Annotated in this window: 58 protein-coding genes, 1 tRNA gene, 1 pseudogene and 1 riboswitch (2 of these 61 cut by a window edge); of the genes and pseudogenes, 40 read left to right on the top strand and 20 right to left on the bottom strand. The window is 57.9% G+C overall.

The window, feature by feature from the left end; all coding sequences use genetic code 11:
• From SCD_RS13895 to argH, 7 genes are all read right to left on the bottom strand, one after another.
• Positions 1-426, bottom strand: partial view of a GspE/PulE family protein gene (locus SCD_RS13895; RefSeq protein WP_009207431.1) — the beginning only. 1,272 nt of this gene lie to the left of the window's left edge; only the first 426 of its 1,698 coding nucleotides appear in the window; its start codon is at positions 424-426; its stop codon lies off the left edge, out of view.
• Positions 423-1,613, bottom strand: coding sequence for a type II secretion system F family protein (locus SCD_RS13890; protein ID WP_009207432.1), 1,191 nt, complete (start codon positions 1,611-1,613; stop codon positions 423-425). Before SCD_RS13890 ends, SCD_RS13895 begins: the two co-directional genes overlap by 4 nt.
• 5 nt (positions 1,614-1,618) lie before the next feature.
• Positions 1,619-2,056 (bottom strand): type II secretion system major pseudopilin GspG, encoded by a 438-nt coding sequence (gene gspG, locus SCD_RS13885; protein ID WP_232504464.1) that lies wholly within the window; start codon positions 2,054-2,056, stop codon positions 1,619-1,621.
• 365 nt (positions 2,057-2,421) lie between these two features.
• Positions 2,422-3,147 (bottom strand): hypothetical protein, encoded by a 726-nt coding sequence (locus tag SCD_RS13880; protein WP_009207434.1) that lies wholly within the window; start codon positions 3,145-3,147, stop codon positions 2,422-2,424.
• A gap of 84 nt (positions 3,148-3,231) precedes the next feature.
• Positions 3,232-4,803 (bottom strand): alkaline phosphatase, encoded by a 1,572-nt coding sequence (locus tag SCD_RS13875; RefSeq protein WP_009207435.1) that lies wholly within the window; start codon positions 4,801-4,803, stop codon positions 3,232-3,234.
• A gap of 533 nt (positions 4,804-5,336) precedes the next feature.
• Positions 5,337-5,708 (bottom strand): LexA family protein, encoded by a 372-nt coding sequence (locus SCD_RS13870; protein WP_009207437.1) that lies wholly within the window; start codon positions 5,706-5,708, stop codon positions 5,337-5,339.
• Positions 5,709-5,722: 14 nt separating this feature from the next.
• Positions 5,723-7,123 carry an argininosuccinate lyase gene (gene argH, locus SCD_RS13865; RefSeq protein WP_009207438.1) on the bottom strand — a complete coding sequence of 467 codons (1,401 nt, stop codon included), beginning with the start codon at positions 7,121-7,123 and terminating at the stop codon, positions 5,723-5,725.
• Between the two features lie 89 nt (positions 7,124-7,212).
• Here argH and SCD_RS13860 point away from each other — a divergent pair, with 89 nt between their 5' ends.
• Positions 7,213-8,208 carry a sensor histidine kinase gene (locus tag SCD_RS13860; RefSeq protein ID WP_009207439.1) on the top strand — a complete coding sequence of 332 codons (996 nt, stop codon included), beginning with the start codon at positions 7,213-7,215 and terminating at the stop codon, positions 8,206-8,208.
• A complete protein-coding gene (locus SCD_RS13855) occupies positions 8,201-8,968 on the top strand; it encodes a LytR/AlgR family response regulator transcription factor (RefSeq protein ID WP_009207440.1) in 768 nt (255 codons plus the stop codon). The genes SCD_RS13860 and SCD_RS13855 overlap by 8 nt, the downstream gene beginning before the upstream one ends.
• Here SCD_RS13855 and SCD_RS13850 read toward each other — a convergent pair whose 3' ends face one another.
• The gene (locus tag SCD_RS13850; RefSeq protein ID WP_009207441.1) at positions 8,969-9,460 is read right to left on the bottom strand and encodes a thioredoxin family protein; all 492 of its coding nucleotides are present in this window, start codon (positions 9,458-9,460) and stop codon (positions 8,969-8,971) included.
• A 102-nt stretch (positions 9,461-9,562) separates the two neighbouring features.
• Between SCD_RS13850 and hemC the strand changes: the two genes are divergently transcribed.
• The 4 genes from hemC to SCD_RS13830 are packed head-to-tail and all read left to right on the top strand — an operon-like array spanning position 9,563 to position 13,473.
• Positions 9,563-10,441, top strand: coding sequence for a hydroxymethylbilane synthase (hemC, locus tag SCD_RS13845; protein ID WP_148290790.1), 879 nt, complete (start codon positions 9,563-9,565; stop codon positions 10,439-10,441).
• Between the two features lie 13 nt (positions 10,442-10,454).
• Positions 10,455-11,237, top strand: a complete 783-nt coding sequence (locus tag SCD_RS13840) for a uroporphyrinogen-III synthase (RefSeq protein WP_009207443.1) — start codon at positions 10,455-10,457, stop codon at positions 11,235-11,237.
• Positions 11,234-12,295: a uroporphyrinogen-III C-methyltransferase gene (locus SCD_RS13835; RefSeq protein WP_009207444.1), complete on the top strand. Its 1,062-nt coding sequence runs from the start codon at positions 11,234-11,236 to the stop codon at positions 12,293-12,295. The genes SCD_RS13840 and SCD_RS13835 overlap by 4 nt, the downstream gene beginning before the upstream one ends.
• Positions 12,292-13,473 (top strand): heme biosynthesis protein HemY, encoded by a 1,182-nt coding sequence (locus SCD_RS13830; RefSeq protein ID WP_009207445.1) that lies wholly within the window; start codon positions 12,292-12,294, stop codon positions 13,471-13,473. Before SCD_RS13835 ends, SCD_RS13830 begins: the two co-directional genes overlap by 4 nt.
• 78 nt (positions 13,474-13,551) lie before the next feature.
• On the opposite strand, the gene SCD_RS13825 is transcribed toward SCD_RS13830, so the two are convergent.
• The 4 genes from SCD_RS13825 to SCD_RS13810 all read right to left on the bottom strand — a co-directional run bounded on the left by SCD_RS13825 (position 13,552) and on the right by SCD_RS13810 (position 17,471).
• Positions 13,552-14,604, bottom strand: coding sequence for a M29 family metallopeptidase (locus tag SCD_RS13825; RefSeq protein ID WP_009207446.1), 1,053 nt, complete (start codon positions 14,602-14,604; stop codon positions 13,552-13,554).
• 213 nt (positions 14,605-14,817) lie between these two features.
• Positions 14,818-15,846, bottom strand: a complete 1,029-nt coding sequence (locus SCD_RS13820; RefSeq protein ID WP_009207447.1) for a CDP-6-deoxy-delta-3,4-glucoseen reductase — start codon at positions 15,844-15,846, stop codon at positions 14,818-14,820.
• Positions 15,847-16,288: 442 nt separating this feature from the next.
• Positions 16,289-16,912, bottom strand: a complete 624-nt coding sequence (locus SCD_RS15915; RefSeq protein ID WP_009207448.1) for a YybH family protein — start codon at positions 16,910-16,912, stop codon at positions 16,289-16,291.
• A gap of 160 nt (positions 16,913-17,072) precedes the next feature.
• Positions 17,073-17,471 (bottom strand): FxsA family protein, encoded by a 399-nt coding sequence (locus SCD_RS13810; RefSeq protein ID WP_009207449.1) that lies wholly within the window; start codon positions 17,469-17,471, stop codon positions 17,073-17,075.
• Positions 17,472-17,485: 14 nt separating this feature from the next.
• Between SCD_RS13810 and cutA the strand changes: the two genes are divergently transcribed.
• The 18 genes from cutA (at position 17,486) to SCD_RS13720 (ending at position 34,244) form a co-directional block, all read left to right on the top strand.
• Complete coding sequence (gene cutA, locus SCD_RS13805; RefSeq protein ID WP_009207450.1) at positions 17,486-17,812, top strand: divalent-cation tolerance protein CutA; 327 nt, start codon at positions 17,486-17,488, stop codon at positions 17,810-17,812.
• An 8-nt stretch (positions 17,813-17,820) separates the two neighbouring features.
• Positions 17,821-20,043, top strand: a complete 2,223-nt coding sequence (gene dsbD, locus SCD_RS13800) for a protein-disulfide reductase DsbD (RefSeq protein ID WP_009207451.1) — start codon at positions 17,821-17,823, stop codon at positions 20,041-20,043.
• Positions 20,044-20,065: 22 nt separating this feature from the next.
• Positions 20,066-20,608: a TlpA family protein disulfide reductase gene (locus SCD_RS13795; protein WP_009207452.1), complete on the top strand. Its 543-nt coding sequence runs from the start codon at positions 20,066-20,068 to the stop codon at positions 20,606-20,608.
• A 228-nt stretch (positions 20,609-20,836) separates the two neighbouring features.
• Entirely contained in the window at positions 20,837-21,226 is a 390-nt protein-coding gene (gene aroQ / locus SCD_RS13790; protein ID WP_051338861.1) for a type II 3-dehydroquinate dehydratase, read from the top strand.
• Between the two features lie 9 nt (positions 21,227-21,235).
• Complete coding sequence (accB, locus tag SCD_RS13785) at positions 21,236-21,688, top strand: acetyl-CoA carboxylase biotin carboxyl carrier protein (RefSeq protein ID WP_009207454.1); 453 nt, start codon at positions 21,236-21,238, stop codon at positions 21,686-21,688.
• 97 nt (positions 21,689-21,785) lie between these two features.
• Positions 21,786-23,144, top strand: coding sequence for an acetyl-CoA carboxylase biotin carboxylase subunit (accC, locus tag SCD_RS13780; protein ID WP_009207455.1), 1,359 nt, complete (start codon positions 21,786-21,788; stop codon positions 23,142-23,144).
• Between the two features lie 57 nt (positions 23,145-23,201).
• Entirely contained in the window at positions 23,202-24,092 is an 891-nt protein-coding gene (gene prmA, locus SCD_RS13775) for a 50S ribosomal protein L11 methyltransferase (RefSeq protein ID WP_009207456.1), read from the top strand.
• 4 nt (positions 24,093-24,096) lie between these two features.
• Positions 24,097-25,230 carry a DUF3426 domain-containing protein gene (locus SCD_RS13770; RefSeq protein WP_009207457.1) on the top strand — a complete coding sequence of 378 codons (1,134 nt, stop codon included), beginning with the start codon at positions 24,097-24,099 and terminating at the stop codon, positions 25,228-25,230.
• Positions 25,231-25,305: 75 nt separating this feature from the next.
• A riboswitch (glycine riboswitch) is annotated at positions 25,306-25,397 on the top strand.
• Between the two features lie 154 nt (positions 25,398-25,551).
• Positions 25,552-26,637: a glycine cleavage system aminomethyltransferase GcvT gene (gcvT, locus tag SCD_RS13765; RefSeq protein WP_009207459.1), complete on the top strand. Its 1,086-nt coding sequence runs from the start codon at positions 25,552-25,554 to the stop codon at positions 26,635-26,637.
• A gap of 10 nt (positions 26,638-26,647) precedes the next feature.
• A complete protein-coding gene (gene gcvH, locus SCD_RS13760) occupies positions 26,648-27,037 on the top strand; it encodes a glycine cleavage system protein GcvH (protein ID WP_009207460.1) in 390 nt (129 codons plus the stop codon).
• A gap of 136 nt (positions 27,038-27,173) precedes the next feature.
• Complete coding sequence (gene gcvPA, locus SCD_RS13755) at positions 27,174-28,601, top strand: aminomethyl-transferring glycine dehydrogenase subunit GcvPA (protein ID WP_009207461.1); 1,428 nt, start codon at positions 27,174-27,176, stop codon at positions 28,599-28,601.
• Positions 28,602-28,653: 52 nt separating this feature from the next.
• Positions 28,654-29,157 carry a thiol peroxidase gene (tpx, locus tag SCD_RS13750; RefSeq protein ID WP_009207462.1) on the top strand — a complete coding sequence of 168 codons (504 nt, stop codon included), beginning with the start codon at positions 28,654-28,656 and terminating at the stop codon, positions 29,155-29,157.
• A gap of 8 nt (positions 29,158-29,165) precedes the next feature.
• Positions 29,166-30,611 (top strand): aminomethyl-transferring glycine dehydrogenase subunit GcvPB, encoded by a 1,446-nt coding sequence (gene gcvPB / locus SCD_RS13745; protein ID WP_009207463.1) that lies wholly within the window; start codon positions 29,166-29,168, stop codon positions 30,609-30,611.
• A gap of 43 nt (positions 30,612-30,654) precedes the next feature.
• Entirely contained in the window at positions 30,655-31,023 is a 369-nt protein-coding gene (locus SCD_RS13740; protein WP_009207464.1) for a diacylglycerol kinase, read from the top strand.
• Positions 31,024-31,104: 81 nt separating this feature from the next.
• Positions 31,105-32,043: a carbohydrate kinase family protein gene (locus SCD_RS13735; protein ID WP_009207465.1), complete on the top strand. Its 939-nt coding sequence runs from the start codon at positions 31,105-31,107 to the stop codon at positions 32,041-32,043.
• 3 nt (positions 32,044-32,046) lie between these two features.
• A complete protein-coding gene (locus SCD_RS13730) occupies positions 32,047-32,508 on the top strand; it encodes an outer membrane lipoprotein (protein ID WP_009207466.1) in 462 nt (153 codons plus the stop codon).
• A 166-nt stretch (positions 32,509-32,674) separates the two neighbouring features.
• Positions 32,675-33,442 carry a GNAT family N-acetyltransferase gene (locus tag SCD_RS13725; RefSeq protein WP_009207467.1) on the top strand — a complete coding sequence of 256 codons (768 nt, stop codon included), beginning with the start codon at positions 32,675-32,677 and terminating at the stop codon, positions 33,440-33,442.
• On the top strand, positions 33,411-34,244 hold the full coding sequence (locus SCD_RS13720; protein WP_009207468.1) for a lysophospholipid acyltransferase family protein: 834 nt from the start codon (positions 33,411-33,413) through the stop codon (positions 34,242-34,244). The genes SCD_RS13725 and SCD_RS13720 overlap by 32 nt, the downstream gene beginning before the upstream one ends.
• Here the strand turns inward: SCD_RS13720 and SCD_RS15980 are convergent.
• Positions 34,165-34,991: pseudogene (locus SCD_RS15980) on the bottom strand (symmetrical bis(5'-nucleosyl)-tetraphosphatase). The gene SCD_RS13720 and the pseudogene SCD_RS15980 sit on opposite strands and share 80 nt — an antisense overlap.
• 128 nt (positions 34,992-35,119) lie before the next feature.
• On the opposite strand from SCD_RS15980, the gene SCD_RS13710 reads away from it, so the two are divergent.
• The gene (locus SCD_RS13710) at positions 35,120-37,105 is read left to right on the top strand and encodes a UvrD-helicase domain-containing protein (protein ID WP_009207470.1); all 1,986 of its coding nucleotides are present in this window, start codon (positions 35,120-35,122) and stop codon (positions 37,103-37,105) included.
• A 94-nt stretch (positions 37,106-37,199) separates the two neighbouring features.
• Here SCD_RS13710 and SCD_RS13705 read toward each other — a convergent pair whose 3' ends face one another.
• Positions 37,200-37,685: a c-type cytochrome gene (locus tag SCD_RS13705; RefSeq protein ID WP_009207471.1), complete on the bottom strand. Its 486-nt coding sequence runs from the start codon at positions 37,683-37,685 to the stop codon at positions 37,200-37,202.
• Between the two features lie 125 nt (positions 37,686-37,810).
• Here SCD_RS13705 and SCD_RS13700 point away from each other — a divergent pair.
• The 15 genes from SCD_RS13700 to SCD_RS13630 all read left to right on the top strand — a co-directional run bounded on the left by SCD_RS13700 (position 37,811) and on the right by SCD_RS13630 (position 50,519).
• Positions 37,811-37,887, top strand: a tRNA-Arg gene (locus SCD_RS13700).
• A gap of 83 nt (positions 37,888-37,970) precedes the next feature.
• Positions 37,971-38,261: a phosphopantetheine-binding protein gene (locus tag SCD_RS13695; RefSeq protein ID WP_009207472.1), complete on the top strand. Its 291-nt coding sequence runs from the start codon at positions 37,971-37,973 to the stop codon at positions 38,259-38,261.
• Complete coding sequence (locus SCD_RS13690; RefSeq protein WP_009207473.1) at positions 38,262-38,900, top strand: COG4648 family protein; 639 nt, start codon at positions 38,262-38,264, stop codon at positions 38,898-38,900.
• A complete protein-coding gene (locus tag SCD_RS13685; protein ID WP_232504409.1) occupies positions 38,819-40,261 on the top strand; it encodes an AMP-binding protein in 1,443 nt (480 codons plus the stop codon). Before SCD_RS13690 ends, SCD_RS13685 begins: the two co-directional genes overlap by 82 nt.
• Positions 40,258-40,563, top strand: coding sequence for a hypothetical protein (locus tag SCD_RS13680; protein ID WP_009207475.1), 306 nt, complete (start codon positions 40,258-40,260; stop codon positions 40,561-40,563). The genes SCD_RS13685 and SCD_RS13680 overlap by 4 nt, the downstream gene beginning before the upstream one ends.
• Entirely contained in the window at positions 40,560-41,498 is a 939-nt protein-coding gene (locus tag SCD_RS13675) for an LpxL/LpxP family acyltransferase (RefSeq protein ID WP_009207476.1), read from the top strand. Before SCD_RS13680 ends, SCD_RS13675 begins: the two co-directional genes overlap by 4 nt.
• Complete coding sequence (locus tag SCD_RS13670) at positions 41,495-42,088, top strand: LolA-related protein (RefSeq protein WP_009207477.1); 594 nt, start codon at positions 41,495-41,497, stop codon at positions 42,086-42,088. The genes SCD_RS13675 and SCD_RS13670 overlap by 4 nt, the downstream gene beginning before the upstream one ends.
• A complete protein-coding gene (locus tag SCD_RS13665) occupies positions 42,085-44,466 on the top strand; it encodes an MMPL family transporter (RefSeq protein WP_041673516.1) in 2,382 nt (793 codons plus the stop codon). Before SCD_RS13670 ends, SCD_RS13665 begins: the two co-directional genes overlap by 4 nt.
• Positions 44,459-45,262: a polysaccharide deacetylase family protein gene (locus tag SCD_RS13660; protein ID WP_009207479.1), complete on the top strand. Its 804-nt coding sequence runs from the start codon at positions 44,459-44,461 to the stop codon at positions 45,260-45,262. Before SCD_RS13665 ends, SCD_RS13660 begins: the two co-directional genes overlap by 8 nt.
• The gene (locus tag SCD_RS13655; RefSeq protein ID WP_009207480.1) at positions 45,259-45,945 is read left to right on the top strand and encodes a phosphatase PAP2 family protein; all 687 of its coding nucleotides are present in this window, start codon (positions 45,259-45,261) and stop codon (positions 45,943-45,945) included. Before SCD_RS13660 ends, SCD_RS13655 begins: the two co-directional genes overlap by 4 nt.
• A gap of 61 nt (positions 45,946-46,006) precedes the next feature.
• Entirely contained in the window at positions 46,007-47,203 is a 1,197-nt protein-coding gene (locus tag SCD_RS13650) for a beta-ketoacyl-[acyl-carrier-protein] synthase family protein (RefSeq protein WP_009207481.1), read from the top strand.
• Positions 47,200-48,006: a beta-ketoacyl synthase chain length factor gene (locus SCD_RS13645; protein ID WP_009207482.1), complete on the top strand. Its 807-nt coding sequence runs from the start codon at positions 47,200-47,202 to the stop codon at positions 48,004-48,006. Before SCD_RS13650 ends, SCD_RS13645 begins: the two co-directional genes overlap by 4 nt.
• Entirely contained in the window at positions 48,000-48,476 is a 477-nt protein-coding gene (locus SCD_RS13640) for a hotdog family protein (protein ID WP_009207483.1), read from the top strand. The genes SCD_RS13645 and SCD_RS13640 overlap by 7 nt, the downstream gene beginning before the upstream one ends.
• Positions 48,473-49,192 (top strand): 3-oxoacyl-ACP reductase FabG, encoded by a 720-nt coding sequence (gene fabG / locus SCD_RS13635; protein ID WP_009207484.1) that lies wholly within the window; start codon positions 48,473-48,475, stop codon positions 49,190-49,192. Before SCD_RS13640 ends, fabG begins: the two co-directional genes overlap by 4 nt.
• 4 nt (positions 49,193-49,196) lie before the next feature.
• On the top strand, positions 49,197-50,519 hold the full coding sequence (locus SCD_RS13630) for a cation:proton antiporter (RefSeq protein ID WP_009207485.1): 1,323 nt from the start codon (positions 49,197-49,199) through the stop codon (positions 50,517-50,519).
• On the opposite strand, the gene SCD_RS13625 is transcribed toward SCD_RS13630, so the two are convergent.
• The 6 genes from SCD_RS13625 to SCD_RS15900 form a co-directional block, all read right to left on the bottom strand.
• Positions 50,478-51,242: a glycosyltransferase family 2 protein gene (locus tag SCD_RS13625; protein ID WP_009207486.1), complete on the bottom strand. Its 765-nt coding sequence runs from the start codon at positions 51,240-51,242 to the stop codon at positions 50,478-50,480. The two genes, SCD_RS13630 and SCD_RS13625, sit on opposite strands and share 42 nt — an antisense overlap.
• On the bottom strand, positions 51,239-52,039 hold the full coding sequence (locus SCD_RS13620; protein WP_009207487.1) for a lysophospholipid acyltransferase family protein: 801 nt from the start codon (positions 52,037-52,039) through the stop codon (positions 51,239-51,241). The genes SCD_RS13625 and SCD_RS13620 overlap by 4 nt, the downstream gene beginning before the upstream one ends.
• Before the next feature lie 2 nt (positions 52,040-52,041).
• Positions 52,042-53,058: a chorismate transformation enzyme, FkbO/Hyg5 family gene (locus SCD_RS13615; RefSeq protein WP_041673514.1), complete on the bottom strand. Its 1,017-nt coding sequence runs from the start codon at positions 53,056-53,058 to the stop codon at positions 52,042-52,044.
• Between the two features lie 35 nt (positions 53,059-53,093).
• On the bottom strand, positions 53,094-54,437 hold the full coding sequence (locus SCD_RS13610) for an NAD(P)/FAD-dependent oxidoreductase (protein WP_009207489.1): 1,344 nt from the start codon (positions 54,435-54,437) through the stop codon (positions 53,094-53,096).
• Between the two features lie 107 nt (positions 54,438-54,544).
• Positions 54,545-54,805, bottom strand: coding sequence for a hypothetical protein (locus SCD_RS13605; protein ID WP_009207490.1), 261 nt, complete (start codon positions 54,803-54,805; stop codon positions 54,545-54,547).
• 98 nt (positions 54,806-54,903) lie between these two features.
• A protein-coding gene (locus tag SCD_RS15900) for a hypothetical protein (RefSeq protein ID WP_009207491.1) crosses the window boundary here: on the bottom strand, positions 54,904-55,888 show its end. Its footprint extends 2,024 nt past the window's final position; 985 of the gene's 3,009 nt are visible here — the last part of the coding sequence; the start codon falls outside the window, past its right edge — the gene reads right to left on this strand; the stop codon is at positions 54,904-54,906.

Genomic DNA, 55,888 nt, shown 5'->3' with positions numbered 1-55,888 from the left:
CCGCAGCGATTCTTCCTGCTGGGTCAGACATGCGGCAAGATCGGCATAGTGGGCAAGGTATCCAGCAAAAGGCACGCGGATTGTTTCTTCAACCCAGTCCTGTACGGTCTGGTTGTAAGGGTCGCCGATTGCGAGCAACAATTTTCCTTCATGGTCGCGAAAGGCGATGCAATCTTTTTGCTGCGCCAGCGTGAAGGGCAAGATGTCAAACGCCGGGGTCAGGCGGTTCAGGTCTTCCATGGACAGCACGGGATAGTTCAGCGTATGGGCCAGCGCCATAACGAACTCCGGCGGTGCCAACCCGGTTTTTTCTTCCAGGATCTCCACCATGCGCAGGTTTGTCCGGGCGGCATCGATCCTCGCTTCCCGCAATAGCGAAGGGGTGATTTTCAGGGCAGATTCGTTCGCCACTGTAGTTTCGCTCACTGGATGTTCCCTGCAAGTTCAAAAATCGGCATATAAAGGAGGATCACGATCAGGCCTATGATCAGGCCGATGACGATCATCAACAGCGGCTCGAACAGGCGCGTGAACCATTCCACAAAACGCGCCATCTCGTTGTCGTAGAAGGCGGCGATGTTGTCCATCATTTCGCCCATCTTGCCGGTGCGTTCGCCGACCAGAAGCATTCTTTGGGCTACCGGCGTCGTCAGTTGGTTGGCCTCCATAGCGTGGGAAACCGGACGGCCCTCGCTGATGTTTAGCGCCGCGCCTGCAAGCGGAGCCTGCAGGACTGGCGGTAGCAGGCCGGCGGCCATTTCCATGGCGGTCACGATAGGGAGGCCGGCGCGCAAGAGCATTCCTAGCGTCCGGTAAAAGCGTGCGAGCTGATAAATTTTCATGCGTTCTCCCAGTTGCGGAATCAGCCACAACATCGAGACGATCCATTTTCGTGTTGCAGGCCGGCGCAGCCAGTAAATGCCCGCGCCGATGATGCTGGCGGTGGCGATGGCGAGAAGCAGGCCGTTCTTTTCTAGCAATGATCCCCATTGAATCAGCAGCTTCGACAGGAAAGGCAGGTCTGTTCCCACGCTCTGGTAAATCTTGCTGAATTTGGGCACCACGTAGATCAACAGGAACAGCGTGACCAGCAGTCCCACCGAGATCAGCAGGACCGGATAAATCGAAGCGCTGATGAGTTTCTTGCGTACCAGGTCGAGCTGGGATTGGTACTCGACGTAGCGCGACAAGGCTTCCGGTAAACCGCTCGAACGTTCGCTGGCCCTGACCGTGGCCACATAGAGCGCTGGAAAAGCGGTCGGAAAGCGTTCCAGTGCTGCGGACAGATTGCGGCCCTCATAGAGCCCGGCAATAACCTGGTCGAGAACTTTGCGGGCATCTGGACGGGTTTCCTTGACTGCCAGTGTTTGTATCGCCTCCATGAGGCTGAGGCCCGCATTGAGCAGGGCCAGGAGTTCCTGGCTGAAGAGCAGCAGCGGGAATTTTTCTTGCCGGCTTTCGAGCGAGAGATGCAAGCCTCCGAGCGATCGGACGGAGAGTACCTCGTAGCCCTGCTCACGGGCCTGGGTGCGTGCATCCTGTGCATTCGTCGCATCCAGAGCGAGTTTGGCGACGATATCTCCATCCCTTAAGGCCTTAACTTCGTAGCGCATGTCAGCTACCAGTTGGTGATGTCTGCTGCTTCTCCCGTCCCTCCGGGCTGTCCATCATGGCCGTACGACAGTAGGTCATAGTCGCCATGCTCTCCAGGTTGCTTGTAAATGTAAGGCTTGCTCCAGGGGTCTGGAGGCACGGTGTTTTTTTGCAGGTAGGGGCCATCCCATTTTGTTTCACCGGAGGGTTGGGCTGTGAGTGCGGACAGCCCTTGCGAAGTGGATGGATAGTGGCCGGTGTCGAGCCGGTACTGGTCCAGGGCTTTGCCGAGCGCATTGATCTGCGCCTTGGCAGTTTTTATCTCTGATTTGCCGATTTGGGCGAAGTATTTCGGCCCCACGTAACCGGCGAGCAATCCGATAATAACCATGACCACGAGGAGCTCCAGCAAGGTAAATCCACCGCTGCGGATGCATCGTGTGGGAGATTCTTTTCTAATAATCAATTTATTTTTCAAAATATTAAGGTGAATTCGGAGCTTGTCTGCTGGGTGCAGGAATGGTGACAATATAGCCGTGCCATGTGACAGTTTTATTACATTTAGGATTCGATTTGGAAGTGCGCCACTGTTCTCGGTGGCGCTGAGCGACAATTGTGTTGCTGGCAGCGCTAGGTTTAGCTGTGGAGGAAGACAGTCACAGCCCCACCCATCAATTTTTATTCGTAATGGGGACGCAGGTGAGATCCACGGCATGACAGTGGGCTTATCCAATTGAACTCTAAAACGGCAGTGAACCGTTTTAGAGAAGCGCTGATTTAATGACAAATAAATCAGCCTTCCTTAAGGTTGTTAATGGGATTCGAACACTAGCTATCATGCCCGTGATGATGGCCATCCTGCCGCATTACTTTCTGGACGAAGGGGTCGTACTCCATGTCGCCCAGGTCGGTTGCATCCAGCTTGTCATAGGCGCCGAGTACCGATTCTTCGGCCCAGTTCCAAGCCGCCGGAGGGGTCTTGTAGAGCTCACGCAACACCAGCTGGGTGGCTGTTTTGCCACGACCCCGTTCGAGGCGGGCGGGAAGCTGAAGCGCCGGCAGCCACCACAGGCGGGTACGAACGCCATCGACATTGCCTTCCAGGATCAGGGCGCGCTGTCCCATTACTTTGCGTTCGCCGGTTTTGTGCAGTTTGGCGATGGATTCCGGGCTGAGGATGGAGGCTAGCTGCGCCCAGTTCGGCGTCATGTGGAGCGTCTTCAACTGACCGTCGGTGTAATCAAGGATTTTCCGGTCTTCCGCAAACACTCGGGTGTATTCGATCCGGCCTTGCTCGTCGCGGGCCCATACCTCGCCCTGGCGGCTGCCGGTATTGAAGGTGACGATGCGTTGCGGTTCACGGATCATGAACCAGTCGGCGCCGCGGCCAACCGTGTGCAGTTCGAAACGCGCCGCCAGGGATGGCATCGATACCTTTTCGGCCACACTGGAAACGGGTTTCTGCGGCTCATTGTCAGGATGGTTGTGGTCTGCGGCGACAGCCGCAATGGAAAGGGTGCTCAACAGGAACAGGGAGACAAATTGGGTTTTCATGGCGCTCTCTAAAAATGAAAAAAACCGGGGCGTACGAGCCCCGGTTACTACATGGGAAAACGAGTTTCCATCAAGAAGTGGGAATTAATCCTTCTTGTCATGTAACTGAAAAGCTTCCTTCATCACGTGGTAGATCCAGTTCTGCTCCATGGAACCATGTACCAGATAAGCATCAGGTCCGCTGGCATAGACGGGCACGTCTTCACCCGCATGAGTCTCGGAACCGAGGGGTACGGCAGATTCCTGCAAGAAGCCCAGTGCGTTGGTGTCCTCAGCGCTCAGGTCAGGACGCTTCTGGCCGGTGGCGACGGCATCACGCCAGCCAGGGCCGTTGGCATAGCCCAGAGTGGTGTAGGGCAAACCCAGTTTGTCCACGGAATTCACCGGCGCATTGCCATCCACAGAAGGAACTTCCTTCACCAGACCGAGGATATTGTTGCCGCGGTGCGGGTATCCGGCAATGGTGAAGGTGTGACTATGGTCAGCCGTCACGATGATCAGCGTCTCTTCCGGATCGGTCATGTCGTAGGCCATCTTCACGGCCTTGGCGAACTCGATGGTATCCAGCATGGCGCGCTTGGCGTTGCCGGCATGGTGAGCATGGTCGATACGGCCACCTTCAACATGCAGGAAGAAACCCCGTTTGCTCTTTTTCAACATCTCGATGGACTTAGCGGTCATCTCGGTCAAAGAAGGTTCGCCAGCCGTATCCGTAGCCCGATCTGCCTCGTACTGGGCGTGTGAACGCTCGAACAGACCCAGCAGGAAGGGGGTGGAGGCCGGGTTGGCAGCTTCAAACCCAGCTTTGTCCCAGACATACTGAGCGCCAGAGGCAATAACATTACGGGTGCTGACCCATTCGGCGGTCAGGTCGCGGCCATCCTTACGCAAACCCTTCTTGGTGGTGTACTCGGGGTCGAGCTGGGTGTTCATGCGGAAGTAATCGCGGCCACCGCCCAGCACGACTTTCAGGCTGCTTTTCACGGCGGGGGAGGCTTCGATCAACTGGCGGGCGATATCTTTCACGCCACAACCTGCGGGCAGGTTGGCATCGGATTCCCAGTCGCGCACCGGGGTATGGGCGTAGGTTGCAGCCGGGGTGGCATGAGTGATACGGGCGGTAGAGACGATACCCGTGGCCTTGCCGGCTGCAGCGGCTTGCTCGAGAATGGTGGGCAGGGATTTTGCCGCAACCACGGCGGCATCACATTCGCCGCGAGCAGTAGTGTGGTCAACCGACAGCATGCCTTCACGCGTCTTGTAGCCGGTGACCATGGCGGTCATGGTGGGTGCGGAGTCGGAAGTCTGCTGATCCCAGGAATAGGTCTTGGACAGGGCGACATAAGGAAGCGTTTCGAAGAACAGGCGGTTTTCCTCGCCCGTGGCGCCCTTCATCTGGCCTTCCAGGATGCGTGAGGCGGTAACGGTGGAAATTCCCATGCCGTCGCCAACGAAGAGGATTACGTTCTTGGCGTGGTGCCTGTTGGCGTGGAGCTTCTTGCTATCGGCAACAAAAGCCTGACCGGCATTCCACCAGTCGGATACCGACTCCGGACCCTGTACCACCGGTTCAGCGGCAAAGGCCGGAGCTACGCCAGATAGGGTGAAGGTCGTGGCCACGGCGGCGGCGACCAGTTTACGAACAGAGTGATGCATTTTCATTTCCTTCAAGTATTGAGACGTTAGGATGGAACGCAGATTTCTGTGCAGCGTCACGTACTCTAAGGAAAGTTTGTTACAGAAATTCGAGTCAGGAAAAGTTTTGCATAGGCAGAATGGACTATTCGTCAATCCGCCAGATCAATGACAGATGCAGCGACCCGAGGGGTCTGCGACGCCACCTTAACCGAGGAATGTGGCAGCAAGATTGCAGATAATTGAGTATTTCGGCCCATGAGGGCCATTTTTTAAACGAATGTAATTGAAGGGGAGCTAAAACACGGTAGGGAAATTAGAGTGTATTACGCTCAACGCTAGATTCGCCGGCCATGGCAAAGCTCAGCCACAAGGCATTCGAATCGGTTTTTCCAGCCTTTAAACGTTGACGCATTTAGTTTGAATCTTGTGGCTTGTGCTTGCGTTGGGGTGGCTTCGCGATTGAGGGCAATGCCCACAAAGCACAGGATGGTCTGACTGGCGTAGATGGCGTCATCAATGTCGTTATCAGGCAGCCAAACCCCGAACACTAACTAGTAAGACTTCATCGAACTCCGCTTGCCCGGTTTCTTTTTCTGCGTGATTACCCCCTTCACTACTTCCAGCCCTGGCACTTCATCAGTGGGGTACAGGTCGTTGAGGGGTTTCAGGTACCAGCGGTCACTGTGTTGCACCAGCTGGCGGAAGATGTATTCATCCTTGTGCCAGGCAACAACGTAGGAGCCGTTGTGCGCCAGACCTTCCGGTTCGATGATGATGATTTCGCCTTCTTCGAATTCGGGCAACATGCTGTCGCCCAGCACCATCAGCGCGTAGGGTTCGGCGCTGGAGCAGGCAGTGGTTTCATCGGCTATTTCTGGCCCTTCGTTATGGGGGATGATGGGGATAATTTTTTTCTGTGGCATGGGTATTTGCATTTTCAGAGGGTCTCGATAAATTTTCGGCCACGCTGGATGGCGGACCTGACTTGCTGTGGCGCGGTGCCGCCGATGTGGTTGCGGCTGTTCAGCGAGCCTTCCAGGGTGAGCACGGCGAATACGTCGTCGGTGATCAAAGGTGAGAATTCGAGCAGTTTATCCAGGGAAAGTTCACTCAGGTCGCAACGCTTGCCTTCCGCGTGGCGCACGGCGAGGGCGACGACTTCGTGGGCATCGCGGAAAGGCAGGCCTTTTTTCACCAGGTAGTCGGCCAGGTCGGTGGCGGTGGCATAGCCCTGGAATGCGGCCTGGCGCATGGCTTCCTTGTTTACCGTGATGCCGCCCATCATGTCGGCGTAGATGCGCAGCGTGGCGGTGAGCGTATCCACGGTGTCGAACAGCGGTTCCTTGTCTTCCTGGTTGTCCTTGTTGTAGGCCAGGGGCTGGGATTTCATCAGGGTCAGCAGCGCCATCAAATGGCCGGTGACGCGGGCGGTTTTGCCGCGCACCAGTTCGGGCACGTCCGGATTTTTTTTCTGCGGCATGATCGAGGAGCCGGTGCAGAAGCGGTCGGCGATGTCGATGAAGCCGACACGCGGGCTCATCCACAGAATCAACTCTTCCGACAGGCGCGACAGATGGGTCATGATCAGCGCAGCGGCAGCCGTGAATTCGATGGCGAAGTCGCGATCGGAAACAGCGTCGAGCGAGTTTTCGCAGACCCCGTCGAAGCCCAGCTCCCGCGCCACCATTTCCCGGTCGATCGGGAAGCTGGTGCCAGCCAGCGCAGCTGCGCCGAGCGGCAGACGGTTGACGCGCGTGCGACAGTCGCGCATTCTCTCGGCATCGCGCTTGAGCATTTCGAAGTAGGCCATGAGATGATGGCCGAAAGTAACCGGCTGGGCGACCTGCAAATGCGTAAAGCCGGGCATGACAGTATCGACGTGCTGTTCCGCCAGATCGAGCAGGGCTAGTTGCAGGCCCTTGATCAAGGCCAGCAGTTCATCGATGGAGGCGCGCAGCCACAGGCGTACGTCGGTGGCGACCTGGTCGTTGCGCGAGCGGGCGGTGTGCAGTCGCTTGCCGGCTTCGCCTATCAGGGCGGTGAGGCGCTTTTCGATATTCAGGTGGACGTCTTCCAGGTCGAGCAGCCATTCGAACTGGCCGGCACGGATTTCATCCAGGATCTGGGCGAGGCCCTTGCGGATAGACGCAAGGTCATCCGCGGCGATGATGCCGCAGGATTCGAGCATGGAAGCGTGGGCGAGCGAGCCCTGAATGTCGAATTCTGCCAGACGCTGGTCGAATTCAACCGAAGCGGTATAACGCTTGACCAGTTCCGCGACCGGTTCGCTGAATCTGCCCGACCAGACTTTACCCGTCGCCGAGGATTTTTGTTGCATATCGTTGCCGCCTTGACCAAAATTCGAAAATGACAAGTATAAAGCAAAATCCGCCTGCTCCCACAGGGGCTGCGATACCGCCCTCCGGCATGGCCGGGGTGGCGCTGCCAAACTTCTGCAATCTCGGCATCATGCTGCGCATCCTGTTTGTCGTCGACGGAATGAGCGTGGTCGCGGCGATGCTGAAAGCGCCCAGCTACGACGGAATGTGGCGGGAGCTGATGGATCTCTCCGTACTGGTGCAACCGGTACTGCTGCTGTCCCTGCTTTGCCTTTGCCTTGGCCGTGGCGTTCTGTCACGCCTGCCTTATCGTGTTGGCGTGGCCGCAGTGCTGCTGCTGGAGGTGGCGCTGAGCACGCTGGTGCATCTCTTCAGCCAGCGTTTGTTCGATGCTGATCTCGGTGCGCTCGAACGCCACTGGCTGTTTGCCATTCTGGTCAGCGGCGTGCTGCTGGGCTACTTTCACTTGCGCAGCCGGGCCTTCTCGCCGGCGATCAGCGAAGCCCGGTTGCAGGCGTTGCAGGCGCGTATCCGCCCGCATTTCCTGTTCAACAGTATCAATGCGGTACTCAGTCTGATTCGTTCTGACCCGAAACAGGCCGAGCGGGCGCTGGAGGATATGGCTGACCTGTTTCGAGTGCTGATGGCCGACAATCGGCAGTTGGCGCCGTTGGAAAAAGAAGTAGCGCTGTGCCGCCAGTATCTGGAACTGGAGCATCTGCGCCTGGGGGAGCGGCTGAAAGTGGTCTGGCACGTGGAAAAAATGCCGGGTGATGCATTGATTCCGCCGCTTTTACTTCAGCCCTTGCTGGAGAATGCGGTTTATCACGGGATCGAGCCCTGCACCGAGCCGGGTGAAATCGTGATCAACATTTACCGCGCCCGTGACCAGGTGCATCTGGTGCTGGTCAATCCCTATCAGAGAGATGGAGGCCACCATTCCGGCAATAAGATGGCACTCGCGAACATCCGCGAGCGCCTGGAGCTGCATTTCGACGCGGAAGCCACGCTGATGACGAAAGTGAACGACAGCAGCTACCAGGTCCACATCGTCGTGCCCTATGTGAGCGAAAAAAATGTCTGAAGCCCTGCGCGTGCTGATTGTGGATGACGAAGCGCCAGCCCGTAGCCGGCTCAAGGAGCTGTTGCAGGATTGCGCCGCCAGCCAGTCGCTGGAACTGGTGGGGGAGGCGGCGAACGGGAATGAGGCGCTGGAGTTCCTGGCGCAAAGTCCGGCGGACGTGGTGCTGCTCGATATCCGCATGCCAGGCATGGATGGCATCGAGGCGGCGCAGCACATGCAGTGCCTGCCCCAACCCCCCGCCGTCATTTTCGTCACTGCTTACGATCATTACGCCGTCCAGGCTTTCGAGGTAAACGCGATCGATTACCTGCTCAAGCCGGTGCGGGCCGAACGCCTGCTTGCCGCGCTGTTCAAGGCGAAGGCGCTGGTGGCCGGTAGCGTGGAGGCATTGCGCGGCTTGGCGCCGCAGGGCAGGACGAATTTGAGTGTGTACGAAAGAAACCGGATTGTTCTGGTCCCGGTGGAAGAGATTGTCTACCTGCGTGCCGAACTCAAATACGTCACGGTCAGAACAGCCGAGCGCGAGTATCTGGTGGAGGAATCCTTAAGCCACCTGGAGCAGGAGTTCGATCGGCGCTTTGTGCGCATCCACCGCAACTGTCTGGTGGCGAAGGCTTATGTCGAGGGCTTCGAGCGTCAGGCGCAGGATGATTCCGGCGAAGCCCAATCCGGCTGGGTGGTGGTGCTGAACGGGATTGCCGAAAGGTTGCCGATCAGCCGGCGGCAGCAGCACATCGTCAAGGAATTCGGACGCAGCTGACTAACTTTTGCCGCGTACTTTGGCGAGGGCTGCATCGATGCGCTGGTCGAGAAAGCCGCCGTAGTAATCTGGCGTGGTAAGGCCGATCAGCGGTTCAGTCAGTTCGTGGCCTTCCGAGTCAAACCACTTGATGGTAGGAGTTAGTTTGATACCATTTTCTTTGCCGAAGCCCGCTTGGGTGGTGGTCTTGCCGGAAAAGCCACGAAGTGCCAAGTTGGACGTAATGTCGATACGCCGCATCATGACTTTGGCTTCGTATTCCGGATTGCGCCGCATCGGCTGCAGGAAATCCCGGTTGAGTATCAGGCAAAAGGTGCAGTTGCGGCTGCCGAAGACCAGCATGATCGGCACACCCCTGGTTTTAGCTTCCTGGGCATCGGCGGCAAGGTTGTGGGCAATCGGCACCTCGGCGCTATCCTCGGCGTGCACGCCGGCGGCGGTGAACCATGCTAAAATAATCACCAATAGGCCGTTGGCCAGCTTAATGTTCATTATGTAATCTTTGCCTTGGGAAATTCGTTGAAAACTCACTCGGACAATACAGACGCCAGTATTACGCAGATTACCATTGCGACGCGAGAAAGCGCGCTGGCGATGTGGCAAGCTCACCATATCAGACAGCAACTGCAAGCATTATATCCACAAATCGAGATAATAATCCTCGGCATGACCACGACCGGTGACCAGATTCTGGATAAGACCTTGTCGAAGATCGGCGGCAAGGGATTGTTCGTCAAGGAACTGGAGCAGGCGATGCAGGAAGGACGTGCTGATATCGCGGTGCACTCGTTGAAGGACGTGCCGATGGTGATGCCGGAGGGATTTGTTCTCGCTGCCATCGGCGAACGCGAGGATCCGCGCGATGCTTTCGTGTCCAACCAGTTCAAAAATCTGGAAGAATTGCCGCCGGGCAGCGTGGTCGGTACTTCCAGTTTGCGTCGCCAGTGCCAGATACAGGCGCGTTTTCCGGCACTGAAAATCGAGTCGTTGCGCGGCAACGTGCAAACCCGTTTGCGCAAGCTGGATGAAGGTCAGTACGCTGCGATTATTCTCGCTGCGGCGGGGCTGAAGCGCCTTGGCCTGGGCGATCGCATTACTTCGCTGCTGCCCCCCGAACAGAGTCTGCCGGCGGTGGGGCAAGGCGCGATTGGCATCGAGTGCCGAGCCGGGGACGACGATCTGATTGCCTTGCTGGCGTCGCTCAATCATACCGATACCGCCGCCTGCGTCACGGCGGAGCGCGCGATGAGCCGCGCCTTGGCGGGAAGTTGCCAGGTGCCACTGGGCGGCTTTGCCGAAATAGCCGATGGCGTGCTCCGCTTGCGCGGCTTCGTGTCCAGTGTCGATGGCGTGCGTGTGGTGCGTTCGGAAGTGTCAGGCAAACCTGATGAGGCGGAACAGATTGGCAAGGAACTGGCGCAGCGCTTGATCGGTATGGGTGCGGACAAGATACTGGCGGAACTCGAACACTAGGAGCCTGCCGGGGATGAAACCGCTGGAAAATGTCGGTGTGGTGGTGACCCGACCGGCGCATCAGGCGGGAAACCTGGCTGAGCTGATCGAGCGCGCCGGCGGCAGGGCGATCCTGTTCCCCACACTGGAAATTTTCGATGCGCAGGATATGGGACCCTTGTCTAAGGTGATCGACCGGCTGGAACAGTTCGACCTGGCGATTTTCATCAGCCCCAATGCGGTTAACAAGGCGATGAACCAGATTCGGGCAAAGCGAAGCTGGCCACAAAGCTTGCGCTCTGCGGCGGTGGGTAAGGGCAGCGGGAAAGAGCTGCAGCGTTTTGGTTGCGAAGGCGTACTCGTGCCTAAAGGCCGTTTCGATAGTGAAGCGTTGCTGGCATTGCCAGAATTACAGGATATGGCAGGTAAGCGGGTGGTGATTTTTCGCGGTGAAGGTGGACGCGAACTGTTGGGCGACGAGTTGGTCCGGCGTGGCGCCGAACTCACCATGGTTGAGTGTTACCGGCGCGGAAAGCCCGTTAGCGGGGATGTCGGCCTGCTGCTTAAGCAGTGGGTGCGCGGTGAAATAGACGCAATAATTGCGACTAGCGGCGAGAGTATGCGCAATCTGTTTGATCTGGTGGGCAAACTTGGGCAACAATGGCTGAAAAAGACGCCGCTGTTTGTGTTCCATGAAAATATTGCCGAGGTGGCGCGCGAGTTGGGGGCCGAGCAGGTTCATGTTACCCCTGCGGGTGATGAAGGCTTGCTGAGGGGTTTGATCGAGTGGCGGGAAAAAACTAGAGAGCGGGCATGAGCGAGAATACACAGGACAGGCAAGAGGAAATGCCGGTGCCGGCACAGACAAGGCCGGCTCCGGCGAGGGTATCCCGTTTCAATCTCGGGTTGGCGGTGGGGGTCGTGGCGCTAGTTCTGATCGGCTGGCAATGGCTGGACAGTCGGCAGCACGGTAATGTTCTCGAGCAGAATCTGGGCCGTCGCCTGGCCGAATCCGACAGCCGCAACAAGGAAAGCCAGATCGTTGCGGCGCGGGCGCAGGAGGAATCCCGCCAGGCGATGGTCAAGCTCGGCATGCTGGAGCAGAAGCTGGCCGAATCACAGAACCAGCAGGTGGCGCTGGAATCTCTTTACCAGGAGCTGTCGCGTAACCGCGACGAATGGGTGCTGGCCGAGATCGAGCAGATTCTACTGATTGCCAGCCAGCAACTGCAGCTTGCCGGCAATCCCAAGGCCGCATTGATCGCGCTACAAACCGCCGATAGCCGTTTGCAGCGGCTCGACAAGCCGCAGTTCATCGGCCTGCGCAAGGCGATCGTTGCGGATATTGAACGCCTTCAGGCATTGCCGGCGATTGATGTGGTCGGACACAGTCTGCGCCTCGACAGTCTAGCCAACATGGTGGACGATTTGCCGTTGGTGATCGGCAGCGAACTGCCGGCTGACAAGGTGGCGACGAAAGCGGGCGGTGATGAGGCGCCTTTGGCCAAGTTGGGACGAGAAATCTGGCTGGACATGAAACAACTGGTTCGTATCCAGAATATGGAAAACCCTGATGCGCCACTGCTTTCTCCGCCGCAGGCCTATTTCCTGCGGGAAAATCTGCGGTTACGTTTTTTGTCGGCGCGCATCGCCTTGTTGCGGCACGATGAAGTTACCTACAAAGCTGACCTGAAAGCAGCTGAAGCCTGGCTGCGCCGTTATTTCGACGTCAAGGCAAAGCCGACCCAGACCGCGCTTGGCATTCTCAAGCAGCTTGCCACTGGCCCGCTGAGTATCGAGATGCCGGATATTTCCACCAGCCTGAATGCGGTGCGTAACAATAAACTGGTGCGCGAAAGGTCGGGAATCAAGTGAAGACGCTGTTCTGGATTCTGGCTATCCTGGCCGCGGCGGTGGCGCTGATGCTGGCCGCCAAACACAATGCCGGTTACGTGCTGCTGGTTTATTCCCCGTATCGGATCGAGCTGTCTCTCAACCTTTTTGTGACGCTGTTGCTGGCATTTTTTGCTGCAGGCTATGTGGCGGTGCGTCTGGCGGTGCATACCTTGAACCTGCCCGCCTATGTGCGTGCCTTCCGCCAAGAGCGGAGGCGCGACAAGGCGCGCGAGGCGATGGATGACGCGCTATTGTTCTTTTACGAAGGGCGCTATGCCAAGGCCGAAAAGTTTGCCAACATTGCGCTGGATTCGCATGAAGCACCTCTGGCCAACGCCTTGCTGGCAGCACATGCAGCCCATGAACTGAAGGCTTACGATCGCCGCGACAGCTATCTGGTGCAAGCTGAGGAAGTAGGATCGGATCGGCCGGAGCCACGCCTGATGACTCGGGCTGAATTATTGCTCGATCAACGCAATTTCCAGCAGGCGCTGCAGTCCCTGAAGGAATTGCAGACCACGTCACGAAAAAATCTTGCGGCATTGCGGCTGGAATTGAAGGCGCAGTTGCAGGCCAAAAATTGGGATCAAGTACTGCTGCTGATCGCCCAGTTGGAGAAACGTGAAGCAATAGACCCGATCCAGGCCGCGCAGCAAAAAATTGGTGCGCACCAGGAAAATCTGAAACGGAAGCAGCAGGATTTGGCCGGCCTGCGCGATTACTGGCAGAAGATTCCCAGTGCTGACAAGACCAACAGCAAGATCGCGCTGGCCGCGGCGCAAAGTTTTATGGTCTTCCGCGAGTGCCAGATCGCGCTGACCATCCTGACCGATAGCCTGGAAACTCAGTGGGACAGCGATTTGGTCAGATTGTATGGCGAATGTCTGGGCAAGGACACGCTGAAGCAGATCGAACGCGCCGAGAACTGGCTCAAGCGGCATCCTCAGGATGCTGCGTTGCTGCAAACACTGGGCCGGCTATGCGCAAAGCAGGAATTGTGGGGCAAGGCGCAGAGCTATCTGGACGCCAGCCTGAGCATCGAAGCCAACGCCGGGACGCACCTGGAACTGGCGCACTTGCTGGAGAAAATCGGCCGCGCCGAAGAAGCCGGCAAGCATTACCGCGAGAGCATGGTGCTGCTGCAACAGCGGAGCTGATTGATGGTCGCTTTCAGGGTCAATCCTCCTTCTGACGTTGATGGCATATATGCTCCAACTTAATCTGACACCGCACAGCTAGATGGTATGGAGAGGCAGCCAGGCGCCGTCTTGATAAATCACCTCGTTATCCAGGATGACTTTTTTTGTCACGGCAAACACATCCACATGATGTCTTGCCGCAGCCCTTCTGATGTTGGGCTTGTTGTAGATGCCATGTTTGGCGCCTAGCGACAGGTGGATGCCACACATGCGTTCATAGGTGCCGATATCGCTGACGACTCTGTCTTGTGTGAAAGTGCGGTTCATGCCCAAACCCAGTTCGCGCACCCAGATTTCGCCTTCGTCGGCGCGAATGTTGGCGAGAACCTGATCGAATTCGGGCGTAGAGTCGATGGCTTCGATTACTCGACCTTTGCTGATAACCAAAGTGATCGGCTGAGCGGGCTTGTTGACCGTGAATGATGTATCCCCAAAAATAGCAATGCGCACACGGCCATTCGCCGCTTCCAGATCATTGGATTCGGTGAAAACTTCGCCGATGGGGAATTGCCCCCCGACATTCAGCATGGTGCGGTAGTCGCCAACGTTGAGTTTGGCCGACTCAAATCCTGCTGCAAATACCAGTTGCTCGCCATCGCTATCGATGACGCCTACTTGCGCCCTGTCCAAACGTGCTTTCAAGGCGTTGCCCACACCACGGAAATAAGCGGGATCGTAAGCCAGCGACTCGATATAAAGCACAGATTCCGCGCCTGGCATGCGTGATAAATGCGGGTGCTCGATAACTTTGAGCGATTTCTTGAAAAGCTCAACTCGTATGCGATACGCATTCAACCGAAAGCTGGTGGACTGGATCAGCACCACCAGATCGCTGGACACGAGTCGATCAAATGCCGCACACACAGCTTCGGGTGCGGTACTGTTGAAGTCGATGAAGATGGCGTCGGGGAGGTTGCGTCGGTAGGCCTCGGTGAGCGCAATCGCAAGATCGCATTGCCCATCCCAGACGACTATTGCGGATTGCATGGGCTGGTATTCGATCGCAAGCGTCAGAATATCGCGGATATTGATCTCGGCGGTATCAATGGCTGCATCGGGAATGGTGGCGCAAATGGCGTGCTGGGTCATGGCGATTGAATCTTAAAAAAGCAGTTAGCCACAGAGAACACGGAGTTCACAGAGAAAAGCCAATGTGCTGTTGTAAATATTGGCTTCACTCGTCCGGTGATCTTGGGAAATAAGCATAACCCGCATTATCTCTGTGGCTTGCATCTGAATTTTTTGGATTGAAACATTATGGCGAATTTCAGGCTCAACAATCCCGCAAGCTATTCCGTCGAATCACGCCTTGGCTTTGGGTTTGCTGAAAGTAAATGCGTCGGAATAAAACTCTTCGTTCGGCAGTTTGCGCTGCGTGGTCAAGGCCTGGTGTGCCGCTTCCACCATCACGGGCGCACCGCAGGCGTAGACCTGGTAGTTTTCCAGATCGGCGTAATCTTCCAGCACTGTCTCGTGCAGGAAACCGGTTCTGCCTTTCCAGTGGTCTTCCGGTGAGGGTTCGGACAGCACCGGCACAAACTTGAAATTGGCGTGTTCCTGTTCCCATTTTTTTGGCAGATCCAGCATATACAGGTGGCTCAAGTTGTGGGCGCCCCAGTAGAAGGTGATCGGACGCTTGATGCCGTGGTGGAAGGCATGCTCGAGTATGGCCTTGACCGGGGCGAAGCCGGTGCCGCTGGCAAGCAGGAGAATCGGCTTGTCGCTGTCTTCGCGCAAAAAGAAGGTGCCCAATGGGCCTTCAAAGCGCAGGAGGGCTTTCTCATGCATTTGCGTGAACACCAGATCGCTGAAACTGCCTCCCGGGACGCGGCGGATATGCAACTGCAAAAAACTGTCGTCATGGGGTGCGTTGGCGAGGGAGTAGGCGCGGCGTGCACCGTCCTTGAGCAGGATGTCGATATATTGGCCGGCCAGGAACTGCAGGCGTTCATTGGCCGGCAGCTTGAGGTAGAGCACTGCGACATCTTCCGCCGGCGTCTCGATTTTTTCCACTTTGCACGGCATGATTTTGACCGGAATATCCTGTGTATCGGTGACTTCATGCACTTCTATTACTACGTCAGTTTTGGGTTCAGCGCAGCAGAACAGCGCCATTCCCGCGAGCTTTTCAGGTTCATTCAATGCATGGTCCTGATAGTCGCCATAATCGACTGTACCTTCCAGAATCTTACCTTTGCATGCGCCGCATGCGCCGTTGCGGCAGCCGTAAGGTAGCGTGTGACCCTCTCGTAGTGCTGCTTCCAGGATGGTCTCGCCTTCCATGACCGTCACCGAGTGATTGCTCGGCATGATCGTCAATTTGTGTGACATGCGTACTTCCTCTAGATTAAAGTGGCTTTTTTAGCCGACTCGGTAAACCTGTGCCATGCGGCAACGATTGTTGATGGTGGACTGCGACGATATCGCGCTGCCGGATTCGTTCCTTATGAGGCGATATGAATGACGCGGCAAGATTCAGCCAAATGCCGGTCGCCTGCTCACTCAATCGTGAATTTTCAACACCTCTGAAGGAGGTCGCGTTAACTAGCGCAGCCGTAACCTTCTGGTGCCGCTGAGCAAATCGGAATAGTGTACCACAGCGCTTGGTTTTTATCAGTGCCCGAGGAGTCTATGGCGATAGCAGCAGCGCGGGGCGGGAAAAACCTGGCGCGTTGCGCCGGTTGCCGCTCGCGCATGGGCAGGCAGGCTGATCACATCGGGCCTGTCATGCGAGTGATGATGAGTCGATGAGGCGGCGAGCGCGTACTTAATGTTATTCCTTGCGGCTGATTTCCTTCATGATCAACCATCGTTCGCCTTGCCGCCTGAGTTCGAGATGCTTGTGCAATCCGGTTTCGGAGAAGCCATCTGCATTGAAGGATTGAACGAACTCAACAGTTGCAGTGTCTCCTTTCGAGAGGGCCGTCAGACCTGAAAGCTTGATCTCGATTTTGTGGTATTTGCCTAGCCGTTTACGGCGCTGTTTTTCCCAATCTGAACGGGTAAGGCCACCTGGAGGTTCAAATTCTGGTGCGTAGGCGGACAGATAATTGTCCAGGTTTTGCTCAGACCATGCCTTGACCCAGCTATCCACGAAGAGCTTCACTTGTTGCCGGCTATCCTCTTCAGTGTTGGGGCTGCTCGCAATATAGGCGGGTTGGACTGGCTTTGTTATTTCTTGTGTTTGCCGGGTTGAAGCAATGGGGGTGCTGACAGGGGTCAACAGCGTACTGGCAGTTCCTGCACCCAGTACAAAGCCCACCCCTCCGGCAACCAGCAGTTTAGGCCAAACCGGTTTTTCTGGGGAGGGCGGTGGGGCCGGCATTTCACTTTCCGGCTGCGAGTCGTTTTGCTGTGCTGCACCTAACCGGCGCATGGCCTCTTCAACGATGCTCATCACTGCTGCTCTGACTTTGCGGTCTGTTTTCGTGTTTTCATTTGATTTTAAATTAAATATTACTGTAAACACAGGGTGTTGCGCACGATGCTATCATTTGTTGTTTTTCGCCAAACAACGTTGGGCTGGCTTTCTGGCATGCGCAATGGGCTGGGAAGGGCTAACGTAGCTTGTCGTGCTCGTTGACCCGCGTCCATTCGCCATCGATCACGTCGTCGTTGGCCGCATTCGGCATGTTTACCTTGGGGTGAGGCAGGAGTAGCAGAATCAGGGCCAGAAAATCGCTGATAATGCCGGGGAAGATCAACAGGAGTCCTGCCAGCACGGTGCGGAAACCGATCAATAGAGAGAGGCTGAGGGAATGGCCTGACTGCAGGGCAGCGAGCAGGCGCAACGGCAGCATGGCGCCGGCCTCTCGCACCAGCCAGCCGCCGACTATCGCACTCGACAGCAGCCAGGGCAGCAGCCACCAGCCGACAACTCCAGATAGCTCGACCAGGACATAAATCTCCAGGGCCGGGAAACCGAGTAGAATGAGCGGAATTAGCAAGGTACGCATGTATGGGGCCTTAAATGGAAGCAATATTGGTGATCACCAACTTGCCGGACCGGGAAGCCGCACAGCGGCTGGCTGGAAGACTGGTGGAGGAACGGCTTGCGGCCTGCGTCAACATTCTCGCGCCATGCGAGTCGGTCTATCGCTGGCAAGGCCGCATTGAATCCGCGCAGGAGATCACACTGTTAATTAAAACACTGAGGGCGCATTACGGCAAGGTTGAAAAAACCATACGTCAGTGTCACCCTTACGAACTTCCCGAAATTATCGCAGTCCCAATTACCGCCGGCTTGCCTGCTTATTTCGAATGGCTGGCAGCTGAAACGATTAACCCCGAAGAATAAGGTTGAGTATGCATTATTTGATAGCGTTTTTTCTGTTGTGTTCCTCAGTGGTGAGCGCCGGCGAGGGCGATCTGCTCGAACCCGAACAGGCATTCAAACTTTCCGCCCGTGCTCTGGATGGCCAGACCCTCGAAGTGCGCTACCAGATCGCCGATGGGTATTACTTGTACAAGGGGAAGCTCAAATTTCAGGCTGAACCCTCGGATGTTATCCTCGGAACACCGCTGCTGCCCGCTGGAAAGGTCAAGCAGGACGAGTATTTTGGCAAAGTGGAAACCTATCGCCATGATCTGGTGATTCGCCTGCCCTATACTCGCGGCTCAGCATCACGCATCACCCTGAAGGCGGTCTCGCAGGGGTGTGCGGATGTGGGTGTGTGCTATCCGCCGCAAACCCAGACGGTAAAAATCGATCTTCCCGATGTTCAGGGGAATGTGGAAAAGAAGCCTTTTTCATTCAAGATGCTGAGCGGTGGTCAGGATGAGTTTTTGCCGGTGGACCAGGCGTTCAAACTGGCGGTCAAGGCTGTCGACAAGGACTCTCTGCAGGCCAGTTTCACGATCGCAGAAAACTATTATTTGTATCGCGACAAGATCAAGTTCTCCCTGAAGGGTGGGGGCACCAGTATCGACGGGGTGACCTTGCCCAAGGGCGAGATCAAGTCTGACCCTAATTTTGGCGATACCGAGGTGTACCATCAATCGTTCCAGGCGACTATCAAGCTGAAGCGCGAAGGCGGCGGCGACCCGGCGGTCAGTCTGGTCGCCACTTACCAGGGGTGCAGCGAAAAAGGGATTTGCTATCCGCCAGTGCAGAAGGTGATTGCACTGACTATGCCAACGGCTGCCGCTGCGTCGGCTGAGGCTGCACAGCAGTCCTCTGCGGCTGCGGGTGCTGAAACGATCGCATCCCCCAAACTGGTGGAAGCGCAGGGTAATGAGTCTTCTCGTATCGGGGCCTTGTTCAAGGGCGGTAGTTTCTGGCTGATCATGGCGAGCTTTTTTGGTTTCGGTCTGCTGCTGGCGCTCACTCCTTGCGTGTTTCCCATGATCCCGATTCTTTCCGGCATCATTGTCGGGCAGGGGCATGCGCTGACAAAATCCCGTGCTTTGGGCCTGTCGGTGGCCTATGTGCTTGGCATGGCGCTCACCTATGCGGCTGTCGGCGTGGCTGCGGGCATGTCCGGTACCCTGTTCTCATCCGCCCTGCAGAACCCCTGGGTGCTGGGAGGTTTTGCCATGATTTTCGTGGCACTGGCTTTCTCGATGTTCGGTTTTTACGAGTTGCAGATGCCCAGTTTCATCCAGAATCGCTTCAACGATGCCAGCAACCGCGTCAAGGGTGGTAGTACGGCCGGGGTGTTCGTCATGGGGGCGCTCTCGGCGGTGATCGTGGGCCCCTGCGTAGCGGCTCCGCTGGCTGGTGCATTGTTGTATATCGGCCAGACTGGCGATGTGGTGCTGGGCGGCTCGGCGCTGTTCTTCCTGGCGCTGGGTATGGGCGCTCCTCTCTTGCTGGTGGGGGTTTCTGCCGGCGCATTGTTGCCTAAAGCCGGTGCCTGGATGGAGGCGGTGAAGAGTTTCTTCGGCGTGCTGCTGCTGGGCATGGCGATCTGGCTGGTTTCGCCGGTGATCTCCTCGGCCGTCCACATGCTGTTGTGGGCGGGCTTGCTGATTGTTTCCGCCATTTATTTGCGCGCCATCGACCCTTTGCCGCATCCGGCCAGTGGCTTTGCCAAGTTCTGGAAAGGGGTGGGGGTAGTCGCGCTGATTATCGGCGTGGCATTACTGATTGGCGTACTTTCCGGCAATCGCGACATGTTGCAGCCATTGTCGGGGCTGCGTGCCGAAGCGAAAGCCGCGGGCGTTGAGCCCCTCAAGTTCGAGCGGGTGAAGAGTGTGGCGGAACTGGAAAGCCGTCTGAAGCAGGCCGACGGCAAAGTCGTGATGCTGGATTTCTTTGCCGACTGGTGTGTTTCCTGCAAGGAGTTCGAGCGCTTCACCTTCGGCGATGCCAAAGTGCAGGCCAAGCTGCGCGATGCGGTGCTGCTGCAGGTCGATGTCACGGCCAATAGCGAGGAAGACAAGGCGTTGCTCAAGAAATTTGGATTGTTCGGGCCTCCCAGTATTATTTTCTTCGACAAAAGCGGCAAGGAGTTGAGCGACGCGCGCGTGGTCGGCTATGAGCCCCCCGAGAAGTTTATCGTTACGCTGGATGGTATAATCCGCTAACCTATTTTCCCCAAGACCTTTCATGTCCAAAGCCAAATTATTACTGATTACCGCAGGGGCTGCTGTCGCATTGGCCACAGTCTATTTTGCCGTTCCGAAACAGCCAAAACAGGTTGCTACCTCGGTCGCCGCTTCCCCGGAGATTTCTGCCGAGCCGGTGTTTGCTGCCAGCTTCAAGGATCTCGATGACAAGCTCCAACCCCTCGAGCAGTGGCGCGGCAAGGTGGTGGTGCTGAACTTCTGGGCACCCTGGTGCCCGCCTTGTCGCGAGGAAATGCCTGATTTCATCAAGCTTCAGGACAAATATCGCGAACGCGGCTTGGTGTTCATCGGTGTAGCGCTGGATGAAAAGATCAAGGTGCAGGCCTTTGCCGACGAGATAGGCGTGAATTACCCGGTCTTGCTGGGAGAAATGGAAGCCGTGGATCTGGCGAAGAAAATCGGCAATCGTCTGGGGGGATTGCCGTTTACCGTGGTTATTGATCGTAACGGCAAAATAATTGCCAGCGAAGTGGGCGGTTTAACCATGGCCAAGCTGGAAAAAATCGCATTACCCCTGTTGTAGGATAAAAGGTGTAGATATTGCCTGGCATTAATCAGGATCAGGTAGGTTCTCCCGCAAGGCTGGAAGCCTGCCTGGTTAACAACTTCGGGGAAAAGCTGGACAAGTTCACCTATTCTGCGGCAAAATTGCCATTATGAAAACGGAAAATCAGGGAAAGGGTGGTGTCAGGTGAAAGCCACCAATACCAGAATTCTCGTCCTTCATGGACCCAATCTGAATTTGCTGGGTATGCGTGAACCGGGTCACTATGGGCTCGCCACTCTGGCACAGATCAATGATCGTCTGCAGCAGATGGCACAGGATGCCGGCGCGATGCTGGAAGACTTTCAGAGCAACAGCGAAACCGAACTGATTAACCGGGTGCAACAGGCAAAAGCCGAGGCGGTGGATTTTATCATCATTAATCCCGCAGCCTATACTCATACCAGTGTTGCATTGCGCGATGCGCTCGCGGCTGTAGCCATTCCCTTTATTGAAGTGCATCTTTCCAACGTGTTTGCGCGTGAGGCATTCCGCCATCATTCATATTTTTCCGATCTGGCTGTTGGTGTTATCAGCGGCCTGGGTGCGAAAGGTTATGAACTGGCGTTGGAGTTCGCGCTGCAACACCAAGCTTAAGGACTAAACATGGATTTACGAAAAGTTAAGAAACTGATCGATCTGGTCAGTGAATCCGGAATTGCCGAACTGGAAATTACCGAAGGCGAAGAAACCGTGCGCATTAGCCGCTATGGTCAGAACCCGCCGCAGCAGATGATGTATTCCCAGCATCAGATGCCTTCCTTCATGCCTGCTACAGCACCTGCCGCCCTCGACGCTGCGCCCGCCGTTGCTGCTCAGCCCGACGGACATCCAGTCAAGTCGCCAATGGTGGGCACGTTTTATCGTGCAGCCTCGCCCGGCTCGAAGGATTTTGTCGAGGTGGGTCAATCCGTGAATGCGGGTGATACCCTCTGCATTATTGAAGCGATGAAGCTGCTCAACGAAATCGAAGCGGACCAGAGTGGCGTTATCAAGGCGATTTTGGTCGAGAATGGCCAGCCCGTTGAATATGGCGAGCCTCTGTTTATTATTGGGTAAGGGGCGAGGGGTTGGAAGGTGAGGGGAGAGGCGGAAATTCAAAACCCTCATCACTTCGCCTCACCCCTCACCACTAACCCCTCACGGAATTTCATAAATGTTTGAAAAAATTCTAATCGCCAACCGTGGCGAAATCGCCCTGCGCATCCAGCGTGCCTGTCGTGAAATGGGCATCAAGACCGTAGCGGTCCATTCCGAGGCGGATGCCGATGCCAAGTATGTAAAGCTCGCCGATGAGTCGGTGTGTATCGGCCCGGCCCAGTCCACCCTGAGCTATCTGCATGTTCCTTCGATCATCAGCGCGGCGGAGGTGACCGATGCCGAGGCGATCCATCCCGGCTACGGATTCCTTTCTGAAAATGCCGATTTCGCCGAGCGGGTGGAGCAAAGCGGTTTCGTGTTCATCGGCCCGCGCCCGGAAACGATCCGCCTGATGGGCGACAAGGTCAGTGCCAAGGATGCGATGAAAGCTTCCGGCGTACCCTGCGTGCCCGGTTCGGAGGGCGCACTGTCGGATGATGCGGACGAGATTATCCGTGCCGCCAAGGATGTCGGTTATCCGGTGATCATCAAGGCGGCCGGTGGCGGTGGCGGACGCGGCATGCGCGTAGTGCATACCGAAGCGGCGCTGCTGAATGCAGTCAGCATGACCAAAAACGAAGCGCAGACGGCATTCGGTAATCCTGTGGTGTACATGGAGAAGTTTCTCGAAAATCCACGTCACATCGAGATCCAGGTGCTGGCTGACGAGCATGGCAATGCAGCGTTCCTGGGCGAGCGCGACTGCTCGATGCAGCGTCGCCATCAGAAGATTATCGAGGAAGCCCCGGCGCCTGGCCTTGATCCCAAGCTGCGCGACAAAATTGGCGAACGTTGCGCCGAAGCCTGCCGCAAAATTGGTTACCGCGGGGCCGGCACCTTCGAGTTCCTGTACGAGAATGGCGAGTTCTTCTTCATTGAAATGAACACTCGCGTCCAGGTTGAGCACCCGGTGACGGAAATGATCACCGGCATCGATATTGTGCAGGAGCAGATCCGTATTGCCGCCGGCCTGAAGTTGAGTTTCAAACAGAAAGATGTCCAGCTCAAAGGGCATTCGATCGAGTGCCGCATCAATGCCGAAGATCCTTACACCTTCGTGCCTTCGCCCGGACGCATCACGGTCTACCATGTGCCCGGCGGTCCCGGAATACGGGTCGATTCGCATGTGTACCAGAATTATGTGGTGCCGCAATACTACGATTCCATGGTCGGCAAGCTGATCGCCTACGGCGCTACTCGCGAGCAGGCCATCGCCCGGATGAAGACCGCGCTTTCCGAAATGGTCATCGAGGGCATCAAGACCAACATCCCTCTGCATCAGGATCTGATGCGTGACGCCGCCTTCGTTCAGGGGGGCACCAGCATTCATTATCTGGAGCACAAGCTGGCCGCTGCGAAAGTGAAGCCTCAGTGATGACCATCAAGCTTTGTCGTAACTAATAAAAGAGCAATACTACTTCAAGGAATCTGCATGGCTTGGCTGTCGCTTAAAATCGAGGCGGATGAACAAACCGCCGGCGTACTGAGCGATGCCCTGCTCGAACTGGGTGCGCTGGCGGCGGACATCGAGGACGCCAATGCAGAAACCGACCGGGAGCAGCCGATCTTCGGCGAGCCGGGCGAGCCGGTCGACAGCCTGTGGCAAAACAGCATCGTCAGCGGATTGTTTGCAGAGGATGCTGATATCCCGGCTATCCTTGCTGCCGCAACCGAAGCCGCCCACCTGACTGGCACTCCGCGTTACCGCGTGGATGCCGTCGCCGAGCAGGACTGGGTCAGGCTGACCCAGTCCCAGTTCGACCCGATCCAGATTTCACCACGGTTGTGGATCATCCCAACCTGGCATACCGCTCCCGACCCCACTGCGATCAATCTCACTCTTGACCCCGGCCTGGCCTTCGGCACCGGCAGCCATCCTACTACCCACCTTTGCCTGCAATGGCTGGAGCGGAATATCCGCGGCGGTGAGTGCGTGCTGGATTACGGCTGCGGCTCGGGCATTCTGGCGATTGCGGCGCTGAAGCTGGGCGCCGGGCGCGTGTTGGGCGTTGACATCGATCCTCAGGCGGTGCTTGCGAGCAAGCAGAATGCCGAGCAGAACCAGGCTGCGGCCGAGTTCTATCTGCCCAATGAAGCCCCGAAAATCCAGGTCGACATAGTCGTCGCCAATATTCTCGCCAACCCGCTCAAGGTGCTGGCGCCGATGCTGGCCCAGGCGGTTCGTCCGGGTGGACAGATCGTGCTGTCCGGTGTGTTGGCTCCCCAGGCAGAAGAGACTCTGGCTGTCTACCGGCAATGGTTCGATATCGACATTGCCGGTGAGGTTGAGGGTTGGGTGTGCCTGGCTGGAGTAAAGAGGTAATACCATGGTGATGGTCACCACCTGTCCAGCTTGTCATACCCGTTTCAGAGTAACTTCGGAACAGATGGAAGCGCATGGCGGTGACGTGCGCTGCGGGCGCTGTGCCAAGGTATTCAATGCTCATGTTTGTTTGGAACATGAACTGGTGGAACTTCAGCATGAAGGGCAGTCCAGGCTCCAGTTCGAAGAATCCGGTGATCAGGCCGTGTTGCCTGAAGAAGCGGCAAAGCAGCCGCCTGCAGAGGCAGAGGCAGAGGCAGAGGCAGAGGCAGAGGCAGAGGCAGAGGCAGAGGCAGAGGCAGAGGCAGAAGAATCCCCGGCGGTGGAGCTTGCAGGATCTTCGTTTGAAGAAGCTCCGGTTGAAGTTGAAGAAGCGCTCGCGCCACCACTTCAAGCGGTGGATGAGTTGGTGCCCGAATCTCCTGCGGAAGTGGAGGGTTCCATTCCTGAATGGGACGAGGCAGCCTTGTATGAAATGTACGCGGCGGCAGGGTTTCAGTTAGAAGAATCCGCTGTTCCGGCTCCCGAGGAATTTGTCACAGCTGAACCCGACACCGTTGAGCCGGTCACGCTGGCGCCGCAGATTGTTCCTGAGCCCGTTCCCGAGCGGCCTGTTGTGCAGGACACTATTGTCGAAATTGAGGAAGAGCCGAAAAAACGCCGATTTTTCTGGCTGTGGTTGATTGGCATCCTCCTGCTCTTGGCGAGTATAGGTGTTCAGGGGGTATACTTTTTCCGCTCCGATCTGGCTGCTCACTACCCTGAATTCAAGCCGTTGCTGCAGCAGCTCTGCGGCGTACTGAAGTGCAGCATCCGTCTGCCCGCTAACCCGGATTTGCTCAGCATCGAGACTTCCAACCTCGAAGCTGATCCGCAGCAAGCCAATCTGGTAGCGCTCAACGCTATTCTGCGTAATCGCGCCAAGCTCGCCCAGGAATATCCACAATTCGAACTGACCCTGACCGATACCCAGGACAGGATGATCGCACGGCGAATCTTTACTCCCAGAGAATACGCGAAAAGTGCCGACTTCAACCGCGGTATGGCGCCGAACGAGGAGGTGACGGTGAAACTGTATCTCGACCTGGGCGACCTGAAAGCAGCGGGTTATCGGGTTCTCCTGTTTTATCCGCAATAAAACAGCCGTTACTCAATCCGTTGATTTTGTCGCCTTGTCACGATCAGCGCGGATAAGGTATAGTTCACGCTGCCAAGAACCCATGCGGGAGAGCGTGCGATTATTTTCGCACCACCGAAGGCGCAACCACCCGTAACCGCTCAGGTATCAGGAACCGCATGGAACACGGCAACTCTGGAGAGAGGCGGCTAGAACCGCCCACCGAAGGGGCACGCGATGGTCTTGACCATCGTAATCTCTCAGGTACGCAGGACAGAGGGGTGAAGCCGGCTATCCGGCTTCACCCCTTTTTTCATTTCTGGTACGGGACTAACAAGAATTATGCTGAAACAAACGCCACTTAATCAAACCCACCGCGACATGGGTGCCCGCATGGTCGATTTCGGCGGCTGGGACATGCCGGTGAACTACGGTTCCCAGATCGAGGAGCACCATCAGGTGCGCCGCGCTGCCGGCATGTTCGACGTCTGTCACATGCTGGTGGTGGACGTCACCGGTATCGGCATCCGTGAATTTCTCCAAACTTTGCTCGCCAATAACGTCGACAAATTGAAAGAGCCCGGCAAGGCGCTCTATTCCTGCATGCTGAATCCGGCCGGCGGCGTGATCGACGACCTGATCGTGTATTTCATGCGTGAGGACTGGTTCCGTATCGTGGTCAACGCCGGCACGGCGGACAAGGATGTGGCATGGATAGAGCTGCAACGCACCGCCCATGCGCCGCAACTGACCATCCGGCCGCGCCGCGACCTGGCAATGATCGCGGTGCAAGGCCCGCAGGCGCGGGAGAAAGTGTGGCAGGCGATCCCCGCTGCCCGCGCTGCGACCGAATCTCTCAAGCCGTTTCAGGCTGCCGAATTCGACCAGTATTTTATCGGGCGTACTGGCTATACTGGCGAGGATGGCTTCGAGATCATGCTGCCGGTGGCGGAAGCAGCGGACTTGTGGAAAACGCTGAACACGCTGGGCGTCGCACCGATCGGCCTGGGTGCGCGCGACACGCTGCGTCTGGAAGCCGGGATGAATCTTTATGGTCAGGACATGGGTGAGGAAGTGAACCCGCTCGAAGCTGGACTGGCATGGACCGTGGAACTGACCAGTCCGCGCGACTTCATCGGCAAGCCGGCGCTGTTGGCGAAGCCGGTGAAAATGCAGATGCTGGGACTGGTTTTGCTTGATAAGGGCGTGCTGCGCGGCCACCAGAAAGTGGCTACTCCTCACGGCGCGGGAGAGATCACCAGCGGCAGTTTTTCCCCCACCCTGAACCAGTCCATCGCCTTCGCCAGTTTGCCGCTCGGAGTGGCGGTTGGGGATGTGGTGCAGGTCGAAATTCGTGACAAATTACTCAACGCAAAAGTGGTGAAGCTGCCCTTTGCTCGCAATGGCAAAAGCCTGATAAACATTTAAGGAGAAACACATGAGTATTCCCGGCGATCTGAAATATACCAAATCCCACGAATGGACCCGGAGCGAGGCCGACGGCACGGTCATGGTCGGCATCACCCACCATGCTCAGGAACTGCTGGGCGACATGGTGTACGTGGAAACCCCCGCTGTCGGCCGTCAGCTTGCCGCCGGCGAAGAGTGCGCCGTGGTGGAATCGGTCAAGGCGGCTTCAGATGTCTACGCCCCGGTAGCGGGCGAAGTGATTGCCGTCAACGCCGACGTGGTGGACGCGCCCGAAAAAATCAACCAGGATGCCTACGCAGCCTGGATGTTCAAGATGAAGCCGAGCAATCCTGCCGACCTGGATGGGCTGCTCGCTGCTGCCGCCTATCAGACGCTGGTGGAGAGTGAAGCGCACTAATGATTCGTGAGGGGTTAAGGGTGAGGGGTGAGAAGGTGAGGGGTGAGGCGGATGGTCATCCCCACCACCGCACTGTTTTTGACTTTCCCCCTCACCCCTAACGCCTCACCCCTCACCACTTTTCCAGAGAAAAACCATGCCCTTCATTCCCCATACCGAAGAAGATATTCAGTCCATGCTAGCCAGCATAGGCGCGGCCTCGATCGAAGATTTGTTCGACGAAATTCCGGTTGCGCTGCGCGCCGACCGGCTTGAAAGCGTGCCACCGGCCCTGAACGAGATGGCTGCAGGCCGCCTGATGCAGGAACGGGCGGAACAGGATGGGCGCTATCTGAATTTTATCGGTGCCGGCGCCTACGAGCACCACATACCGGCGGCAGTGTGGCAGATTGCCGGCCGCGGCGAATTCTATTCCGCCTACACGCCTTACCAGGCGGAGGCGAGCCAGGGCACGCTGCAGCTGCTGTACGAATTCCAGACCATGATGGCCTCGTTGACCGGCATGGACATCTCCAATGCCAGCCTGTACGACGGTGCTTCCGGCTTGGCCGAAGCAGTGTTGATGGCGGTGCGCGCACACAAGTCGGCACGCCGTGTTCTGGTGCCGGCAGCGGTGCATCCGATCTGGCGTCAGGTGACCGATGCCTTGGTAAAAAATCAGGGTATCGAATTGATTCCCGTACCCTATGATGCTCGCAGTGGAAGCACCGTGGCCGAATCGCTGAAAAGCTTCGAAGGCGAGGATTTTGCTGCGCTGGTGATACAGCAGCCGAATTTCTTCGGCGTGCTGGAGGAAGTCGACGAACTGACCGATTGGGCTCATGCCCAGGGTATGCTGGTTATCGGCGCGGTCAATCCGATCTCCCTCGGCATGCTCAAGGCGCCTGGTCAGTGGGGAAGCAAGGGCGCCGACATCGCCGTAGGCGAGGGGCAGCCGCTGGGCGCGCCGCTATCGTCGGGCGGTCCCTATTTCGGTTTTCTGTGCTGCAAGCAGGCGCTGGCGCGGCAGATGCCGGGGCGTATCGTCGGCCGCACGGTGGACATGGACGGCAAGCCCGGCTTCTGCCTGACACTGCAGGCGCGCGAGCAGCATATCCGCCGTGCCAAGGCGACCTCCAACATCTGCACCAACCAGGGGTTGATGGCCACAGCGGCGACGGTTCATCTCGCACTGCTCGGCCAGGAAGGCCTGGAGCGCGTCGCGGCGGCCTGCCACGCCAACACCCGGATGCTGGCCGAGCAGGCGTGCCTGATTGCGGGGGTGGAGCGGGTATTTTCCAACCTCTTCTTCCACGAGGTGGTGATTACCTTCGATCTCCCCGTCGCCGACGTGCTACGCGCCATGGAGGCTCAGGGCATAATGGGAGGGCTGGACTTGACGCCCTGGTATCCGGAGCTGGGCAACGCCCTGCTGGTTTGCGCCACGGAAACCAAAACCCAGGAAGACATCCGGAAATTCCTGGAAAATCTGGAACGCATCGTTTCCCGACGCAGTTCCGGCCCTGCCTGTACTAGACTTAAGCCTGCCGCTGATAATCCGTTTTACCAAAACGGGAACAAATGAAATGGATTACTGGCAAGTAGTAAGTTTGAAACCCTGAAAAAGGAGCGCGATCATGGCAACTGTAACTCTGGAAGGCAACCCCCTCGAAGTTCTCGGTCATTTCCCGCGGCCGGTAGAATCGGTGCACAGCTTCATGCTGGTGGACAAGAACCTGAACGATATTTCCCTGAGCCAGTTCGAGGGAAAGCGCAAAATCCTGAGTATCGTGCCGAGCATCGATACGCCGGTTTGTGCGACTTCAACGCGTCAGTTCAATCGGGAAGCGAGCCAGCTCGATAATGTCGTGGTGCTGGTGATTTCCGCCGACCTGCCGTTTGCCCAGGCGCGCTTCTGCGGCGCTGAAGGGTTGAACAACGTGATCATGCTTTCCACCCTGCGCGGACGCGATTTTTCCAAGGACTACGGCGTGCTGATCAAGACCTATCCGCTTGCCGGCTTGTGCGCCAGGGCGGTGATCGTGCTGGACGAGCACGACCGCGTGCTTTATTCGCAGCTGGTGCCGGAAATAACCGATGAACCTGATTACGATGCGGCGCTGGCCGCAGTCAAAGGATAATTCATAGCATGTTGATTTTCGAACTGTCCCGTCCGGGACGCAAAAACCTGGCCCAAGCTCCCGCGGCCAAGCCTGAAGCGAACGATATTCCAGCCCATTTGCGTCGCGGCGATAAACCGCTGCTGCCTGAAGTCTCCGAGATGGACGCAGTACGTCATTACACCCGGCTGTCGCAGAAGAACTTCTCGATCGATACCCACTTCTATCCGCTCGGCTCCTGCACCATGAAATACAACCCGCGCGGCGCCAACCAGCATGCCATGTTGCCGCAGTTTCTGGCACGCCACCCGCTGGCGTCGGAGGCTACCGGACAGGGCGTGCTTGCCTGTCTGCACGAACTGCAGGAAATGCTCAAGGATGTGACCGGCATGGCCGCGGTTTCGCTCACACCGATGGCGGGTGCCCAGGGTGAGTTCGCCGGGGTGGCGATGATCCGCGCCTATCACGTTTCCCGCAATGATGCGGCCCGTACCGAAATGCTAGTGCCGGATGCAGCGCACGGCACCAATCCGGCCTCGGCGGTGATGTGTGGCTATACCGTCAGGGAAATTCCCACTGACCGCGATGGCAATGTCGATCTGGAAGCGCTCAGGGCAACCGTCGGGCCAAACACTGCCGGACTGATGCTGACCAATCCCTCCACCCTCGGGGTGTTCGAAAAGAATATCAGCGAGATGCAGCAGATCGTCCACCAAGCCGGCGGTCTGACCTACTACGACGGCGCCAATCTCAACGCCATCCTGGGTCGGGTCAAGCCGGGCGACATGGGTTTCGACGTGATCCACGTCAACCTGCACAAAACCTTTTCCACCCCGCACGGCGGTGGTGGACCCGGTTCTGGCCCGGTGGGTGTCAGTGAGCGCCTGCTGCCGTTCCTGCCGATACCGGTGGTCGCTTTCGAGTCCGGTCGCTACCGTCTGGTGACGGAAAAGGATCTGCCGCAAAGCATCGGACGTCTTTCCGGCTTCATGGGCAATATCGGTGTCCTGCTGCGCGCCTATTCCTACGCGCGCATGCTGGGCGCGGAAGGGATGCGCCGCGTGGCGGATTTCGCCACCCTCAACGCCAATTACCTGATGGCGGAACTGAGCAAGGCCGGCTTCGATATCGCCTTTCCGCAGCGTCGTGCCAGCCACGAGTTCATCGTCACCCTCAAGGGCCTCAAGGAGCAAACCGGGGTGAGCGCGATGGACGTGGCCAAGCGCCTGCTCGACAAGGGCTTCCATGCGCCCACCACCTATTTTCCGATGCTGGTGCCGGAATGCCTGCTGATCGAGCCGACCGAAACCGAGTCGAAACAGACGCTAGATGCCTTCGTCGCGGCATTGAAGGAAATTCTGGACGAGGCCCATGCCAATCCGGAACTGGTCAAGACTGCGCCCCACACCATGCCAGTGCGGCGTCTCGATGACGTCAAGGCAGCACGCGAGTTGGATCTGGTGTGGAAGGCTTAGCCTTCATCAATCTGTAACACGCATCCCATAAACTGGCTTCAACATGGAAAGCCCGCACAAAGGCAAGACCGGCCTGAAACGCCTGTGGAACGCTTTCCACTACTCCCTGGCAGGATTCAAGGCCGCCTACCAGAACGAGGACGCTTTCCGGCAGGAATCTCTGCTGGCAGCGGTCCTGATTCCGCTCGCGCTGTTCCTGCCGGCGGGGGTAGTCGGCAAGGCGCTGATGATTGCCAGCGTGCTGCTGGTGCTTATCGTCGAACTGCTCAATTCGGCGGTGGAAGCCACGGTAGACCGCATTTCTCTGGAAAACCACCATCTGGCCAAACGGGCCAAGGACATCGGCAGCGCTGCTGTGTTGTTGAGCTTGATCAACCTCGCAGTGGTCTGGGTGCTGGTGTTGTTAGGTTAGGCTGTCACGGCTCGGGGAACTACGTCCGCCGCCTGGCGCTAAGCTGTTATAATCTACCGGAATTCATTTCCGGAGTAACCCATGCGCACATTGATTTGCGGCTCTCTCGCCTACGACACCATCATGGTGTTTCATGACCACTTCAAGAACCATATCCTGCCAGATCAGATCCACATTCTCAACGTCGCCTTCCTGGTGCCGGACATGCGGCGAGAGTACGGCGGTTGCGCCGGCAATATCGCCTACAATCTGGAGATGATCGGCGGCGAGCCGCAGATCATGGCGACCGTGGGCGACGATTTTCAGTCCTATGCGAAGCGACTTGAGAAGCTCGGTCTGGCGCAGGAGCATGTGCGCAGCGTCCCCGAAACCTTCACGGCTCAGGCCTTCATCACCACCGATCTGGCAGACAACCAGATCACCGCTTTTCACCCCGGCGCCATGAACTATTCCCATCACAATCATATTGGCGATGCGAAGAATGTAGGCCTGGGCATCGTCGCGCCGGACGGCCGGGAAGGCATGCTGCAGCATGCCCGGGAATTCCACGAAGCGGGGATTCCTTTCGTGTTCGATCCCGGCCAGGGCCTGCCGATGTTCGGCGGCGAGGAATTGCTGAATTTCGTCGAGCTGGCGGATTATGTCGCTCTCAATGATTACGAGGCACAGCTGTTGCAGGAGCGCACCGGACAGAAAATCGAGCAGCTAGCGAAACTTGTCAAGGCCCTGATTGTCACAAGGGGTGGACAGGGGTCGGAGATTTATGCCGATGGTCAACGTCACGAAATCCCTTGCGTTAAAGCACAGGAGGTAATTGATCCCACCGGTTGCGGCGATGCATACCGGGCCGGCTTGTTGTACGGGATTGCTCGCGGCATGGACTGGCAGATGACCGGGCGGCTGGCTTCGCTGCTGGGCGCGGTCAAAATCGCCAGCCGTGGCGGGCAGAATCACACGCTAGCACGCGAAGAACTGCACTCGCGTTTTAAGGAACACTTCGGAATCAACCTTGAGGATTAAACGATGAATATCGGACTGGTGAAATTGATGGCGGTTGCGGCGATATCGGTTGCGGTGCTCGGCGGCTGCGCATCGAGCATGTCGGGCAGTGCTTATAGCCGCGGTCAGGCACGTCAGGTGCAGGAAGTTAAAATGGGCGTGGTGGAAAGCGTGCGTCAAGTCAAGATCGAGGGCACCCAAAGTCCGGTCGGAACCGGTGCGGGTGCGGTGATTGGCGGCATCGCCGGCAGCAATGTCGGCGGGGGCAAGGGCAGTACCGTGGCCACGATACTCGGCGCCGTGGCCGGTGGCGTGGCAGGTTCCGTGATCGAAGAGGGTGTGATGAGCAAGGCTGGTCTGGAAATCACCGTCAAGCTGGATAACGGCCACATGATCGCCGTCACCCAGGAAGCCGACGAACAGTTCAGGGTCGGTGAGCGGGTACGGATATTGTCTGGCGGTGGTGTTACACGCGTCACTCATTGATGCTCCAGTATGGTAGGCCGGGCTGAAGCTCGGCCTACAGTTTCACGCTTCAACATGACGGGCTATTAACTACCAAGGCCTGTCATATAAATGTCATTCTGCCGACATTCTGCCGTAACACGCTTCGCTTATTGTTCCTCCATCCATCAACGGACAGGAGGAGAAAATGCAATTACAACAGGCGAAAACGCCGGACAGCGCGGTATCAAAGAAACTTTTTGTCTCTTACGCACAGTCAGCTGACGAGGTGAAACAGGCGCAACGCCTGCGTTACCGGGTGTTTGCAGACGAAATGGGCGCACGCCTGTCGGGGAGTGAGGCCGGGCTGGACCAGGATATTTATGATCCGTTCTGCGAGCATCTCCTGGTGCGCGACGGCGATACCGGTGAAGTGGTCGGCACCTATCGCATACTCCCGCCGGATCGGGCAAAGAAAATTGGCGGGCTGTACTCGGCCAGCGAGTTCGATCTTACGCGCCTGCTGCATCTTTCCCCCAGCATGGTGGAGGTGGGGCGTTCCTGCGTACATCCCGATTACCGCAATGGCGCAACCATCAGCCTGCTTTGGTCGGGGTTGGCGAAGTACATGCTTAACCACGGCTATGAATACCTGATGGGTTGTGCCAGTGTCAGCATGGCAGATGGTGGACACGGTGCCGCCAGCCTTTATAATAACCTCAGAGTCGATAACATGAGTCCCATCGAGTGGCGCGTTTTTCCGCGTTGCGCGTTGCCCCTGGACAAGCTCACTCGCGAGTCTTTCGTGACTGCTCCTCTGCCCCCGCTGCTCAAGGGGTACTTGCAAGCAGGCGCTTACATTTGCGGCGATCCCGCTTGGGATCCCGATTTCAATACTGCGGACTTTCTGGTGCTGTTGCCCATGTCCAAGGTGAACAGGCGATATGCACGACACTTCCTGGGAGCGGCCGCTTAATCGGAGTAATGGCGTACTGACCCGCAACTGGCGGCTGGTCCGGCTCGTCCTTCATCTGCTGGTGGGGGTGGTCAAGGCGGCGCTGTTACTTCCTCTGGTAGGCAGGGCTCGGCGCACAGAGCTGATCCGCCGCTGGTCGGTACGTGTACTTGCCATTCTCAATGTCAGGCTCAGCGTCAGGGGCAAGGTGCCGGACATTTCGGCGGCGGGCGTGATGTTCGTCGCCAACCACATTTCATGGCTGGATATTTACCTGCTGGATGCAGTCTGCCCGGTGCGTTTCGTTTCCAAGGCAGAGGTGCGCGCCTGGCCGGTGATCGGCTGGCTGGCGGTAAAGATCGGCACCTTGTTCATCGAAAGAACGCGGCGCCATGACACGGCGCGTGCCGGTCGGGAAGTGGTCGATGCCCTCATGCAGGGGGATTGCGTGGCGGTGTTTCCCGAAGGCACTACCAGCAACGGCACCTTGCTGCGGCCGTTCCATGCTTCACTGCTGCAATCGGCAATCAACAGCGGAGCTCCGCTCTGGCCGGTGGCGATCCGCTACCTGCACCGCGACGGTACGGCAAATTTATCTCCGGCCTATGTGGACGAGATGAGCTTCGCCGACTCCCTGTTCAGAATATTGAATGAACCGGAACTGGTAGCGGAGATTGCCTATCTTGAGCTGCTGCCGGTTCAGGGGCGCAGCCGGCGCGAACTCGCCGCGTTGGCAGAGCAGGCTATTGCCAATGCGTTGAACTTGTCAGCGCCTTGCAGGAAATCTGATAAATCTGTCGATCCTCCAGCCGTACTGCCGTAAGGTCTCCTCCCCACAAACAGCCGGTATCCAGCGCCATCAGATTGCTGCGCACCTGTAGCCCCAACGCCGACCAGTGGCCGAAAATCAGGGTGGAGTCAGCGCTTTTCCGGTTAGGAGCTTCATACCAGGGTAGATGGCCCGCCGGGAATATCTCCGGCGGCCCTTTGTGGTCGAATTCCATTACTCCTTCCGGGGTGCAGAAGCGCAGCCGCGTCATCGCGTTGGTGATCATGCGCAGCCGTGCCATTCCACGCAGGTCCTTGCTCCAGGATCTGGGTTCGTTGCCGTACATGCGCTCGAAGAAATCGAGGTAATGCTTGCTGCGCAGTTCCTGCTCGACTTCATGGGCTAGGGCGGCGGCTTTCTTCACCGACCATTGCGGCAGCAGACCGGCATGCACCAGCGCATAATCGCCCTCTGCATAAAACAGGCGCTGGTGGCGCAGCCAGTCGCACAGTTCGGCACGGTCGGGCGCCGCCAGCACTTGCTCGATCGTATCCTTGCGATGCGGTTTGACGAAGCCGTAGGCGACTGCCAGCAGATGCAGGTCGTGGTTGCCGAGCACGACCCCGCCTTGTCGCCCAGCGACTTTGCCCAGCGCAGCACCGCCAGCGAATCCGGTCCACGGTTGACCAGGTCGCCCACCAGCCACAGCCGGTCGCGCGTGGGGTCGAAGTCGATTTTTTGCAGCAATAGCTGCAGCGCCTGAAAGCAGCCTTGAATGTCGCCGATGGCGTATGTAGACATAGTCCTGAGTCCTGAGTGCCAAGTCCTGAGCGGGGGGGGTAGAGGGTATTTTACAGGGGTCGTATTGCTCATGTGTTAAAATTAGCGCCAGTGCTACTCAGCACTCAGCACTCAGGACTCAGCACTTAATGCTTTCCCATCTCAATGCCCCGCAGCGCGAAGCGGTGAAATATCTCGACGGTCCGCTGCTGGTGCTGGCCGGCGCAGGCAGTGGCAAGACCCGCGTGATCACCCACAAGATCGCCTACCTGATCGAGGAATGCGGCTTTTCGCCTGCCCACATCGCCGCCATCACCTTCACCAACAAGGCAGCGCGCGAGATGTCCGAGCGCGCGGCCAAGCTGTTGCAGGGCAAGCCCAGCCGGGGGCTGACCGTTACCACCTTCCATTCGCTGGGGATGCAGATACTGCGCAAGGATGCCGCGCACCTCGGCTACAAGCCGCGGTTCTCGATATTCGATGCCGCCGATGCGGCCCAGATCATCAGCGATATCATCAAGACCACCGACAAGGGCGAAATCCGGGGCGTGCAGCAGCGCATCTCGCTGTGGAAAAACTCGCTGATCTCGCCCGACCTAGCATTGAATCAGTCCGAGAACGACCTCGAGCAGCATGCCGCAAAAACTTACCTGGCCTACCAGGACACCTTGCGCGCCTATCAGGCGGTGGACTTCGACGACCTCATCCGCCTGCCGGTGGAACTGTTCAGCACGGTTCCCGAAGTGCTCGAAAAATGGCGCAGCAAGCTGCGCTACCTGCTGATCGACGAATACCAGGATACCAACGGCTGCCAGTACCAGCTGCTGCGGCAGCTGACCGGCAGCGGCGGGGCTTTTACCGCGGTGGGTGACGATGACCAGGCGATCTATGGCTGGCGCGGCGCGGACATCAAGAACCTGCACACCTTGCGCGAGGACTACGATCGTCTGCACGTGGTCAAGTTGGAGCAGAACTACCGTTCCACCATTCGCATCCTGCGCGTGGCGAATAGCTTGATCGCCAACAACACCAAGCTGTTCGAGAAGAAATTATGGAGCGACCTCGGTCTCGGCGACCCGATCAATGTGATGGCCGCCAAGGACGAGGAGCACGAGGCGGAGAGCGTGGTGATGCGGATGCTGGCGCACAAGTTCGAACATCGTACCCGCTTCGCCGATTACGCCATTCTGTATCGCGGCAACCATCAGGCGCGGGTGTTCGAGCAGCAGCTGCGTAACGAGCGCATCCCGTACCAGCTGAGCGGCGGCAGCTCGTTTTTCGACAAGCCCGAGATCAAGGATGTGATCGCCTATTTGCGTCTGCTGGCCAATAGCGACGACGATCCGGCTTTCATCCGCGCCGTCACTGCGCCGAAAAAAGGAATCGGCACACAAACCCTGGAAAAGCTTGGAAACTATTCCGCGCAACGCCACCAGAGCCTGTTCGCCACCGCCTTCGAAGCCGGTGCGGAAAACCAGCTCGGCACCAGGCAATACCATGCCCTGATGGAGTTTTGCCAGTTCATCAACAATCTGCAATTCCGAGCCGAACGGGAATCCGCAGCGGTCATCATCGAGGATCTGCTCAAGGCGATCGGCTACGAGGCGCACCTGTTCGACAGCGAAGAGCCGCGCGCGGCGGAAAGCAAATGGAACAACGTGCGGGATTTCGTTGCCTGGCTGTCGAAGAAGGGCGAAGAGGACGGCAAGAACATCATCGAACTGACCCAGACTATCGCCCTGATCAACATCCTGGATAACCGCGACAGCCAGGATCTGGATGCGGTGCGCCTGTCCACCCTGCATGCGGCGAAGGGGCTGGAGTATCCCCATGTGTTCCTGGTCGGCGTGGAGGACGGCATCCTGCCGCACCGTGAATGTATCGACAACGGTCTGGTGGAGGAGGAGCGCCGCCTGATGTACGTCGGCATTACTCGTGCCCAGCGCGGCCTGACCCTGAGCTATTGCTCGAAGCGCAAGCGCGGCCGCGAATGGCAGGCCTGCGAGCCGAGCCGCTTCATCGCCGAACTGGCGCAGGACGACTTGCGCATCAGCGGACGGGAAAGCGCGCCGGAAGTGCGGAAAGCGGAAGGCGCGGCAGCGATGGCGGCCATGAAGGCGATGCTGAAAAAATAAGGGCAACTAAAAAGTCGCCCTTATTCCGAATCCATTTCAAGCTTCCACCCCGATCCTCTCCTCAACGGGGGAGAGGATCGGGGGTGAGGAGTTTTTACTTCGACAGTCCGATCAGGTGTTCCACCGCAGCTTTTACTTCATCGTCAGACAGAGCCGGGTTGCCGCCTTTAGCCGGCATCGCGCCGGATTTTCCGGTAAAGCCACCGATGGCATGTTTGAACAGGGTGTCTTTGCCTTGGCTGATACGCGGACCCCAGGCGCCTTTGTCGCCAGCCTTCGGTGCGCCCGCAGCGCCGGTAGCATGGCAAGCCTGGCACAGGCCTTCGTAGACTTTCTTGCCATCCACCACGCCGCCAGCATCAGGCTTGGCTTCGCCGATGGCAACTTCGCCTACTGGTTTCAGACGTTTGGTAATTTCTTCCGTTGCCGCTTGGGTATCTACAGCGTCAACGTGGGTGGTCTGGATGCCCATGACCAATTTGAAAATCAGGAACGCAACGATCAGCACCGGGATCAGCGCACCTACCAGGGCGAGCAGGAATTGCGTAACTGTGGTTTTTTTCATTTCGTGGCCACTCATGGGGAAATCCTTGTCTTGTGTAATGTCGAAAACCCGTAATTATAACGGTAATTCAGTCAACTGCAAAAGTCCGGCATGGACGTTGCCGTAAAAAACCGCTATGATTTGCGCCTGATTTTCACAATGCGCCCGTAGCTCAGCTGGATAGAGTATTGGTTTCCGAAGCCAAGGGTCGCGCGTTCGAATCGCGCCGGGCGCACCATTCTGATACAAGCTGGGCACCCCAAAATAAGGGGTGCCCAGCTTCCATTTTTAAACCGTAACGGCAAGTTGTAACCAAATACCATGCAAGAAACCCAAAAACCTATTGTCTCTAGTACAGCCGATTTGCAACGTGAAGTTGCTGAGTTGATGATCGAGGGTCTGAACCTTGAGGTTACAGCAGATCAAATCGACCTTGATGCCCCATTATATGGCGAGGGTTTGGGCCTGGATTCGATTGATATATTGGAAGCCGCGCTGGTAATTTCCAAGCGTTATGGTCTGCAACTGCGTACCGACAGCGCAGACAACCAGCATATTTTCAGTTCGTTGCGCAGCCTCTCCGACTATATTGCCTCACAGAGAACCCTCTAAATGACACGCCGTATCTTGCGCTGGCTGGGTATCGCCACGCTGGTGATCGGCTATCCGCTGCTGGCGCATTACACCAACGAATCCGCGCAAAACAGTAATCTGGGTGCGTTGGTGGCCATTGCGCCCGTAGTATTGATTGCTCTGGTGCTGGCCTGGAATTCTCCTCGGCGCGTCATCATGCTGGGTGCGCTAATGCTGTCGTGTGTCGCACTATGGGCCGGATGGTCGGCGCTTGAGCAGCATTTCGGGCTGGTTTACTGGCTGCAAAATGTGGGTATGCAGCTCATCCTGTTCATGACTTTTGGTCGTACCTTGATCGCCGGGCGGCAACCGCTCTGTACACGCTTCGCAGAGGCGGTGCATGCGCCGTTGACGCCGCAGCATGAACTTTACGCACGTCAGGTCACGGTCGCCTGGACCCTGTTTTTTGCCGTGATGGCGTTGGTTTCTACCGGGCTGTTTTTTCTGGCGCCGTTGGTGATATGGTCGTTTTTTGCCAATTTTCTGACGCTGCCTTTGGTCGCATTGATGTTCATTGCTGAATATTGGATACGCCGGTGGGTGCTGCCCGAAATGCGGCAGACGCGCATCCTCGATGCGGTGCGGGCATACAGGAACACTTCGGCGCGCCCACGCTAGTCGTTACCGCTTTAATCATGTCTTCATTGCCGCTGGTATCACACGTCTCCCCGGACAGCATCATCGCCTGGCGTGCCGATGGCGCAGTCACGTTGCGCCAGTTCCTGGCCGAGGCCCGTCAGCTTGCTGCCCGGTTTCCCGCGGGAAGCCATCTGCTCAATATGTGCAGCGACCGCTACCGCTTCAGCGTGGGTCTGGCCGCTGCCATTGTGACCGGCAAAGTCAGCCTGCTGCCGTCTACCCATACCCCTGAAGTTGTCCGCCAGATCAAGATTTTTGCACCGGATGTGTTTTGTCTGACGGATAGTGATCACTGTGCGGTGGATCTGCCCCAACTGAAATACCCGGTCATGGATGGTGGTCAACTGGATCAATTCGAAATTCCACAAATCGATGTCAGGCAGCGCATCGCGGTGGTATTTACTTCAGGTTCGACCGGCATGCCGCAACCGCATCCCAAGACTTGGGGCGCGCTGGTCGGCAGTGTGCAGGCTGAGGCATTGCGCCTGGGGTTGCTGCACAACACACCCTGCACACTGATAGGCACGGTGCCGCCGCAACACATGTACGGGTTTGAATCCACGGTACTGATGGCATGGCTCAGCGGCAACGCACTCAGCCATGCGCAGCCGTTTTACCCGGCCGATATTTGCCAGGCACTGGCGGCAGTGCCGACACCGCGAGTGTTGGTGTCCTCGCCCGTGCATCTGCGCGCCTTGCTGGATGCGGGACTGGAGCTACCGGAGATCTCACGGGTAGTATCCGCCACTGCGCCGCTGTCGGCCCAACTTGCGCAGGAGATAGAGTCACGTTGCAATGCACCGCTGATGGAAATCTACGGCAGCACAGAAACCGGCCTGATCGCGACCCGCAGCCCCACGCAAAGCGCAGAATGGCAATTGCTTCCCGGGATAAAATTGGCCGTGGAGGCTGACTGCGTGCGCGCTTGCGGCGGCCACGTCGAGACCCCGATTGCCATGAGCGACATCATCGAACCGATTGGCGAAGAGCGTTTTTTACTCCACGGACGCATGGCCGATCTGGTTAATATCGCGGGGAAACGACATTCCCTGGCGAGCCTCGATCACCAGCTCAATAGCCTGCCAGGCGTGGTGGATGGTGCTTTTTACATGCCTGATGAAACCAGCCCCGACCATGTCACCCGGCTGGCTGCCTGCGTGGTGGCACCAGGAATGGCGGCCTCGACCCTGCTGGAGGCGCTGCGCGAGCGTGTTGACCCGGTTTTTCTGCCGCGTCCCTTGGTGTTTGTGGATGCCTTGCCTCGCAACAGCACCGGAAAACTGCCGCGAGCCGCATTGCAGGCCTTGCTGCAGGCTTACAGCGCACGGAAATCCGCATGAATAACGCCGCGCACTGGACGGTTCCGCTGGATCATCCTGCCTTTGCCGGGCATTTTCCCGGCACCCCCATCCTCCCCGGTGTCGTGCTGCTGGACGTGGCGCTTCAAATAATCGCCGATACCAGCGGGATTGCTTTGGATCTGTGCGAGATCAGCTCAGTCAAGTTTCTCAGCCCCGCGAGTCCCGGCGATGAACTACTGATCCAGCATGCCGTCTCGGCCAGCGGAACGATACGGTTCGACATCCTGGCGGGTGCGCGCAAAATCGCCAGTGGCAGTATCGTGCCGGGAGCGTCGGTATGACACCTGATCCGACAGCCAGCCACGCCTCATGGGCGCAAACCCCGGAGCGCAGCAACATGCTGATGTTGCGCGTTATGACCTGGATTTCACTGCGCCTGGGGCGGCGCGTGGCGCGCAGCGTAGTGCACCTGATCGCCGCTTATTTTTTGCTGTTTGCCCCGGCCAGTCGGCGCGCTTCCAGCCATTATCTCGGACGTGCGTTAGGCCGGCCTGCCCGCTGGCGCGATCTGTACCAGCATTTTTTTACCTTTGCCGCCACCATCCATGACCGCGTCTATCTGGTCAATCGCCGCTTCGACCTGTTCGAATTTGAAGTACACGGCGAAGACACGTTACGGCGCCTGCTTGCCGACGGCAAAGGCCTGTTCCTGATAGGGGCGCACCTGGGCAGCTTTGAAGTAATCCGCGCGATAGGCTGGAAACACTCGGATTTGCGCGTCGCCATGCTGATGCACGAAGATAACGCCCAAAAAATTAATGCCATGCTGGCAGCGATCAATCCGGAGGCGGTGAAGGATATCATCGGCCTGGGGCACATCGATTCCATGCTCAAGGTACGCGAGCGCCTGGATGATGGTTGTGTGGTCGGCATGCTGGCGGATCGCACCCCCGGCGACGACACGCTGAACCCGGTGCAATTTCTTGGCGTAGAGGCCCGTCTGCCCGTCGGCCCGTTTCGCATGGCCGCATTGCTGCGGCGTCCGGTGGTATTCATGACCGGGTTGTATCTGGGCGGCAACCGTTACGCCATCCATTTCGAACCCCTGGCGGATTTTTCCGACGTTGCTCGCGGGCAGCGCGGTGCCGCCGTAGAAGCGGCCATTGCCCGTTATGCTGCACTGCTGGACCATTACTGCCGCAAGGCGCCTTATAATTGGTTTAACTTTTTCGATTTCTGGCAGTCCGCACCTGCTGCAACGCCTCCCTCATCATGATGCTATCTTTCCGCCTACTTGTTTTATTGCCGCGCCTGCTCGTTGCACTGGCGCTGTTGCCTGCCATCAGTCACGCCGCCGACTGGGATATCGACCAGCTCATGCGGGGTCTGGCGCAAAACCGTTCCGGCCATGCCAGCTTTGTCGAGAAAAAATCCATCGCCATGCTCGACAAGCCGGTGGAATCCTCCGGGGAACTGTTTTACGTGGCCCCCGACCATCTGGAAAAACGTACGCTCAAACCCAAGCCTGAATCCATGACGGTGGATGCCGGCACCCTGATCATCGAACGCGGACGCCAGAAACACCATCTGCAATTGCAGGATTACCCGGAACTTGCCGCTTTCATCGACAGTATCCGCGGTACCCTTGCCGGGGATCGCAAGGCGCTGGAACGCAATTACCGGTTGAGCCTGGAGGGCACTGTCGAGCGCTGGACTCTGCAACTCCTGCCGGTGGATGAAAAAATGCAGGCAGTGGTCAAGCGCATCCGTATCGCCGGGGTACGCGACGCAGTGCGCAGCATCGAAATCACCCAGGCCGATGGCGACAGCTCGCTGATGCTGATCGAAAAGTTGGCCGCACAGTGAGTCCAGCCCCAGTTCCCACCCCAGCGCGGCGTGGACGAACTGCGATCGCCTTGTGGCTGGCGTTTATCCTCGCCTGCGGCATCGTCATCAGCCGCAGCCAGTTCACGACGGATTTGTCGGCATTCTTTCCGCGCAGCCCCACCCCCGAGCAACAGTTGCTGCTCGAGCAGATCCGTGACGGCCTGGCTTCGCGCCTGATTCTGGTCGGCATAGCAGGCGCCGATGCGCCCACCCGCGCCAGGCTTTCCAAACAAATCGCCCAGCGGCTGCGTGCCGATCCTGATTTTGTCAGCGTCAATAACGGCGAGCCTGTCAGCGCCGAGCGCGACCGAGCTTTTTTGTTCAACAATCGCTATTTGCTCAGCCCCGCGGTGACGCCCGCACGCTTCAGCGTGGACGGGTTGCACGCCGCCCTGAGCGACAGCATCGACCTGCTCGCCTCGCCTGCCGGGCTGTTGGTCAAGTCGCTGCTGCCACGCGATCCGAGCGGTGAAATGGTGCAGTTGCTCGGCCAGCTCAACAGCGGTAATCGGCCGCGCATGGATGATGGCGCATGGGCATCGCGCGATGGCGCGCGTGCCCTGATGCTGATGCAAACACGCGCATCCGGCTCGGATATCGATGCCCAGCAACGCGCCATGGCCGCCATCCAGCTGGCATTCGACACGGCGGCCGGCGCAACCCCAGCCGCTAAACTGGTGATGACCGGCCCAGGCGTATTTTCGGTCACATCGCGCGATGCGATCAAAAGCCAGGTCAGCCGCCTGTCCCTTATCAGCGTGGCGCTGATCGCGACACTGTTATTGCTGGTTTATCGTTCCTTTACCGCACTGGCATTGGGGTTTCTGCCGGTTATCAGCGGAGCGCTGGCCGGCGTCGCGGCAGTCAGCCTGGGTTTCGGGACGGTGCATGGCATCACGCTGGGATTCGGTACCGCACTGATCGGCGAGGCGGTGGATTATTCAATCTATTTGTTTGTGCAATCGGACCAGGGTGGATCAGGCGAGCGCGGTTCAGACCAGCAAAACTGGATCAAGCGCTTCTGGCCCACCATCCGTCTCGGCGTGCTGACCTCGATATTCGGCTTTGCCTCGCTGTTGTTGTCCGGTTTCCCCGGCCTGGCGCAACTCGGCCTGTATTCGATTGCCGGTCTGATCGCTGCCGCAACGGTGACCCGCTTCGTTTTGCCCCATCTGCTGCCGACGAAGTTTTACGTTCATGATGTCTCGGCTATCGGTCTGGCCCTGTCCCGTCTGGTGCTGCGCGCCGCCGCACTGCGCTGGCTGGCCGCGTTCCTGCTGCTGGTGGCCTGCGCCATTCTCGTCCAGCACCGCGCCGGTTTGTGGGACGACAAGATATCCTCGCTGAGTCCGGTATCGCAAGCCGATGTGGCGCTGGATGCCAGCCTGCGCGCCGATATGGGCGCGTCCGACGTGCGTTATCTGGTGATGGCCTCCGGCGCGAGCCGGGAAGCCGTATTGCAGTCTGCCGAACAGGTTTCCGCGCTACTGCAAACCCAGGTTGATCAGGGCGAACTCGGCGGATTTGAAAGCCCGAGCCGTTATCTCCCCAGCACGGCGACGCAGCGCGCCCGCCAGGCCAGTTTGCCCACCCCAGCCGAGCTGGAAACGCGCCTCGCACAAGCAGTTCAGGGGCTGCCGGTGCGCGCGCCGCTGTTTGCCCCCTTCCTTGCCGACGTCGCCGCCGCGCGCAACCAGCCCTTGCTACAAGCGACCGATCTTGAACAGACCTCAATGGCGATGGCGGTGGATGCGCTGCTCATCCAGCAAAAAACTCACTGGAGCGCCATCTTGCCGCTGACCGCCCCGGATGGGGCTGACATCAACGCCAGCCGAATTCGCGCTGTGTTGAGCGCCACGGGGTTACCCAATGTGCTGTTCGTGGATATGAAAGCCGAGGCCGACCGTCTGTATTCCGGCTACTTGCATGAAGCCATCCTGTTGTCGCTAGGCGGGCTGTTTGCCATTATCGGATTACTGCTCTGGATTTTTCGTTCGCCCCTGCACGTGGTGCGCCTCATCGCGCCGCTGGCGGCCGCGGTTGTCACCGTCACGGCGGGATTGGCCGTGTTCGGCCAGCAATTGATCATTCTGCATCTGGTCGGTTTGCTGCTGGTGGTCGCGGTGGGATCCAATTACGCCCTGTTTTTTGATCGCGCGGATTGCCTGGTCTCGCCGCGCACCCTGGCCTCGATGCTGTTTGCCAACCTCACCACCGTCGCAGGCTTCGGCCTGCTGGCATTTTCCAACGTATCAATATTGCAGGCCATGGGGGTCACCGTGGCGCCCGGCGTGATCCTGGCGTTGATTTATTCCGCGATTTTCGCCAAACAACCTCATGGCAAAGTCCATGCGTAGCGCCCGCTGGCAACCCACGCTGTTTATCCGTGCAACCCTCGCGCTGCATGTGCTGGCCCTGGTTCTCGTCATCGCCGAACCCGGGCAATGGCGCTGGGCGCTGGGCGCCGTGCTGGCCAATCACGCGCTGCTCACGCTGCTCGGGTTGTGGCCGCGCAGCCACTGGCTGGGGCCAAACTGGACACGGCTGCCTGCCGCTGCCACGGCCAGAAATGAAATCGCCCTGACCATCGACGATGGCCCCGATCCCGTCGTCACCCCGCAGGTGCTGGACATGCTGGATCGTTACGCGGTTCAGGCGACCTTTTTCTGCATCGGTGAAAAAGCCGCGTGCTACCCGGACTTGTGCCGTGAAATCGTGCGTCGCGGCCACGCCGTGGAAAACCACAGCCAGCATCACCGCCATCATTTTTCACTACAGGGCCGTGCCGGCATCACGCGTGAATTGCAGGCCGCCCAAGACACGCTCACCACGATTACCGGCCAGCGGCCTGGTTTTTTTCGTGCGCCAGCCGGCTTGCGCAATCCTTTTTTAGACCCGGTGCTTGCACGGCTGGGACTCCAGCTTGCCAGCTGGTCGGCGCGCGGTTTTGACACTCGGGTTGGCGATGCCGAACGTGTAAAAAACAAGCTGTTACACAATCTGCGGGCGGGTGCAATTTTGCTGTTGCACGACGGTAACGCGGCACGAACTCCCCAAGGCACTCCGGTAATTCTCGAAGTCCTACCCGCGGTTCTGGCTGCCGCTACAGCAGCCAACCTGCGTTTTGTTACCTTGCGGCTAGCCCTTACATGACGAGCCTGAAGACACCCTGGTATCGCCAGATTGCAGCGGTAATACCAAAGCAGATAACTCTGAAAAGCATCGGAACGACGCTTTTCATCAGCCTGTTTTTCGGTGCCTACTTTTACTTGCTGAAAACCCCGGCCTACCCGACCACAGTGATGCCCTTTACCTTGCTGGATCGTGTGATCGGCTTTCAGCCCCTGGCTTTGCCCATGTATTTGTCACTGTGGGTCTATGTTTCCCTGCCCCCGGCATTACTGGCCACGCGGCGCGAGTTGTATGGCTACGGGTTAGCCATGGCAGGGACGTGCCTTGTCGGGCTGATCGTCTTCTACTTCTGGCCCACGGCAGTGCCCGCAGCCCACATCGACTGGGCTCAGTATCCTGACGTGAATTTTCTTAAAAACATGGATGCCTCGGGCAATGCCTGCCCTTCGTTGCACGTCGCCACAGCCGTTTTTTCAGGGTTCTGGCTACATCACTTGCTGCGCCGTTTTTATGCGCCGCTGTGGATACTCATTGTTAATTCAACATGGTGTATCGGCATTGTCTATTCCACCATCGCCACACGTCAGCATGTGGCGATAGATGTGATGGCCGGTCTCGTGCTGGGAGGGGTGGGGGCTTATCTGTCATGGAGAAATCGGTTGGATGCGAGTGCAATAGGAGACGTCCGCCATGCATCGATTTAATGCAGACCAAATACTGAAATTTGCTAAAATCCGCATTTACTTACGATAGGCTGATTTTCCTTTGAACCCGCTCCATCTCTCCCATTTCACCGCCACCAGCAGCATCGGTCGCGGCCTAGCCCAGACCTTGGCCGCGCTGCGCCAGCGTCGCGCCGGGCTGGCACCGTGCGCATTCGATACGGTGGATCTGGCGACGTTCATCGGCGAGGTGGAGGGGGTGGATGCGGTGCAGCTTCCCGCGCACCTGGCTGACTTTGATTGCCGCAACAACCGGCTCGCGTTGCTGGGATTGATGCAGGACGGCTTTGCCGAGGCGGTGCGTGCGGCCATCGCAAAATATGGCGCGCAGCGCATCGGCGTGTTCATCGGCACCAGTACTGCGGGCATACTGCAAACCGAGCTGGCCTACCGGCGGCGCGATCCGGTGACTGGCGCACTCCCCGCCGATTTTATTTACCGCACTACGCACAACACTTTTTCCGTCGCGGATTTTACGCGCCATTATTTTGGCCTGACCGGCCCGGCGGTGGTGGTGTCATCGGCATGTTCCTCCAGCGCCAAGGTGTTCAGCTCGGCACGACGGATGATGGCGGCAGGACTGATCGATGCGGCGGTGGTGGGGGGCGTCGATTCGCTGTGCCTGACGACGCTGTATGGCTTCAATTCGCTCGGCCTGATTTCCGAACAGGCGTGCCGCCCCTTCGACGCGCAGCGCAACGGCATCTCGATAGGCGAGGCGGCGGCTTTCGCGCTGCTGGAACGCACCCCGGAACACCTGAACGCGGATGCGGTGCTGCTGCTCGGGGTTGGCGAATCCAGCGATGCCTATCATATGTCATCGCCGCACCCGGAGGGACTGGGTGCGCGCATGGCGATGCAGGATGCGCTCAAAATGGCGGGTTTGGCGCCGGCTGAAATCGACTACATCAACCTGCACGGCACCGCGACCCCAAGCAATGATGCGGCGGAGGGGAAAGCCGTGGCCGCCGTGTTCGGCTCGACCACGCCATGCAGTTCCACCAAAGGGGCGACCGGACATACTCTGGGTGCTGCCGGTGGCGTAGAGGCGGTAATTTGTGCGTTGGCGCTGCAACACGGCTTGCTGCCCGCCGGGCTGAATACCCGGCAACTCGACCCCGCGCTGGATCTCGATTATGTACTGGATAATCGAGAGCAGCCGGTGGCGCGCGTGCTCAGCAACTCGTTTGGATTCGGCGGCACCAATTGCAGCCTGATTTTTGGCCGGGCTAACCCATGACACTCACCGCGACTCTCACTGCATACGTCGAAGGCATCGGCCTGCTCGGACCCGGTTTGACCGACTGGACTAGCGGTCAGGCGGTTCTCGGCGGACAGCAGCCCTATCAACCGCACAAGACCATCCTGCCGCCCCCCGCGTTGCTGCCCGCGGCAGAACGCCGGCGCAGCGGCGTGATCGTCAAACTCACCCTGGCGACGGGACTGGAAGCCATCGCCGCCGCTGGCCTCGATGCGGCCAGCTTGCCCAGCGTGTTTTCTTCGTCGGGCGGCGACGGGGAAAATTGCCATGCCATCTGTGAAATGCTTGCCTCGGATGACCGGCAAATCTCCCCGACCCGCTTTCATAATTCCGTGCATAACACGGCCGCTGGCTACTGGAGTATCGCCACCGGCGCGATGACCACCTCGTCGGTGTTGAGCGCCTTCGACGCGAGCTTCGGCGCGGGTCTGCTGGAAGCGCTCACCCAGGTGGTGGTGGATAACACCTGCAGCGTTTTGCTGGCCTGCGACACCGCTTACCCGGAGCCGCTCTACAGCGCCCGCCCTATTCCCGATGCGTTCGGCATTGCACTGGTACTGGCGCCGCAACGCAGCGCACAGTCGCTGGCGAAAATTACCGTCAGCCTGACTGACGCCAGTGCAGACCGGCTCGACGATGCCGCGCTTGAGTCCTTGCGCATCGCCATCCCCGCTGCGCGCGGATTGCCGTTGTTGCGCGCTATTGCACTGCGGCAAGAGCAACACGTGGTACTGGATTACCTCGACAGCACGCATCTCGCCGTGGCAATCATGCCGTGCTGAATCAAACCGGATTTGACCACGCCTGGATTGCCCGTCATATCCCGCATCAGGGCAGTATGTGTTTGCTGGACAGGGTGGAGGACTGGGACCCGCAGCATATTCAGTGTCGCGCGATCAGCCACCGCGCCGCCGACAACCCGTTGCGCGCTAATGGCCGACTTGGCTCCGCCTGCGGTATCGAATACGCAGCACAGGCCATGGCCGTACATGGCGCCTTGCTGGCGCCACCGGACAGTGCCAGCGCACGGGTCGGCTATCTGGTTAGCGTGCGCGGCACCAAGCTACACGTGCCCCGGTTGGACGACATCGCCGCCGATCTGCTGGTCGAAGCCAGTTGCATTACGCGCAGCGAAAACAATATTCTTTACCAGTTCAGCGTCAGTGCAGCGGGTCGCTTGCTGCTCGAAGGCCGCGCCGCAATCGTGGTCGATGCCGAGGCTCTCTCACCCACTTCAGGAAACACACCATGAAAAACGCGCTGGTTACCGGTGGTAGCGGCGGGATCGGCGCGGCCATCTGCCGACGTCTGGCTGCTGATGGCTGCCATGTCTACATTCATGCGCATCGCGGACATCAGGCCGCACAAGCACTGGCCGATGAGATTTGTGCCGGTGGCGGCAGTGCGCAGGTGCTGGCATTTGATGTGACTGACAGCGCAGTGGTAGCCGATGTGCTGACACCACTCGTCGAACACCAGCCGATCCAGATTTTGGTCAACAATGCTGGCATCCATGACGATGCGGTGTTCCCAGGCATGCGCGCCGAGCAGTGGCATCGGGTCATGGACGTCTCCGTTAACGGCTTTTTCAACGTCACCCAGCCGCTGATGATGCCGATGATACGCAGCCGCTGGGGGCGCATTATCAATGTATCTTCGATTGCCGCGCTGACCGGCAATGCGGGTCAGGTGAACTATTCCGCCGCCAAAGGCGCACTGAATTCGGCAACCAAATCACTGGCACGGGAAGTCGCCAGCCGCGGCATCACTGTCAACGCGGTAGCGCCCGGTATTATCGATACTTCGATGAGTGAGTCTGCGTTCAGCGCCGAGGATATCGCGCGCATGGTGCCGATGAAACGCGCGGGCAGCCCGACCGAGGTCGCTGACCTAATCGGCTTTCTCGCCTCAGCCCAGGCGGCCTATATAACCGGACAAATTATCTCCATCAACGGCGGCATGATTTAAATCCATGACCGCAGCCGTTCACGTCGCCGCGCATAAAACCGAAGCGCTGCTGTTTTTCACCTTGCTGCAACTCGCCGTGATTGTACTGGCGGCTCGTATCGGTGGCACGATTGCGTTGCGCATCCGCCAATCCGCGGTGGTCGGTGAAATCGTGATGGGGATATTGCTGGGACCATCGCTATTCGGGCTGCTATTTCCCGATCTGTTTCAGTACGTGTTCCACTCCGGTGCACCCGAGCCGATGCAGATGCTGTCGCAGATTGGCCTGGTGCTGCTGATGTTCCAGATCGGCCTGGAATTTGATTTTTCCCACCTCAGCGAAAACCGCCACCGCAAGACCATGTTATGGGTTGCGGCGGCCAGCCTGATTGCGCCCTTTGCGCTGGGTTACGGCATCGGTCAGGTCAGCGCGCCAATACTCTCGCCCGGCGCACATCCGGGAGCATCGGCGCTGTTTATCGCCACTGCGTTTTCGATTACGGCGCTGCCAATATTGGGCCGCATCATGATGGAATTCGACATGACACGCACTTCGATCGGTGTGATCGCCATCAGCGCGGCGGCGATCAATGATGTTATCGGCTGGCTGTTGCTGGCTTTGATCACCACCCTCACGCTGTCCAATTTTGATGCGGCCAGCTTTGCCCTGAAAGTGGCTTTGGTGCTGGTGTTCTTTGTGGTGAGCTGGTTCGCTGTACGCCCGTTGATGAAACGCATCCTGCATCGCTTTGATGCCAGAAGCGGCGCGCTGACCAATAACCTGCTGGGGATCGTGCTGGCGGCGATTTTCATGTCTGCCATGATCACTTACCAGCTTGGAATTTTTGCCATTTTCGGCGGATTCATGATGGGTGTGCTGTTGCATGACGAACATGCTTTCGTGGCTACTTGGCGCGCACGCATCAGCCCGTTCGTGATGGTGTTTTTCTTGCCGATCTTTTTTACTTATACCGGGTTGCGTACCAATATCGGCAGCCTGGACAGTTCCGCAGCCTGGGGCTGGTGTGTGCTGATCGTGTTTCTCGCTACGTTAGGCAAGTTTGGCGGGGCCTATCTTGCTGCGCGGGCAACGGGCATGAGTCGCATTGAAAGCAAGATACTCGGCATCATGATGAACACGCGAGCGCTGATGGAACTGATCGTGATTAATGTCGGCTACGACCTTGGGGTGATCTCACAGCAGATGTTTACCATTCTGGTCATCATGGCGATTTTCAGCACCGTCATCACCAGCCCGCTGCTGCGGCGCTGGCTGCCGCGTATCGGCATTCCTGTTCCACCAGGCTCAAAACCATTCCCGCGCACGCCTTACCAGCAAAACGGGTAAGCGCAACACAAAGCCGAAAAACAAACGCGTGTGCATCCAGGTCAACAACACGTTGTCTCGCAGGTAGCGGAAATGCGACACGCCGCCCTCGTCGGCACGGTAGTAGCGCACCGGGGCGGGCAGATTGACCGGCCTGACCCCACACCAGCACAAGCGCACTACGGCCTCGGGATCGAAGTCGAAGTGACGCATCCACGGCTGACGGTGCATTACCTGCCGTAACGCTTCAACCGGATAGACGCGAAATCCGAACAGCGAGTCGCCGATGCCTGCCCATAAGGTTTCCAGGTTGGCCCACCAGTTGGATACTTGTCGCCCCTTGACGCGCAAGCCCGGCGCACTGGCATCGAATACCGGCTTGCCCAGTATCATTGCCGCCGGTTGGCGCGCGGATTCCGCCATGAAGGCGGGGATTAGTTCGGGGGGATGCTGGCCGTCCGAATCCATGGTCAGAACGTGACTGAAACCTGCCGCTGCCGCCTGATCCAGGCCGTGCAGCACCGCCGCACCCTTGCCCTGGTTGTGCGGCAAGATCATCACGCGCAGGCCGGTATCCTGCGCCGCCATCGCCAGCAAACCATCGCCGCTGCCATCGTTGCTGCCATCCACCACCACCCACACCGGAGTCCAGTATTGGCGAGCCGAGCGCACGGTTTCATAGACCTTGGCGCCGGGGTTGTAACTGGGGATAAGAACGAGATGCGTCGTCGAGGCAGCGGTCATGGCAGGGTACGGTCAGGCTGCGTAGGCAGGGAGTGGGTCGGGTAAAACGCCGAACCTTGCACCAGCTCATGCGCAAAGTAATCTTGCAGTTCGGCCATGAAGCGCTGGGTATGCTGCGGCGGATCAAAGCGCTTTCCCAGGCGCAGCCGGTAATGGATCGGCATCGGCGGCTTGCGGAACAGCGGCCAGCCCTTGCTCAGATATTTCGAATCGGTTTCTATCAGGATAGTCTGCACCGGCACCTGTGCATGCAGCGCGATCAGACCGATACTGCCCTTGAATGGATTGACCGGGGACGTGATGGTGCGGGTACCCTCCGGGAACAGCAGCAGATGGCTGCCGCAGTCAAAATCCTGGGTTGCCTGCTGTACCATGCGCCGCACCGGGATATTGCGAATATAGCGTGCCAGTCGTGCGCCGGCACCGAGAAAAATATTATTCATCAGATCGTCTTTAAGCACGCAGGCGACATTCGGCAAGCGTGAGATCACCATCACCGCATCCAGCAGGCACGGATGGTTGGGTGCAATAATCAGCGCCGGTTCATCGCGCAGAGCGTCCAGTGCCGTGATGTCAAAGCTGCATCGGCGCGACAGGCTAAGACTGGCCAGGTAAAGTCGAAACGCCATCATGGTGACGTAACGTCCCAATGCTCGTCCCCGGTGCTCGGACAGCAGCGGATAAAGAATCAGCGCAATCGGCGTCCATGTTATGCACAGGATTCCCAACCAAGCCAGGCCCAGATACAGCACCAGGTAATCGTAGCCATTCAGCAACACACGCAATGCGGCACGCATGATCAGACTCGCTGACCGGCTAACGAATGCACAGCAGTGGCCTCGATTTCCAGCAGCAGATCCTGGCGACATACATCGGCCTGCAGATAGACCGCTTTGGGCGCGTCGCCCACGCAGTGTGCCAGCTCAGCGCGTATCTGCGCCAGATCAGCCGGGTGGCGGACGTATACCTTGTAATACAGGCTGGCCAGGTCGAACCCGGGTTGGCTCGCCAGACGATTTGCCTCGGCCAGCACCGCCTTGATGTTGTTCATGGTTTCCCGGGTTTGTGCCACGACATCGGCGGGGTGCAGGGTTGCGTGGCCGACAATGCTGGCGGTGCCGGATATAAACAACACTTCATCGTGCCCCAGACGTACCAGGCTGGCGCGCGAAAACGTCGGGCTACGCGGGCCATATTGTTGTGGATATTGGTAGGCACTGATCTGACGCGGATTTTCAATGTTCAGCGGCGCCACGCGGCCGGCTAAAAAGGCAATGGTCAGTGGCCCGTGAGCTGAACCCAGGGCGCATGCGGCGGGGACATTCCCCACCACATCACGGCTATGAGCAAGGAAAGCGTCCTGACGTCCGAGGTTGAACTGGAGGTAGCGCTCCAGCCCAAAAGTGTGGGTGTTAATGTCGGCGATGTAATTCCAGAAGCGGAACAGGTACGGGTAGTGCAGTTCATCGAGCAGCGCAAAAATCTGGCGATAAGCCGACTCGGTGGCCTGCTGCAGTGGTGTTTTGTCAGCGCCCGCCTCAAACATTGTTTCAGATAGTGCGACCACGCCAAACAACACATCATCGTCATGGCGATAACGAATGGCGCCACTCTGACCCTGCGTCAGATGTCCGCTGCCATGCCATATCTCGCAGAGGGAATCGCCGCCATCCAGTCTCTGCATGGGAACGCGCATGCAGGGAACTTCCATGCCGGCTTGCCACTGGCTCTCGACAGCATCGGCAGAAAAACACAGGGCGCCCAGCATGCTGTTTTTCTGTTCTGCCGGTTGTTCCAGGAATGCCGCAATGGACATGTTTGCGCAATACGAAGGAGATACCGAGTCGTGCATCAGTTCATCGCTGAGCCGGTTTCATCCACAATCCGGATGTTGTGTTTACGCATCTGCCATGCTTTCAATGTGCGCTTGAAATTGAGTAATGATGCCATGTAATACAGCCCTTTGAAAATCCTCAAAGGGCCATGAATCGGAGTTTTCCCGAACACATCGCCAGCCAGCACCGATAATAGGGCTTCTTTAACGCGAAAAATGTTGCGCGGCTCCATGAACATATTGCGCATGGTGGGGTTGGTCACCCGGTAGATAAACCAGGAAAATTCCTTCGGACCAATCCGCATCGCGGCGTCGAATTTTTTTAGTGCCGCAGCTGCCCGTTGCGGATGGCTCAGGCAGATATCCACGGTATCGGCTCCGACAAATGCGCTGTTCATAGCCAGCATCACGCCGGAAGAAAATACCGGGTCAATGAAACCGTAGGCATCGCCCAGCAGCAGATAATTGTTGCCGTGGCTATGGTCGCACATGTAGGAAAAATTGCCGGTGGCCTCAACCGGCGAGGTCAGTTGTGCGTGTTGCAACCGCGCGCTCAATGGCGCGCACATCGCGATGGTTTCCTGAAAAAATTGTGCTAGCGATTTTTTGTTACGTGTTTTCAGGTAATACGGCCAGGTCACGGCACCGACGCTGGTCGTGCCGTCGGCCAGCGGAATCAACCAGAACCAGCCATGCTCGAACCAGAATATGGTGATATTGCCTGCGGCCTTGCCCGAGTTGCGTTCAACCCCCGAAAAGTGGGCGTAGACAGCTGTGCTGTTGTGTTTTTTGTTGCGCTGCTTGGCTTTGAAGCGATTGCCGAGGAAGGTGTCGCGGCCTGAAGCATCCAGTACAAAACGTGTCTGTACCGTTTCGATGCTGCCGTCCTCGTGGCGGGCCTGAACCAGTGCGCCGGCATTGTCAGGTAAAAAATCAACGTCCTGTACCTGGCAGCCTTCCACGACACGGGCATTTTTACGGCTGGCGTTGCGGATCAGGATTTCGTCAAACTCGGAGCGGCGCACCTGGTAGGCCATGGGCATGGATTTGTCCATGGCATCGGCAAATTCGAACGACTGTATGTGATCATGCCAGGGCGAGACGAATTCTGCGCCCCACTTTTCCATGCCGATGGCCTTGACGGCTTCAGCGACGCCCAGCTTTTCGAGCAGTGGCAGATTGGCGGGGAGTAGCGATTCGCCGATGTGAAAGCGCGGATGGTGCGCTTTTTCCAGCAGAGTCACGCGGTAGCCACGCTCGGCCAGCAACGCGGCAGCTGTCGAGCCTGCGGGTCCGCCACCGATTACCAGTACGTCGCAGCACGAAGCACGGGTGTTGGAGGCTGCGGGAGGGGTGATCATGGTTTAATCAGGCGGGTTATTAATCGCCCCGAATTGTATCGCATCGCACTGGTAATTATGTGGTTTTTCATAGGCTGTATTGGAACCGTTGTGTAGCCGGATTGCTTCTACTTCTTGGATATCAGCAATCGGGCATTCAGCACCAGATTTTCCAGGATCAATTTTGCCATCGTGGCCGCCATCACTTTCTCCCGATCTTCGACGCTAATGTCAGCGTATTCCCCGGATTGCAGAAATTCAGCCACATGCAGGCAGGCCAGGTTTCTCAGATCCGCTTCATCGTAGGGAAGGTCGGCAAACTCGATAGGGTCTTCCGTCTCGACTTCGGCTAGCAGGGCTAGAAGGGATTCCGGCGTTAGATGGGGCATCGATCTTCCTCTCTCGCAGGCTGGCTGTTCAATCTTGGAAATAAAGGCTCAAGCCCAGCATTTCAATATTGTGTGGAACTCCATGAGGTTCGAAGGGCTTATCTTGACTGACGTAATACCGGTTGTTTCAAGTCCCCAGACAGGGTCAGGCGTGCGCGAATTGTGGATGATGGCAATTTCATTTCTATGCTGGTTTTTCCTGTCAGTTTCTTGTCCGGCATGATGTCGGCTTCGCCACTGGCCGTGAGCAGGCCTGCCGCGAGCTTCATTTGCCGGTATTGATAGCGCTGCCTATCCAGCGTCATGCTTCCCGAGAGAGTCGCAAACAGGGTTTTGCCGCCGGTGGTTTCTGTGGCTCTTGGCTGGATCGCGCGTGCCAGGTCGATGTTGTCGATGGCGCCATCGCGGACGTTAAAGCTGGTCTTGATTCTGGGGTTGTCGAAGAGGGTGCCCAGGTCTCTGGACTGCATCGAATAAACGGTTTTTGCATCGAGCTTGCCACTCAGCGCCATGTCGTTCGTCAGTGCTGGCATCACTCCAGCCAGCAAAATGTTTTCAATGTAGAGATCCCCTTCCGCGCTCCACAAGTCACCCCATTTGATGGTTGCGTTGCCTTTGGCTTTGCCGCCGTAGAGTCGGCCCTCGATCTCGCTGATCCGCATGCTCCCCGAGGTTGCCATGGCTTTGGCGTGCAGTTCGGTGAAGGTCAGATTCGGCCAGAGCGGGGGCTGCCAGTCGTTGGCGGCAATATTGACTTCGAACCCCTCGCTTTTCGGGGTGATAGCCACTTCGATTTTCTTGTCCGTACTTCTGATGTTTGCCTGCTCGAATTTGCCCGTCTCCGCCAGCGCGACCTCCACCTCAAATGGGGGTAGCGGTATGCCTTTCACATCAATGGTTGCCGTTTTGATGACGATTCGGCGGGCCTGGATTTTTTCGGCGCTGTCGCTTGGCCCAACCCAGGCGATCGCCCGAGTCAAGGCATCCTGATCGATCGTGACTGACTCTACCTGGATGGCTTTGATCATTTTAGTTTCGCCGAAAAAAGCGGCTAGTTCGGGGATGACCCGGACCGTGGGGATT

Origin of the sequence: Sulfuricella denitrificans skB26, from assembly GCF_000297055.2 — a bacterium.
GTDB lineage: Bacteria > Pseudomonadota > Gammaproteobacteria > Burkholderiales > Sulfuricellaceae > Sulfuricella > Sulfuricella denitrificans.
Note: the sequence above shows the minus strand (reverse complement) of the source record. Positions and strands in the feature narration are given on the sequence as shown.

What these genes read in the sequence shown, in the direction of transcription:
- SCD_RS13795 (WP_009207452.1), top strand. Translation starts at nt 20,066, where the DNA reads ATGTCCAAAGCCAAATTATTACTGATTACCGCAGGGGCTGCTGTCGCA.
- SCD_RS13620 (WP_009207487.1), bottom strand. Translation starts at nt 52,039, where the DNA reads ATGCGTGCCGCATTGCGTGTGTTGCTGAATGGCTACGATTACCTGGTG.
- SCD_RS13770 (WP_009207457.1), top strand. Translation starts at nt 24,097, where the DNA reads ATGGTGATGGTCACCACCTGTCCAGCTTGTCATACCCGTTTCAGAGTA.
- SCD_RS13605 (WP_009207490.1), bottom strand. Translation starts at nt 54,805, where the DNA reads ATGCCCCATCTAACGCCGGAATCCCTTCTAGCCCTGCTAGCCGAAGTC.
- SCD_RS13835 (WP_009207444.1), top strand. Translation starts at nt 11,234, where the DNA reads ATGAGCGAGAATACACAGGACAGGCAAGAGGAAATGCCGGTGCCGGCA.
- SCD_RS13825 (WP_009207446.1), bottom strand. Translation starts at nt 14,604, where the DNA reads ATGACCCAGCACGCCATTTGCGCCACCATTCCCGATGCAGCCATTGAT.
- SCD_RS13860 (WP_009207439.1), top strand. Translation starts at nt 7,213, where the DNA reads ATGGCCGGGGTGGCGCTGCCAAACTTCTGCAATCTCGGCATCATGCTG.
- SCD_RS13735 (WP_009207465.1), top strand. Translation starts at nt 31,105, where the DNA reads ATGCGCACATTGATTTGCGGCTCTCTCGCCTACGACACCATCATGGTG.
- SCD_RS13840 (WP_009207443.1), top strand. Translation starts at nt 10,455, where the DNA reads ATGAAACCGCTGGAAAATGTCGGTGTGGTGGTGACCCGACCGGCGCAT.
- SCD_RS13855 (WP_009207440.1), top strand. Translation starts at nt 8,201, where the DNA reads ATGTCTGAAGCCCTGCGCGTGCTGATTGTGGATGACGAAGCGCCAGCC.
- SCD_RS13705 (WP_009207471.1), bottom strand. Translation starts at nt 37,685, where the DNA reads ATGAGTGGCCACGAAATGAAAAAAACCACAGTTACGCAATTCCTGCTC.
- accC (WP_009207455.1), top strand. Translation starts at nt 21,786, where the DNA reads ATGTTTGAAAAAATTCTAATCGCCAACCGTGGCGAAATCGCCCTGCGC.
- SCD_RS13720 (WP_009207468.1), top strand. Translation starts at nt 33,411, where the DNA reads ATGCACGACACTTCCTGGGAGCGGCCGCTTAATCGGAGTAATGGCGTA.
- hemC (WP_148290790.1), top strand. Translation starts at nt 9,563, where the DNA reads ATGTGGCAAGCTCACCATATCAGACAGCAACTGCAAGCATTATATCCA.
- SCD_RS13675 (WP_009207476.1), top strand. Translation starts at nt 40,560, where the DNA reads ATGACACCTGATCCGACAGCCAGCCACGCCTCATGGGCGCAAACCCCG.
- SCD_RS13625 (WP_009207486.1), bottom strand. Translation starts at nt 51,242, where the DNA reads ATGACCGCTGCCTCGACGACGCATCTCGTTCTTATCCCCAGTTACAAC.
- prmA (WP_009207456.1), top strand. Translation starts at nt 23,202, where the DNA reads ATGGCTTGGCTGTCGCTTAAAATCGAGGCGGATGAACAAACCGCCGGC.
- gcvPB (WP_009207463.1), top strand. Translation starts at nt 29,166, where the DNA reads ATGTTGATTTTCGAACTGTCCCGTCCGGGACGCAAAAACCTGGCCCAA.
- dsbD (WP_009207451.1), top strand. Translation starts at nt 17,821, where the DNA reads ATGCATTATTTGATAGCGTTTTTTCTGTTGTGTTCCTCAGTGGTGAGC.
- SCD_RS13710 (WP_009207470.1), top strand. Translation starts at nt 35,120, where the DNA reads ATGCTTTCCCATCTCAATGCCCCGCAGCGCGAAGCGGTGAAATATCTC.
- SCD_RS13645 (WP_009207482.1), top strand. Translation starts at nt 47,200, where the DNA reads ATGACACTCACCGCGACTCTCACTGCATACGTCGAAGGCATCGGCCTG.
- SCD_RS13730 (WP_009207466.1), top strand. Translation starts at nt 32,047, where the DNA reads ATGAATATCGGACTGGTGAAATTGATGGCGGTTGCGGCGATATCGGTT.
- SCD_RS13670 (WP_009207477.1), top strand. Translation starts at nt 41,495, where the DNA reads ATGATGCTATCTTTCCGCCTACTTGTTTTATTGCCGCGCCTGCTCGTT.
- gcvT (WP_009207459.1), top strand. Translation starts at nt 25,552, where the DNA reads ATGCTGAAACAAACGCCACTTAATCAAACCCACCGCGACATGGGTGCC.
- argH (WP_009207438.1), bottom strand. Translation starts at nt 7,123, where the DNA reads ATGCAACAAAAATCCTCGGCGACGGGTAAAGTCTGGTCGGGCAGATTC.
- SCD_RS13630 (WP_009207485.1), top strand. Translation starts at nt 49,197, where the DNA reads ATGACCGCAGCCGTTCACGTCGCCGCGCATAAAACCGAAGCGCTGCTG.
- gcvH (WP_009207460.1), top strand. Translation starts at nt 26,648, where the DNA reads ATGAGTATTCCCGGCGATCTGAAATATACCAAATCCCACGAATGGACC.
- SCD_RS13690 (WP_009207473.1), top strand. Translation starts at nt 38,262, where the DNA reads ATGACACGCCGTATCTTGCGCTGGCTGGGTATCGCCACGCTGGTGATC.
- SCD_RS13810 (WP_009207449.1), bottom strand. Translation starts at nt 17,471, where the DNA reads ATGCGTACCTTGCTAATTCCGCTCATTCTACTCGGTTTCCCGGCCCTG.
- fabG (WP_009207484.1), top strand. Translation starts at nt 48,473, where the DNA reads ATGAAAAACGCGCTGGTTACCGGTGGTAGCGGCGGGATCGGCGCGGCC.
- aroQ (WP_051338861.1), top strand. Translation starts at nt 20,837, where the DNA reads ATGCGTGAACCGGGTCACTATGGGCTCGCCACTCTGGCACAGATCAAT.
- SCD_RS13680 (WP_009207475.1), top strand. Translation starts at nt 40,258, where the DNA reads ATGAATAACGCCGCGCACTGGACGGTTCCGCTGGATCATCCTGCCTTT.
- SCD_RS13875 (WP_009207435.1), bottom strand. Translation starts at nt 4,803, where the DNA reads ATGCATCACTCTGTTCGTAAACTGGTCGCCGCCGCCGTGGCCACGACC.
- SCD_RS13820 (WP_009207447.1), bottom strand. Translation starts at nt 15,846, where the DNA reads ATGTCACACAAATTGACGATCATGCCGAGCAATCACTCGGTGACGGTC.
- SCD_RS13610 (WP_009207489.1), bottom strand. Translation starts at nt 54,437, where the DNA reads ATGATCACCCCTCCCGCAGCCTCCAACACCCGTGCTTCGTGCTGCGAC.
- SCD_RS13695 (WP_009207472.1), top strand. Translation starts at nt 37,971, where the DNA reads ATGCAAGAAACCCAAAAACCTATTGTCTCTAGTACAGCCGATTTGCAA.
- SCD_RS15915 (WP_009207448.1), bottom strand. Translation starts at nt 16,912, where the DNA reads ATGAGCATCGTTGAAGAGGCCATGCGCCGGTTAGGTGCAGCACAGCAA.
- SCD_RS13880 (WP_009207434.1), bottom strand. Translation starts at nt 3,147, where the DNA reads ATGAAAACCCAATTTGTCTCCCTGTTCCTGTTGAGCACCCTTTCCATT.
- accB (WP_009207454.1), top strand. Translation starts at nt 21,236, where the DNA reads ATGGATTTACGAAAAGTTAAGAAACTGATCGATCTGGTCAGTGAATCC.
- SCD_RS13655 (WP_009207480.1), top strand. Translation starts at nt 45,259, where the DNA reads ATGACGAGCCTGAAGACACCCTGGTATCGCCAGATTGCAGCGGTAATA.
- gcvPA (WP_009207461.1), top strand. Translation starts at nt 27,174, where the DNA reads ATGCCCTTCATTCCCCATACCGAAGAAGATATTCAGTCCATGCTAGCC.
- SCD_RS13615 (WP_041673514.1), bottom strand. Translation starts at nt 53,058, where the DNA reads ATGTCCATTGCGGCATTCCTGGAACAACCGGCAGAACAGAAAAACAGC.
- tpx (WP_009207462.1), top strand. Translation starts at nt 28,654, where the DNA reads ATGGCAACTGTAACTCTGGAAGGCAACCCCCTCGAAGTTCTCGGTCAT.
- SCD_RS13870 (WP_009207437.1), bottom strand. Translation starts at nt 5,708, where the DNA reads ATGCCACAGAAAAAAATTATCCCCATCATCCCCCATAACGAAGGGCCA.
- SCD_RS13725 (WP_009207467.1), top strand. Translation starts at nt 32,675, where the DNA reads ATGCAATTACAACAGGCGAAAACGCCGGACAGCGCGGTATCAAAGAAA.
- SCD_RS13890 (WP_009207432.1), bottom strand. Translation starts at nt 1,613, where the DNA reads ATGCGCTACGAAGTTAAGGCCTTAAGGGATGGAGATATCGTCGCCAAA.
- SCD_RS13740 (WP_009207464.1), top strand. Translation starts at nt 30,655, where the DNA reads ATGGAAAGCCCGCACAAAGGCAAGACCGGCCTGAAACGCCTGTGGAAC.
- cutA (WP_009207450.1), top strand. Translation starts at nt 17,486, where the DNA reads ATGGAAGCAATATTGGTGATCACCAACTTGCCGGACCGGGAAGCCGCA.
- SCD_RS13850 (WP_009207441.1), bottom strand. Translation starts at nt 9,460, where the DNA reads ATGAACATTAAGCTGGCCAACGGCCTATTGGTGATTATTTTAGCATGG.
- SCD_RS13660 (WP_009207479.1), top strand. Translation starts at nt 44,459, where the DNA reads ATGCGTAGCGCCCGCTGGCAACCCACGCTGTTTATCCGTGCAACCCTC.